General features: G+C 69.3%; 53 protein-coding genes (1 of these 53 cut by a window edge). 40 read left to right on the top strand and 13 right to left on the bottom strand.

Going from position 1 to position 56,609, the window contains the following annotated elements; genetic code table 11:
• Positions 1 to 108: 108 nt before the first annotated feature.
• The 4 genes from DMC61_RS37100 to DMC61_RS37085 are packed head-to-tail and all read left to right on the top strand — an operon-like array spanning position 109 to position 3,539.
• The gene (locus DMC61_RS37100) at positions 109 to 1,509 is read left to right on the top strand and encodes a fatty acid desaturase (protein ID WP_016334611.1); all 1,401 of its coding nucleotides are present in this window, start codon (positions 109 to 111) and stop codon (positions 1,507 to 1,509) included.
• Positions 1,506 to 1,700, top strand: a complete 195-nt coding sequence (locus tag DMC61_RS37095) for a ferredoxin (protein WP_037338602.1) — start codon at positions 1,506 to 1,508, stop codon at positions 1,698 to 1,700. The genes DMC61_RS37100 and DMC61_RS37095 overlap by 4 nt, the downstream gene beginning before the upstream one ends.
• 2 nt (positions 1,701 to 1,702) lie before the next feature.
• Complete coding sequence (locus tag DMC61_RS37090) at positions 1,703 to 2,911, top strand: NAD(P)/FAD-dependent oxidoreductase (RefSeq protein ID WP_125695181.1); 1,209 nt, start codon at positions 1,703 to 1,705, stop codon at positions 2,909 to 2,911.
• Between the two features lies 1 nt (position 2,912).
• The gene (locus DMC61_RS37085) at positions 2,913 to 3,539 is read left to right on the top strand and encodes a TetR family transcriptional regulator (RefSeq protein WP_125695180.1); all 627 of its coding nucleotides are present in this window, start codon (positions 2,913 to 2,915) and stop codon (positions 3,537 to 3,539) included.
• Positions 3,540 to 3,601: 62 nt separating this feature from the next.
• On the opposite strand, the gene DMC61_RS37080 is transcribed toward DMC61_RS37085, so the two are convergent.
• Positions 3,602 to 3,901 (bottom strand): AAA family ATPase, encoded by a 300-nt coding sequence (locus DMC61_RS37080; RefSeq protein WP_199750190.1) that lies wholly within the window; start codon positions 3,899 to 3,901, stop codon positions 3,602 to 3,604.
• Positions 3,902 to 3,957: 56 nt separating this feature from the next.
• On the opposite strand from DMC61_RS37080, the gene DMC61_RS37075 reads away from it, so the two are divergent.
• Positions 3,958 to 4,260, top strand: coding sequence for a DUF1905 domain-containing protein (locus DMC61_RS37075; protein WP_043848142.1), 303 nt, complete (start codon positions 3,958 to 3,960; stop codon positions 4,258 to 4,260).
• 100 nt (positions 4,261 to 4,360) lie between these two features.
• Here the strand turns inward: DMC61_RS37075 and DMC61_RS37070 are convergent, their stop codons facing one another.
• Positions 4,361 to 4,582 (bottom strand): hypothetical protein, encoded by a 222-nt coding sequence (locus DMC61_RS37070; RefSeq protein WP_125695179.1) that lies wholly within the window; start codon positions 4,580 to 4,582, stop codon positions 4,361 to 4,363.
• A gap of 25 nt (positions 4,583 to 4,607) precedes the next feature.
• Positions 4,608 to 6,638, bottom strand: coding sequence for an efflux RND transporter permease subunit (locus DMC61_RS37065; protein WP_125695178.1), 2,031 nt, complete (start codon positions 6,636 to 6,638; stop codon positions 4,608 to 4,610).
• Positions 6,639 to 6,738: 100 nt separating this feature from the next.
• On the opposite strand from DMC61_RS37065, the gene DMC61_RS37060 reads away from it, so the two are divergent.
• Together DMC61_RS37060 and DMC61_RS37055 are read left to right on the top strand one after the other, a co-directional pair.
• Positions 6,739 to 7,212 carry a MarR family transcriptional regulator gene (locus DMC61_RS37060; RefSeq protein ID WP_125695177.1) on the top strand — a complete coding sequence of 158 codons (474 nt, stop codon included), beginning with the start codon at positions 6,739 to 6,741 and terminating at the stop codon, positions 7,210 to 7,212.
• A 12-nt stretch (positions 7,213 to 7,224) separates the two neighbouring features.
• Positions 7,225 to 8,685: an SDR family oxidoreductase gene (locus DMC61_RS37055; protein ID WP_125695176.1), complete on the top strand. Its 1,461-nt coding sequence runs from the start codon at positions 7,225 to 7,227 to the stop codon at positions 8,683 to 8,685.
• Positions 8,686 to 8,692: 7 nt separating this feature from the next.
• On the opposite strand, the gene DMC61_RS37050 is transcribed toward DMC61_RS37055, so the two are convergent.
• A complete protein-coding gene (locus DMC61_RS37050; RefSeq protein WP_125695223.1) occupies positions 8,693 to 9,703 on the bottom strand; it encodes a LacI family DNA-binding transcriptional regulator in 1,011 nt (336 codons plus the stop codon).
• 89 nt (positions 9,704 to 9,792) lie between these two features.
• Between DMC61_RS37050 and DMC61_RS37045 the strand changes: the two genes are divergently transcribed.
• The 8 genes from DMC61_RS37045 to DMC61_RS37010 all read left to right on the top strand — a co-directional run bounded on the left by DMC61_RS37045 (position 9,793) and on the right by DMC61_RS37010 (position 19,622).
• The gene (locus DMC61_RS37045) at positions 9,793 to 10,722 is read left to right on the top strand and encodes a carbohydrate ABC transporter permease (protein WP_199750189.1); all 930 of its coding nucleotides are present in this window, start codon (positions 9,793 to 9,795) and stop codon (positions 10,720 to 10,722) included.
• Complete coding sequence (locus DMC61_RS37040) at positions 10,722 to 11,585, top strand: carbohydrate ABC transporter permease (RefSeq protein WP_063271817.1); 864 nt, start codon at positions 10,722 to 10,724, stop codon at positions 11,583 to 11,585. Before DMC61_RS37045 ends, DMC61_RS37040 begins: the two co-directional genes overlap by 1 nt.
• A 23-nt stretch (positions 11,586 to 11,608) precedes the next feature.
• Positions 11,609 to 12,937 (top strand): sugar ABC transporter substrate-binding protein, encoded by a 1,329-nt coding sequence (locus DMC61_RS37035; protein ID WP_125695175.1) that lies wholly within the window; start codon positions 11,609 to 11,611, stop codon positions 12,935 to 12,937.
• Between the two features lie 3 nt (positions 12,938 to 12,940).
• Entirely contained in the window at positions 12,941 to 14,485 is a 1,545-nt protein-coding gene (locus tag DMC61_RS37030) for an alpha-N-arabinofuranosidase (protein WP_125695174.1), read from the top strand.
• Positions 14,478 to 16,241, top strand: a complete 1,764-nt coding sequence (locus DMC61_RS37025) for a beta-galactosidase family protein (protein ID WP_125695173.1) — start codon at positions 14,478 to 14,480, stop codon at positions 16,239 to 16,241. Before DMC61_RS37030 ends, DMC61_RS37025 begins: the two co-directional genes overlap by 8 nt.
• 131 nt (positions 16,242 to 16,372) lie before the next feature.
• Positions 16,373 to 17,050 (top strand): response regulator transcription factor, encoded by a 678-nt coding sequence (locus tag DMC61_RS37020; protein WP_043848140.1) that lies wholly within the window; start codon positions 16,373 to 16,375, stop codon positions 17,048 to 17,050.
• A complete protein-coding gene (locus tag DMC61_RS37015; protein ID WP_125695172.1) occupies positions 17,043 to 18,437 on the top strand; it encodes an ATP-binding protein in 1,395 nt (464 codons plus the stop codon). Before DMC61_RS37020 ends, DMC61_RS37015 begins: the two co-directional genes overlap by 8 nt.
• Positions 18,438 to 18,494: 57 nt before the next feature.
• Complete coding sequence (locus DMC61_RS37010) at positions 18,495 to 19,622, top strand: acyltransferase (RefSeq protein WP_125695171.1); 1,128 nt, start codon at positions 18,495 to 18,497, stop codon at positions 19,620 to 19,622.
• 9 nt (positions 19,623 to 19,631) lie between these two features.
• On the opposite strand, the gene DMC61_RS37005 is transcribed toward DMC61_RS37010, so the two are convergent.
• On the bottom strand, positions 19,632 to 21,080 hold the full coding sequence (locus DMC61_RS37005) for a DHA2 family efflux MFS transporter permease subunit (RefSeq protein WP_016334590.1): 1,449 nt from the start codon (positions 21,078 to 21,080) through the stop codon (positions 19,632 to 19,634).
• 299 nt (positions 21,081 to 21,379) lie between these two features.
• On the opposite strand from DMC61_RS37005, the gene DMC61_RS37000 reads away from it, so the two are divergent.
• Both DMC61_RS37000 and DMC61_RS36995 read left to right on the top strand, forming a co-directional pair.
• On the top strand, positions 21,380 to 22,153 hold the full coding sequence (locus DMC61_RS37000) for a maleylpyruvate isomerase N-terminal domain-containing protein (RefSeq protein ID WP_125695221.1): 774 nt from the start codon (positions 21,380 to 21,382) through the stop codon (positions 22,151 to 22,153).
• A gap of 21 nt (positions 22,154 to 22,174) precedes the next feature.
• Complete coding sequence (locus DMC61_RS36995; RefSeq protein ID WP_125695170.1) at positions 22,175 to 22,669, top strand: MarR family winged helix-turn-helix transcriptional regulator; 495 nt, start codon at positions 22,175 to 22,177, stop codon at positions 22,667 to 22,669.
• Here DMC61_RS36995 and DMC61_RS36990 read toward each other — a convergent pair.
• Both DMC61_RS36990 and DMC61_RS36985 read right to left on the bottom strand, forming a co-directional pair.
• Positions 22,666 to 23,265: a DUF6506 family protein gene (locus tag DMC61_RS36990; RefSeq protein ID WP_125695169.1), complete on the bottom strand. Its 600-nt coding sequence runs from the start codon at positions 23,263 to 23,265 to the stop codon at positions 22,666 to 22,668. The genes DMC61_RS36995 and DMC61_RS36990 overlap by 4 nt on opposite strands.
• Before the next feature lie 80 nt (positions 23,266 to 23,345).
• Positions 23,346 to 23,729, bottom strand: coding sequence for a helix-turn-helix domain-containing protein (locus tag DMC61_RS36985; protein ID WP_072026980.1), 384 nt, complete (start codon positions 23,727 to 23,729; stop codon positions 23,346 to 23,348).
• A gap of 95 nt (positions 23,730 to 23,824) precedes the next feature.
• Between DMC61_RS36985 and DMC61_RS36980 the strand changes: the two genes are divergently transcribed.
• Positions 23,825 to 24,232 carry a RidA family protein gene (locus DMC61_RS36980; protein ID WP_063273496.1) on the top strand — a complete coding sequence of 136 codons (408 nt, stop codon included), beginning with the start codon at positions 23,825 to 23,827 and terminating at the stop codon, positions 24,230 to 24,232.
• A 3-nt stretch (positions 24,233 to 24,235) separates the two neighbouring features.
• On the opposite strand, the gene DMC61_RS36975 is transcribed toward DMC61_RS36980, so the two are convergent.
• Together DMC61_RS36975 and DMC61_RS36970 are read right to left on the bottom strand one after the other, a co-directional pair.
• Positions 24,236 to 24,715, bottom strand: coding sequence for a cupin domain-containing protein (locus DMC61_RS36975; protein ID WP_125695168.1), 480 nt, complete (start codon positions 24,713 to 24,715; stop codon positions 24,236 to 24,238).
• Positions 24,716 to 25,194: 479 nt separating this feature from the next.
• Positions 25,195 to 25,626, bottom strand: a complete 432-nt coding sequence (locus tag DMC61_RS36970) for a VOC family protein (RefSeq protein WP_125695167.1) — start codon at positions 25,624 to 25,626, stop codon at positions 25,195 to 25,197.
• Positions 25,627 to 25,727: 101 nt separating this feature from the next.
• Here DMC61_RS36970 and DMC61_RS36965 point away from each other — a divergent pair, with 101 nt between their 5' ends.
• The 19 genes from DMC61_RS36965 to DMC61_RS36875 all read left to right on the top strand — a co-directional run bounded on the left by DMC61_RS36965 (position 25,728) and on the right by DMC61_RS36875 (position 51,195).
• Positions 25,728 to 26,384: a GntR family transcriptional regulator gene (locus DMC61_RS36965; RefSeq protein ID WP_125695166.1), complete on the top strand. Its 657-nt coding sequence runs from the start codon at positions 25,728 to 25,730 to the stop codon at positions 26,382 to 26,384.
• Between the two features lie 166 nt (positions 26,385 to 26,550).
• A complete protein-coding gene (locus tag DMC61_RS36960; protein WP_125695165.1) occupies positions 26,551 to 27,864 on the top strand; it encodes a sugar ABC transporter substrate-binding protein in 1,314 nt (437 codons plus the stop codon).
• Positions 27,864 to 28,820 carry a carbohydrate ABC transporter permease gene (locus DMC61_RS36955; protein ID WP_125695164.1) on the top strand — a complete coding sequence of 319 codons (957 nt, stop codon included), beginning with the start codon at positions 27,864 to 27,866 and terminating at the stop codon, positions 28,818 to 28,820. Before DMC61_RS36960 ends, DMC61_RS36955 begins: the two co-directional genes overlap by 1 nt.
• Positions 28,813 to 29,652 (top strand): carbohydrate ABC transporter permease, encoded by an 840-nt coding sequence (locus DMC61_RS36950; RefSeq protein ID WP_016334578.1) that lies wholly within the window; start codon positions 28,813 to 28,815, stop codon positions 29,650 to 29,652. Before DMC61_RS36955 ends, DMC61_RS36950 begins: the two co-directional genes overlap by 8 nt.
• Before the next feature lie 32 nt (positions 29,653 to 29,684).
• Positions 29,685 to 31,016, top strand: a complete 1,332-nt coding sequence (locus DMC61_RS36945) for a GH1 family beta-glucosidase (RefSeq protein WP_125695163.1) — start codon at positions 29,685 to 29,687, stop codon at positions 31,014 to 31,016.
• Positions 31,017 to 31,249: 233 nt separating this feature from the next.
• The gene (locus tag DMC61_RS36940) at positions 31,250 to 32,725 is read left to right on the top strand and encodes an amidohydrolase family protein (protein ID WP_063272951.1); all 1,476 of its coding nucleotides are present in this window, start codon (positions 31,250 to 31,252) and stop codon (positions 32,723 to 32,725) included.
• Complete coding sequence (locus DMC61_RS36935) at positions 32,722 to 33,864, top strand: M20 family metallopeptidase (RefSeq protein WP_125695162.1); 1,143 nt, start codon at positions 32,722 to 32,724, stop codon at positions 33,862 to 33,864. Before DMC61_RS36940 ends, DMC61_RS36935 begins: the two co-directional genes overlap by 4 nt.
• 31 nt (positions 33,865 to 33,895) lie before the next feature.
• Positions 33,896 to 34,780 (top strand): GNAT family N-acetyltransferase, encoded by an 885-nt coding sequence (locus DMC61_RS36930; RefSeq protein ID WP_125695161.1) that lies wholly within the window; start codon positions 33,896 to 33,898, stop codon positions 34,778 to 34,780.
• Positions 34,777 to 35,883, top strand: coding sequence for an o-succinylbenzoate synthase (menC, locus tag DMC61_RS36925; protein WP_125695160.1), 1,107 nt, complete (start codon positions 34,777 to 34,779; stop codon positions 35,881 to 35,883). Before DMC61_RS36930 ends, menC begins: the two co-directional genes overlap by 4 nt.
• 76 nt (positions 35,884 to 35,959) lie before the next feature.
• The gene (locus DMC61_RS36920) at positions 35,960 to 37,630 is read left to right on the top strand and encodes a CdaR family transcriptional regulator (RefSeq protein ID WP_125695159.1); all 1,671 of its coding nucleotides are present in this window, start codon (positions 35,960 to 35,962) and stop codon (positions 37,628 to 37,630) included.
• Positions 37,631 to 37,770: 140 nt separating this feature from the next.
• Entirely contained in the window at positions 37,771 to 39,039 is a 1,269-nt protein-coding gene (locus DMC61_RS36915) for an MFS transporter (protein WP_016334571.1), read from the top strand.
• Positions 39,040 to 39,100: 61 nt separating this feature from the next.
• Positions 39,101 to 40,012 carry a serine hydrolase gene (locus DMC61_RS36910; RefSeq protein WP_125695158.1) on the top strand — a complete coding sequence of 304 codons (912 nt, stop codon included), beginning with the start codon at positions 39,101 to 39,103 and terminating at the stop codon, positions 40,010 to 40,012.
• Positions 40,013 to 40,133: 121 nt separating this feature from the next.
• Complete coding sequence (locus DMC61_RS36905) at positions 40,134 to 41,522, top strand: serine hydrolase (protein WP_125695157.1); 1,389 nt, start codon at positions 40,134 to 40,136, stop codon at positions 41,520 to 41,522.
• On the top strand, positions 41,519 to 42,421 hold the full coding sequence (locus DMC61_RS36900) for a serine hydrolase (RefSeq protein WP_125695156.1): 903 nt from the start codon (positions 41,519 to 41,521) through the stop codon (positions 42,419 to 42,421). The genes DMC61_RS36905 and DMC61_RS36900 overlap by 4 nt, the downstream gene beginning before the upstream one ends.
• A gap of 10 nt (positions 42,422 to 42,431) precedes the next feature.
• Entirely contained in the window at positions 42,432 to 44,030 is a 1,599-nt protein-coding gene (locus DMC61_RS36895; RefSeq protein WP_125695155.1) for an ABC transporter substrate-binding protein, read from the top strand.
• Positions 44,030 to 45,010, top strand: coding sequence for an ABC transporter permease (locus DMC61_RS36890; RefSeq protein WP_125695154.1), 981 nt, complete (start codon positions 44,030 to 44,032; stop codon positions 45,008 to 45,010). Before DMC61_RS36895 ends, DMC61_RS36890 begins: the two co-directional genes overlap by 1 nt.
• A 1-nt stretch (position 45,011) precedes the next feature.
• Positions 45,012 to 46,898 carry a dipeptide/oligopeptide/nickel ABC transporter permease/ATP-binding protein gene (locus DMC61_RS36885; RefSeq protein ID WP_125695153.1) on the top strand — a complete coding sequence of 629 codons (1,887 nt, stop codon included), beginning with the start codon at positions 45,012 to 45,014 and terminating at the stop codon, positions 46,896 to 46,898.
• Positions 46,895 to 47,887 carry an ABC transporter ATP-binding protein gene (locus DMC61_RS36880; protein WP_125695152.1) on the top strand — a complete coding sequence of 331 codons (993 nt, stop codon included), beginning with the start codon at positions 46,895 to 46,897 and terminating at the stop codon, positions 47,885 to 47,887. The genes DMC61_RS36885 and DMC61_RS36880 overlap by 4 nt, the downstream gene beginning before the upstream one ends.
• Positions 47,884 to 51,195, top strand: coding sequence for a serine hydrolase (locus DMC61_RS36875; RefSeq protein WP_125695151.1), 3,312 nt, complete (start codon positions 47,884 to 47,886; stop codon positions 51,193 to 51,195). The genes DMC61_RS36880 and DMC61_RS36875 overlap by 4 nt, the downstream gene beginning before the upstream one ends.
• A gap of 41 nt (positions 51,196 to 51,236) precedes the next feature.
• Here DMC61_RS36875 and DMC61_RS36870 read toward each other — a convergent pair whose 3' ends face one another.
• From DMC61_RS36870 to DMC61_RS36860, 3 genes are all read right to left on the bottom strand, one after another.
• Complete coding sequence (locus DMC61_RS36870; protein WP_125695150.1) at positions 51,237 to 51,431, bottom strand: hypothetical protein; 195 nt, start codon at positions 51,429 to 51,431, stop codon at positions 51,237 to 51,239.
• 289 nt (positions 51,432 to 51,720) lie between these two features.
• Positions 51,721 to 52,368, bottom strand: a complete 648-nt coding sequence (locus DMC61_RS36865; protein ID WP_016334561.1) for a response regulator transcription factor — start codon at positions 52,366 to 52,368, stop codon at positions 51,721 to 51,723.
• Positions 52,356 to 53,555, bottom strand: a complete 1,200-nt coding sequence (locus DMC61_RS36860; RefSeq protein WP_125695149.1) for a sensor histidine kinase — start codon at positions 53,553 to 53,555, stop codon at positions 52,356 to 52,358. The genes DMC61_RS36865 and DMC61_RS36860 overlap by 13 nt, the downstream gene beginning before the upstream one ends.
• A 75-nt stretch (positions 53,556 to 53,630) precedes the next feature.
• On the opposite strand from DMC61_RS36860, the gene DMC61_RS36855 reads away from it, so the two are divergent.
• Entirely contained in the window at positions 53,631 to 53,957 is a 327-nt protein-coding gene (locus tag DMC61_RS36855) for a putative quinol monooxygenase (protein WP_016334559.1), read from the top strand.
• Here DMC61_RS36855 and DMC61_RS36850 read toward each other — a convergent pair.
• Complete coding sequence (locus DMC61_RS36850; RefSeq protein WP_125695148.1) at positions 53,941 to 54,804, bottom strand: alpha/beta fold hydrolase; 864 nt, start codon at positions 54,802 to 54,804, stop codon at positions 53,941 to 53,943. The genes DMC61_RS36855 and DMC61_RS36850 overlap by 17 nt on opposite strands.
• A gap of 109 nt (positions 54,805 to 54,913) precedes the next feature.
• Between DMC61_RS36850 and DMC61_RS36845 the strand changes: the two genes are divergently transcribed.
• Both DMC61_RS36845 and DMC61_RS36840 read left to right on the top strand, forming a co-directional pair.
• The gene (locus DMC61_RS36845) at positions 54,914 to 55,822 is read left to right on the top strand and encodes a diiron oxygenase (RefSeq protein ID WP_016334557.1); all 909 of its coding nucleotides are present in this window, start codon (positions 54,914 to 54,916) and stop codon (positions 55,820 to 55,822) included.
• A gap of 1 nt (position 55,823) precedes the next feature.
• Positions 55,824 to 56,609, top strand: the 5' portion of a protein-coding gene (locus tag DMC61_RS36840) for an FAD-dependent oxidoreductase (RefSeq protein WP_125695147.1). It continues 720 nt past the right edge of the window; 786 of the gene's 1,506 nt are visible here — the first part of the coding sequence; the start codon lies at positions 55,824 to 55,826; its stop codon lies beyond the right edge, outside the window.

The raw sequence follows: 56,609 nt of genomic DNA, 5'->3' as shown, positions 1-56,609 counted from the left end.
AGATTCTCACGAAATGAAGCAACGCTGGGTTTACAAAAGATGTCCTCTTGTCAAACCGGCTGTACATCACCTATCGTTTTGTAAACCCAGCCAACGGAGGAGGGTGCGATGAGCGAGATGACGGGCACGATCCCGGCTGGCTCGACCGAACGCTGGACCGACGGCAAGCGATATCTGTGGCTGATCGGCCTGGTGGTTCCTTCGCTCGCGTTCCTGGCCATCGGCCTGCACGCGGCCACCGGCTGGGGGGTGTGGTTCTGGATCGGGCCGATCGTGATCCTGGTGATCGTGCCGCTGATCGACCTGGTGGCCGGGCTGGACCGCAGCAATCCGCCCGACGACGTGATCGAACGGCTGGAGCGGGATCGCTACTACCGGTGGATCACCTTCGCGTTCCTGCCCATCCAGTACGCGGGTTTCGTGGTGGCGTTCTGGCTGATCGCCCGCGGCGACCTGTCCGTCGCGGACAAGATCGGCCTGGCGATCTCGATCGGCTGCATCGGCGGGATCGGCATCAACACCGCGCACGAACTCGGGCACAAGAAGGAGAGCCACGAGCGCTGGCTGTCGAAGATCGCGCTGGCGCAGAGCTTCTACGGCCACTTCTACATCGAGCACAACCGCGGCCACCACGTCCGGGTGGCCACTCCCGAGGACCCGGCGAGCAGCCGGGTGGGGGAGAGCTTCTACCGGTTCTGGCCGCGCACCGTGTTCGGTTCGCTGAAATCCGCGTGGGGGCTGGAGCGCAAGCGCTACGCCCGGCGCGACCGGCATCCGTTCCGGATCGGCAACGACGTGCTCAACGCCTGGCTGATGTCCGCGGTGCTGTGGGCGGCGATGGCCGTGTGGCTGGGGCCGGGGATCCTGCCGTACCTGGTGATCCAGGCGGTGGTCGGGTTCTCGCTGCTGGAGGTCGTGAACTACATGGAGCACTACGGCATGCGGCGGCAGATGGTCGGCCCGCCGAACCGCCGGCGGTACGAACGCGTGGACCCGAGCCACAGTTGGAACTCCAACAACATCGCCACCAACGTGCTGCTCTACCACCTGCAGCGGCACAGCGATCACCACGCCAACCCGACCCGCCGCTACCAGACGCTGCGCGATTTCGCGGAATCGCCGGTGCTCCCGACGGGCTACGCCGGGATGATCGTGCTGGCGCTGGTGCCGCCGGTCTGGCGCCGCGTGATGGATCCGCGGGTGCTCGCCCATTTCGACGGCGACATCTCCCGCGCCAACATCCAGCCGTCGAAGCGGGCCAAGGTGCTGGCGCGGTACGGAACGCGGGTCACCGCGCCGTCGCGGCACGTCGCCGACACGCACGGCGACGCGACCGAGGGCGGGATGTGCCCCGGCTGCGGCTATGTGTACGACGAGAAACTCGGCGACCCACGGGAGGGTTTCCCCGCCGGGACCCCGTGGTCGGCGATCCCGGATTCGTGGTGCTGCCCGGACTGCGGGGTGCGGGAGAAGGTCGATTTCGTGGCACCGGGAAGGGTCGGAGCATGATGAAGATCGAGGCTGACCGCGCGAAATGCGACGGGCTGGGCATGTGCGAGGCGATGGCGCCCGACTTCTTCGAGGTGGGCGACGACGGCACGGTCGTGGTGCTCGACGAGCAGCCCGGTGAGGAACACCGCCAGGACCTGTCGGCCGCCGTCGACGCCTGCCCGGTCCTCGCCCTGAAACTGCGGGACTGATCATGACGCTGGTCGTCGTGGGAGCGTCGCTGGCCGGGTTGCGCGCGGTGGAGGCGGCGCGCCGGGACGGATACCGGGGCCGGATCGTGTTGATCGGCGCGGAGGATCACCCGCCCTACGACCGGCTCCCGCTGTCGAAGTCGTTCCTCGACGCGGAAGGACCCGGCAAGGTCGAGCCGTTCCACGGCGAGGACGCGTTGCGCGACGAGTTCGGTGTCGAACTGATACTCGGCGCCCCCGCGGACGGGCTCGACACCACCGCTCGCGAGGTTTCGGTGGCGGGGACGACGGTTCCGTACGAGGCGCTGGTGATCGCGACCGGCGCCACCGCGCGGCGGCTGCCCGGAAGCGAGGGGATCGCCGGGGTCCACACGTTGAGGACCGCCGAGGACGCGCTGGCGGTCCGTGCCGCGCTCGACGCCGGGGCCAGCACGGTCGTGATCGGCGCGGGCTTCATCGGTTCGGAGGTCGCGGCCGCGGCACGGAAGCGCGGGCTGTCGTCGACGATCGTCGAGACACTCGACGTCCCGCTCACCCGGTCCGTCGGCGCCGAGGCCGGTGCGGTGTGCGCCGCGCTGCACCGGGAAGCGGGCACGGAACTGCGGTTGTCCACCACGGTCACCGGTCTGGAGTCCGACGGCGGTGTGGTGACCGGCGTGCGGCTTTCGACCGGCGAGGTGCTTCCCGCGAATCTGGTGGTCGCCGGCATCGGTGTCGTCCCGGCCACCGGCTGGCTGGCCGGCAGCGGGGTGCCGCTGCACGAGCGCGACGGCGGCGTGGTGTGCGACGCCACGCTCGCGACCGGGGTGCCCGGCGTGTACGCCGCCGGCGATGTCGCCCATGCCGCGAATCCGTTGTTCGACGGTGAGGTGATGCGGCTGGAGCACTGGACGAACGCCGCGGAGCAGGGTGCCGCGGCCGCTCGTCACGCGCTCGCGCCGGAAACGGCGAAGGCGCTGTCGCCGGTGCCGTACTTCTGGTCGGACTGGTACGACCACCGGATCCAGTTCGTCGGCACCCCGAGGGCGGACGAGGTGGTGACCGCCGTCCCGGAGTCCGGTGGTTTCACCGCGCTGTACCGGCGTGGGGACCGGATCGTCGGGGCGCTGACCGTCGACCGGCCGCGCGAGATCATGAAGTACCGTCGCCACATCGCCGGGCGGGCGCCGTGGCCTGAGGCGCTGGCGTTCGCCGCGAGAATGGCGGCCTAGAATGACGATCATGAGTGAGGCACCGGTTGCGGGAGGTCCGTACCGTCAACCGATCGTCGCGTCGGCGATCGAGCTGACCGTGCGCTCCGGCTGGTCCTCGGTGACGATGAGCAAACTCGCGGAGATCGTCGGCGTCAGCCGCCAGACCGTCTACAACGAACTCGGCTCGAAGACCCAGCTCGCCGAAGCGATGATCTCGCACGAACTCGGCCGGTTCCTCGCGGTGGTCCGGGACGCTTTCGAGCGGCATCCGGAAGATCTTGTCGAGGCGATCCACGACGCCGTCCGCGGTGTCCTCGAACTCGCCGACGACAATCTCCTGCTGCGCGCCATCGTCTCGGCCACGCACGGCGCCGACACCGAGTTGCTGCCGCTGCTGACGGTGCGGGCCGGGAGCCTGCTGAGCGAAGCGACCGTCATGCTGCGTGGCCGTGTCCGCGCCTATGGCCCGCCGCTGGACGCCGCGCAGCTGGATGTGGCGATCGACGTCGTGGTCCGGACCGTGCTGAGTCACGTCATGCAGCCGTCGGACACCCCGGCACGCACGGCCGACGCGCTGGCGTGGATGGCTTCGCGTGTGCTCGGCGCGACGACGACCCGGTCACTGCGGCATCCTTCGGAGAATTAGGGCGGCGGTCTCCGCCGGGGTCAAGCGCGTGTTGTCGATACGCACGTGATCGTGGCGCTCGATCAGGTCCGGACGATGTCGACGTACGAGCCGATGAGTTCGGTGTCCTCGGGGAGTTCGAGACCCCACACGTAGGTGTAGACGAGGCCGGGCAGCGCGGCGTCGGCCGCCTCCTCGATGACGCGGCGACGGAACTCGTCGACAAGCCTGCCGAACGGCGGCGAGCCGAACGGAAAGATGCCGAGCACCGGCTCGACGGCCATGTGGTTGTGGAACAGCTTGAACCCGGTGAGCTTGCACAGCTCCTCGCCGACGGTCATCTTGCCGACGGCGGGCGGTCCGAAGATCACGACGAAGTCCACTCGGCCACGGTAGCGGGGCGCGCGGAATTGTCGGTCCGGTGTGCGACGCTCCACCGATGATCGTCGTGTTCGATGCCGAGCTCTGGGTCTGGGACGCCCGCCGTGGGGAGACCTGGACCTTCGTCAGCCTGCCCCAGGACATCTCCGAGGAGATCCGCGAGATCACCGACGGGCCTCGCCGCGGGTTCGGAGCTGTCCGTGTCCAGGTCGGTATCGGCGGCAGCAAATGGAAGACGTCGATCTTCCCGGACTCCAAACGGGGCGCATACGTGCTGCCGGTCAAGAAAGCGGTCCGCAAGGCCGAGGGAATCGAGGAAGGTGATGTGGCGAAAGTGACCGTCGAGCTGATCGACCTCTGACCGTCAGAGCAGCCGTTCACCGAGCGCGCGAGGTCGGTCGTGGTCGCGGGGGAGGACAACGCCGAGAGGAGCCCGGCCCGCATCCCGGCGATGCGGGGCGCTACTCCTCGGTGAGCTCGGCCAGCTGATCCGCGGCGTCCTGGTTCCCGCCGGCGGCCAGCCGCCGCAGCTCGTCCAGCGCGCCCAGTTCGGTCGCCGTCTCGATCAGCTGGTCGGCCGCGTCGCTACTGCCGGCGTCGGCCAGCCGCCGGAGTTCGGCCAGGTCACCGCGTTCGGCGGCGTCCTGGATCCGTTCGTCGATGGCGTCCTGGTCAGCGCTCATGGTCACCAGGTTACGGGCAAGGCGTTCATTCCTGGCCGGTCTTCGCCAGTTTCGACGGCCACCAGATCTTCCGTCCGACGTCCACCGTCAGAGCCGGGACCAGCAGCGAACGCACCAGGAGCGTGTCGAGCAGGACGCCGAACGCGACGATGAAAGCCAGCTGTGCCAGGAAGAGGATGGGCAGGACGGCGAGGGCGGCGAAGGTCGCCGCGAGCACCACGCCGGCGGACGTGATCACGCCGCCGGTGACACGCAGACCGCGCAGGGTCCCGTCCCGCGTGCCGATCCTGCCCGCCTCTTCGCGGACCCTCGTCATCAGGAAGATGTTGTAGTCGATCCCCAGTGCGACAAGGAAGACGAAGCCGAACAGCGGAACGACGGGGTCGGCGCCGGGGAAGCCGAAGACGTGGTTGAACACCAGCGCCGACACTCCCATCGTCGCGGCGAAGGACAGCACCACCGTGCCGATCAGCAGCAGCGGCGCCAGCAGTGACCGCAGCAGCAGCGCGAGTACGAGGAAGATCACGACCAGGACGATCGGGATGATCACCATCCGGTCGTGCTCGGAGGTTTCCCGGGTGTCGAGCAGCGTCGCGGTGGGCCCGCCGACCTTGGTGCCGTCGACGGTGTGCACGGCGTCGCGGATCCGTTGCACCGTCGCGACGGCCGCGTCGGAGTCCGGGGGATCGGCGAGCACGGCGTCGATCTTCGCGAGCCCGCCCGCTTCGGGGCCTTGGCGGACGTCGGAGACGCCGGGAACACGCGCCAGCGCGGCGACGGCCTGAGCCTGACCGGCGGGAGTGATGATCACCGTCGGCGAGCCGGAGCCGCCGGGGAAGTAGCGCGAGAGGACTTCCTGTCCCGCGACGGAATCGACCGGCGTGAGGAAGACGTCGGACTGCGCGGTGCCGGAAGCCTTGAGCTGGGGGAGGAACGCGCCACCCGCGAGCAGGACGACGGTCGTGACGATCCAGATCGTCCGCGGTGCGCGGGCGACCAGGCCCGACACGCGTGCCCAAAGCCCGCCGGTCTCGTCGCGGGGCGGGGCCACCGCCGGGCGGAAGGGCCAGAAGGCGTTGCGCCCGCACAAGGCCAGCACGGCGGGTAGGAACGTGATGGTCGTGACGAAGGCGGCACCGATGCCGATGGCGGCGACCGGGCCGAGCCCCTTGTTGGAGTTCAGATCGCTGAACAGCAGGCACAGCACGCCGAGGATCACGGTCCCGGCGGAGGCCGCGATCGGTTCGATGGTCGAGCGCCAAGCCGTGCGGAGGGCGGTGCGGGCATCGTCCGTCGTCCGGAGTTCTTCGCGATAGCGCGAGATCATCAGGAGCGCGTAGTCGGTGGCTGCGCCGAAGACGAGGATGAACAGGATCCCCTGGCTCTGCCCGTTCAGTGCCAGCACGTCGTGATCCGCGAGCAGGTACACCGCGAGGCTCGCCGTGCCCAGCGCGAACACCGCCGACAACAGCACGAGCAGGGGAAGGAGCGGGCTGCGGTAGACGACGACCAGGATGATCGCGACCACCGCGCCCGCGACCAGGAGCAGCAGCCCGTCGATCCCGCCGAACGCCTCCTTGAGGTCGGCGACCTGCGCGGCGGGGCCCGTCACGAGCACTTTCAACCCGTCCGGGGTGTCACGGGCGAGCGACTCCCGCAGTGCCTCGACACCGTCGCCGGGGTCGGTCGTGGCGTCGAGGAGCACGACCACCTGCGCACCCGCGTTGCTCTGCGGGGCAGGCACGAGCCGCGCGTTCGACGTCCGGTCGGCGAGGAACCGCTTGTCGGCCTCGGTCAAGCCGGACGGCCGCTCGGCGACGACGATCGCCGGGATGACGGCGGCGCTGGAGAACTGTTTCTGGAGCTCGCCCACTTCGGTCGCTTCGGCCGACGCCGGCAGGAAACTGCTGCTGTCGTTCTCCGTGACCTGGCTGAGCTTGCCCGCGTACGGGCCGCTGAAGCCGCCGAAGATCAGCCAGGCGACCGCCACCAGGGCCGGGAGCAACCACCGCAGACGTGACCGCGTGCGGGCGGGACGTTCGACTTCCGAGATCATGGACGGATGGCTCCAGTGCTACTTCGACGAGTGAATAGTTCGACCATCGAAATAGTAGAGTGGTCATCCGGACGGGGCAACGTGAGGGGAGCTACCCGACATGGCTGAGGACGCCGGACAGGTCACGGACGACCTGCTCGTACTCCTGCTGCGGCAGCTGACCGTCGAATCGGACCGGTTCGCGGAAATGTTCGGGGAGAAGCACGGCCTGCACCGGACCGACCTCAACGCGCTCGCGGTGATCATGGACGCCGCCAGGCTGGGGGCGCCGATGAGTCCGAGCACGCTGGCGAGCGCGTTGCACCTGAGCGCGTCGGCGACGACGGCGGTGCTGGACCGGCTGGAGCGGGCCGGGCACCTCCATCGCGACCGGAGCGCGACCGACCGGCGCAAGGTCGAGTTGCGGATGCACGAGAAGGCGCGGGAGATCGGCGCCGAGTTCTTCCTGCCTCTCGGAAAACGCTACGCCGAGGCGTGGCGGGAGATGGGGGAGGACGAACGTCGGACGGTCGTCCGGTTCCTCCGGGGCACCATCGCCGCGACCGTCGAAGTGCGAGGCAGGCTGGCACCGTGAACACTCGGGAGCATGCGATGTGTGGTGCTAGGGGCGACGGGATATGTCGGCGGACGGCTGGTGCCGCAACTGCTCGAAGCGGGTCACGAGGTGCGCGTGGTGGCCCGCTCGCCGGAGAAGGTCGCCGAGGAACCGTGGCGTGACCGTGTCGAGGTCGAACGCGGCGACGTCACGGACCCGTCCTCGATCGAGACGGCGCTGACCGGCTGCGAGGTCGTCTACTACCTCGTGCATTCGTTGGCGCGCAAGGACTTCGTCGACGTCGACCGCGAGGGGGCCAAAACCGTCGCCGAGGTGGCCAAGACGGCGGGCGCGCGGCGGCTGGTGTACCTGGGCGGCATCGTGCCGGACGACGAGGAGTTGTCACCGCACCTGGCGTCGCGCGCCGAAGTGGGCCGGGTCCTGCTGGATTCCGGGGTGCCCGCGATCGTCCTGCAGGCCGCGGTGATCATCGGCTCCGGCTCGGCGAGTTTCGAAATGCTGCGCTACCTGACGGAGCGGCTCCCGGCGATGGTCACGCCGCGCTGGGTGCGCAACCGCATCCAGCCGATCGCGATCCGGGACGTGCTGCACTACCTCGTGCACGCCGCGGACCTGCCCTCCGACGTGAACGGTGCCTTCGACATCGGCGGGCCCGACGTGCTGACCTACTTGGACATGATGCGCCGTTACGCCGTCGTGGCGGGCTTGCCGAGGCGCGCCGTCGTACCGGTGCCGGTGCTGACCCCGTGGCTGTCCGCGCAATGGGTCAACCTGGTCACGCCCGTGCCGAAGTCCATCGCGGTGCCGCTGATCGAGTCGCTGGTGCACGAGGTCGTCTGTCACGACCACGCGATCGCCGAGCACATCCCCGACCCGGAGGCGGGGCTGACCCACTACGAGCACGCCGTCGAACTGGCGCTGTCCCGGATCCGCAACGCCGACGTGCCGACCCGCTGGTCGGACGCGTCGGGTGACGCGGCGCCCTCGGATCCGCTGCCGAGCGATCCGGACTGGGCGGGCGGGACCGTCTACGAGGACAAGCGCGAACAGCGGACGGACGCCTCACCGGAGGCGCTGTGGGACGTCATCGAGTCCATCGGCGGGGAACACGGGTGGTACTCGTTCCCGCTGGCCTGGTCGGTCCGCGGCTGGGCCGACCGGCTGGTCGGCGGTGTCGGGCTGCGGCGCGGCAGGCGGGATCCGCGGCGGCTGCATCTCGGCGAGGCACTGGACTGGTGGCGCGTCGAATACCTCGACCGGCCGCGGCTGCTGCGGTTGCGCGCGGAGATGAAGCTGCCCGGGCGGGCCTGGCTCGAACTCGGCGTCGAGTCCGATGAGGACGGTCGGACGATCTACCGGCAGCGCGCGGTGTTCGAGCCGCACGGGCTGGCCGGGCACGCTTACTGGAAGGGGATCGCGCCGTTCCACGGTGTCGTCTTCGGTGGCATGGTCCGCAACATCACCGGTGCCGCGCAAGGAGAAGCCGGCTGATCGATCGTCATGACCGGGGTGGGGCAGTGCTGGAGCGCACGACGAGTTCGGTCGGGACGCTGATCGCCCCCGCCGCCCCCGCCTCGGACATGCCGGCCAGAAGGGCCGCGACGGCTCGCTTCCCGACCTCGCCGAACGACTGCCGGACGGTGGTGAGCGGCGGCCAGAAGTGGGCGGCCTCGTCCATGTCGTCGAAGCCGACGACGCTCACCTCACCAGGGACGGACCGGCCCTTTTCGTGGAGCGCTCGCAACAGTCCGAGCGCCATCTGGTCGTTGGCGGCGAACACGGCGGTGACGGCGGGATCGTCCGCCAGCCGGACGCCGTGTTCGTACCCGGACCGCGACGACCAGTCTCCGGTGAGCGGTGGCGGCACCTTCCGTCCCGCGTCTTCCAACGTCTCCTGCCACGACTTCCGGCGGCGTTCGGCCGCGTAGGACTCGGGCGGCCCGGCCACGTGCCAGACGGTCTCGTGGCCCAGGTCGAGGAGATGCCTGGTCGCGGCGGTGGCGCCGGAGGCCTGGTCGAAGTCGACCACCGGATGGTCGCGCCGCCCGCCCGCGTCGATGACGACGACCGGGAGCCCGTGGGGGAGTTCGATCTCGCTCTGGTCCAGTTCGTGTTGCTCGATCAGGATGATGACGCCGTCGACGGCCTGTTCGTCCAACCTGCTGAAGGCTCCCGACACCTCGCCTTGGGACGGCCTGGTCACCGGCATGAGGACGATCGAGAACCCTTCGACGGCGGCCGCGGACGCGACGGCGTCGAGGGTCCGGCTGTTGCCGAACGTCGAGAGCGCGGAGATGATCACGCCGATACTGCGGAAGCGGCCGTTGCGCAGCGCGCGGGCGGCGCTGTTGGGGCGGTAGCCCACCCGGCGCATGGCGGCGAGCACGCGTTCGCGCGTCGCCTCGTCGACGTTCGACCTGCCGTTCGCGACCCGGGAGACGGTCTGGCCGGACACACCGGCTTCCCTGGCGACGTCGGCCATCGACGGCCCGCGGCCGCTCCTGGACATGTTCACGTCAACACGATAGCCTCCGCCGGTCTGATGTTGACGTAAACATCTCACGAGCCGCGCCATTCTCGCCAGAATCCGGAGGGACGATGACGTCCACAGCGGTCGCGCCCACGCCGGCGCCGCCCCGCCGTGCGGCCACCGCGCGCCGCGCCCGCCGCGACTGGCGAGGCTGGCTTTTCGTCGCCCCGTTCATGCTGGTGTTCGCGCTGACGTTCCTTGCTCCGATCGGCTACGCGTTCGTCCTGAGCCTGTTCCGCGAACAGGCCTTCTTCGGGGGCACGACGTTCGTCGGGGTGAACAACTACGCGCAGGTGCTCTCCGACCCGAAGTTCTGGGACTCCTTCCAGCGGGTGCTGGTGTTCCTCGCCGTGCAGGTGCCGATCATGCTGGTGCTCGCGCTGATCGCGGCGCTGGCGATCGACAGCGCCCGGCTGCACGCCGCCGGTTTCTTCCGGGTCGTGATCTTCCTGCCCTACGCCGTGCCCGCCGTGGTCGCCGCGCTGATGTGGGGATTCCTCTACGGCGACCACTTCGGGCTGGCCGCCGATCTGAACCACCTGCTCGGCCGCGACGTGGTGAAACCGTTGTCGGACAACTGGATGCTCGCTTCCATCGGCAACGTCGTCACCTGGGAGTTCGCCGGGTACAACATGCTCATCTTCTACTCCGCGTTGAAGGTGATCCCCAAGGAACAGTTCGAGGCCGCGTCGATCGACGGCGCCGGCGCGTTCCGCACCATCCTGAGCGTGAAGCTGCCCGCGCTGCGCGGGGCGATCGCCATCGCCACGATCTTCTCGATCATCGGCAGCTTCCAGTTGTTCAACGAGCCGAACATCATGCGCACCCTGGCACCCAACGTGATCGGCACCTTCTACACGCCGAACATGTACGCCTACAACCTTTCCTTCGGCGCGCAGCAGTACAACTACTCCGCCACCGTGGCGATCGTGATGGGCGTCATCACCGCGGTCATCGCCTATGTCGTGCAGCTGCGCGGATCCCGGAAGGGGATGTGATGGCGACGTTCTCGGTGACGCGGCCACGGAAGTCGCGTGTCCTCACCGCCGTCATGGCGCTGTACCTGATCTACACGCTCGTGCCGCTGGTGTGGCTGGTGATCAACGCGACCAAGACGCAGCCCGCCCTGTTCACCACGTCGGGCCTGGCGTTCGGCGGGCCGTTCGCGTTGTTCGACAACATCGGCGAGACCTTCACCTACGACAACGGGATCTTCCTGCGCTGGCTGGGGAACACGCTGCTCTACGTCGTGGCCGGCGCCGGGGGAGCGACCGTCCTCGCCACCGCGGCCGGATACGGCCTGGCGAAATACCGTTTTCCCGGCCGCCGTGCGGTGTTCGCGGTCGTACTCGGCGCGGTCGCGGTCCCCGGTACGGCGCTCGCGGTGCCGACCTTCCTGATGTTCAGCGAACTCGGCCTCACCAACACGCCGCTCGCGATCATCATCCCGTCGCTCATCAGCCCGTTCGGCCTGTACCTGATCTGGGTGTACGCCTCCGACGCGATCCCCGACGAGCTGCTGGAAGCGGCGCGGATCGACGGCGCGGGGGAGATCCGCATCTTCCTCACCGTGACACTGCGCCAGCTGGCGCCGGGGATCGTCACGGTGGCCCTGTTCACCGTGGTGTCCACTTGGAACAACTACTTCCTGCCGCTGATCATGCTCAGCGAGCCGAAGTGGTATCCGCTCACCGTCGGGCTCAACCAGTGGAGCGCGCAGGCCTCCGGTGCAGGCGCCCAGCCGGTTTACCACCTGGTGCTGACCGGCTCGCTGCTCACCATCGTCCCGCTCGTCATCGCCTTCCTGCTCATGCAGCGCTACTGGCAGTCCGGTCTGAGCGCGGGCAGCGTCAAGCAATGATCACCGTCCCGAAAGGACATTCGATGTCGCGAATCCACAGACGCGTCAAGGCGGCCGTCGCCGTCGCCTTGGCCGCGGCACTGGCCGTCGGTTGTTCGTCCGGCGCGGAGGGACCGGCCGCCGGGTCGCAGGACTCGGTCGACGCCGCGCTCAAGGCGGGCGGCACGATCACCTACTGGAGCTGGACGCCGTCCGCGAAGGACCAGGTCGCCGCGTTCGAGAAGGAGTTCCCGAACGTCAAGGTCAACTACGTCAACGCCGGTACCAACAAGGAGCAGTACACCAAGCTGCAGAACGCGATCAAGGCGGGCTCCGGGGCGCCGGACGTCGCGCAGATCGAGTACTACGCGTTGCCGCAGTTCGCGCTCACCGACTCGCTGGCCAATCTCGATCAGTACGGCTTCGGGGCCTTCGAAAAGGACTACACGCCCTCGACCTGGTCCAGTGTCCGGGTGAATAACGGCCTATACGGCCTCCCGCAGGACTCCGGTCCGATGGCGTTGTTCTACAACAAAGAAGTCTTCGACGCCCACGGCATCGCCGTGCCGAAGACCTGGGACGAGTACGTCGCCGCGGCCAAGAAGCTGCACACGGCCGACCCCGGCAAGTACCTCACCTCCGACACCGGCGACCCCGGCTTCGCCACCAGCATGATCTGGCAGGCGGGCGGGAAGCCGTTCACCTCCGACGGCCGGAACGTCAAGGTCGACCTGGCCGACGCGGGCACCAAGAAGTGGACGACCACCTGGAACCAGCTGGTCGAAGGCAAGCTTCTCGCCCCGATCAAGGAGTGGTCCGACGATTGGTTCCGCGCACTCGGTGACGGCACCGTCGCCTCGCTGGTCACCGGCGCCTGGATGCCGGGCAACTTCAAGTCCTCGGTGCCTGGCGGCGCGGGCAAATGGGCGGTGGCGCCGATGCCGACCTACGACGGGCAGCCGGTCACCGCGGAGAACGGCGGCAGCACGCAGTCGGTGCTGAAGCAGAGCGGCAACCCGGCGCTGGCGGCGGCGTTCGTCCGCTGGCTCAACCACGGCAACGGGGTCAAGCCGTTCATCGCCAGCGGCGGCTTCCCGGCGACGACGGCCGACCTGAACTCGCCCGCCTTCCTCGACCAGGCCGATCCCTACTTCGGCGGCCAGAAGATCAACCAGGTGCTCAATGACGCGTCGAAGAACGTCGCGAAGGGCTGGAGCTACCTGCCGTACCAGACCTACGCCAACAGCGTCTTCAGTGACACGGTCGGCAAGGCCTATCTCGGCGGCACCTCGCTCGACGCCGGACTGAACGCCTGGCAACAGGCGATCGTCGACTACGGCAACCAGCAGGGCTTCACCGTCAGCGCGGGGTGAGGCGTGGGCATCGAGATCGAAGCCGACGTCTCCGACGTGATCGGGCCGGTGCCGCGACGGCTGTTCGGCTCCTTCGTCGAGCACATGGGCCGGTCCGTCCACGCCGGGATCTTCGAACCCGGACACTCCACTTCGGACGGTCAAGGTTTCCGTGGCGACGTCCTCGGGCTGGTCCGCGAGCTGGGCCCGTCCGTGGTCCGCTATCCCGGCGGGAATTTCGTTTCCGCGTACCGCTGGGAGGACGGCGTCGGGCCGGTGGAAGGACGGTCGGTCCGGCTCGATCCCGCCTGGCACAGCATCGAGTCGAACCGCTTCGGGCTGCACGAGTTCGCGGCGTGGGCGGAGGCCGCTGAGGTCGAGGTGATGTACGCGGTCAACCTCGGCACCCGCGGCGTCCAGGAGGCCGCCGACGTCCTCGAGTACTGCAACCACCCCGGCGGAACGGAACTGAGCGAGCGGCGGCGCGCGAACGGCGCCGACCGCCCGTTCGGGTTCCGCCTGTGGTGTCTCGGCAACGAGATGGACGGGCCCTGGCAGGTCGGGCACAAGACCGCGGACGAGTACGGCCGGCTGGCCGCCGAAACCGCGCGTCTCATGCGGATGATCGACCCCGGTGTCGAGCTCGTGGTCGCGGGGAGTTCGAACAGCGAGATGCCGACGTTCGGCGACTGGGAGCGCACCGTCCTGGAGCACACCGCGGGGCTTGTCGACCACCTCTCGTTGCACGCCTACTACCAGGAACACGACGGCGACGTCGCCAGTTACCTCGCCAGCTCCGCCGCGCTGGACGGCTACATCCGGACCACCGGCGGGATCATCGACGATGTCCTGGCGAAGGCCGGGCTGGACAAGAAGATCGGCATCAGTGTCGACGAGTGGAACGTCTGGGATCAGCGCCACTGGAACGAAGTCGAGCAGCGGGAACTGATCGACGGCGGCTGGCGTGAACAGCCGCGGATCATCGAAGACGACTACACCGTCACCGACGCGGTCGTCGTCGGATCACTGCTCGGCTCCCTGCTGCGCAACGTCGACCGCGTCACGATGGCCAACCAGGCGCAGCTGGTGAACGTCATCGCGCCGATCAGGACCGAACCCGGTGGCCGGGCGTGGCGGCAGTCGACGTTCCACCCGTTCAGCCTCACCTCGGCGCTGGCCGTGGGGAACAGCCTCTGGCTCACCGTCACGGGTGACACCGTCCACACCGGACTCCGCGGCCGCGTGGACGTCGTCGACGCGGCGGCGACCTTCGACGATGACGGCCGCTGTGCCGTGTTCCTCACCAATCGCGCGACCGGCTCCTCGACCGACGTCCGGCTGCGGATCCGCGGCGCGCGACTGGCGCTCGCGGAGACCTGGACCATCGCGGTCCCGGACGGACACGACCGTCATCTCACGAATTCGGCCGACGCGGAGCCGGTCCGGCCCGTCCCGTTGCCCGGCGCGACAGCCGCGCACGATCCGGAAGGAACCATCATCACCGTCACCCTCCCACCCCTTTCCTGGACCGCGTTCCGGCTGACCTCGGAGGTGGTCCGGGATGCCTGAGTTCACCATCGGGGAGACCGACTTCCTGCTCGACGGGAAACCGTTCCAGATCATTTCCGGGGCCGTGCACTACTTCCGCGTGCATCCCGACCTCTGGGCCGATCGGATCGACAAGGCCCGCCGCATGGGTCTCAACACCATCGAGACCTACGTCGCCTGGAACGCGCACTCACCGGAGCAGGGCGAGTTCGCCGTCTCCGGCGGTCTCGACCTCGACCGGTTCCTCCGGCTGATCGCCGAGGCCGGGATGTACGCGATCGTCCGGCCCGGGCCGTACATCTGCGCGGAATGGGACAACGGCGGCCTGCCGACCTGGCTGCTGCGGGACCCCGAACTCCGCGTCCGTGAGTTCGAACCGCGCTACCTCGCCGCCGTCCGCGGCTACCTGGACGACGTGTACCGCGTGGTGGCGCCGCACCAGATCGACCGGGGCGGGCCGGTGCTGCTCGTGCAGGTGGAGAACGAGTACGGCGCCTTCGGTTCCGACAAGCGGTACCTGGCCGCGCTGACCGACCACACCCGTGCCGCCGGGATCACCGTCCCGCTGACCACGGTGGACCAGCCGACCCACGAGATGCTGGCGAACGGCGGTCTCGACGGGGTGCTCCACCGGACGGCGTCGTTCGGTTCGCAGAGCACGGCACGGCTCAAGACCCTGCGGGAGCACCAGCCGACGGGTCCCTTGATGTGCAGCGAGTTCTGGAACGGCTGGTTCGATCATTGGGGCGCGCACCACCACACCACCTCGGTCGAAGACTCGGCGGCGGATCTCGACGCGCTGCTCGCGGCCGGCGCCTCGGTCAACCTCTACATGTTCCACGGCGGCACCAACTTCGGACTCACCAACGGGGCCAACGACAAGGGTGTCTACCAGCCGCTCGTCACCTCGTACGACTATGACGCCCCGCTCGACGAAGCGGGCGACCCGACGCCGAAGTACCACGCGTTCCGCGAGGTGATCGCGCGCTATCACAAGGTCCCCGACAGCGTTCCGCCCGAGGCACGGCCGGCCCCGGCACCGGTCGCGGCCCTGAGCGACCCCACGTGGCTGCTGGACTCGCCACGCCGCTGGGGGACCGCGCAGGAGCACGAGAACCTGCCCACCTTCGACGAACTGACCCCGGCTCCGCGACTGGCGTTCCTGCGGACGACCATCGACGCCGGGCAGCCCGGCGTGCTCACCTTCGGCGAGGTGCGGGACCGGGCGACGGTGTTCTTCGACGGTGACCGCCTCGGCACCCTGCTCCGCGAGCACCACGATCGCGCGATCCCGTTGCCCCGGGCTCGCGGTGAGCTGGTGGTGCTGGTGGAAGACCAGGGCAGGGTGAACTACGGGGAGCGGATCGGTGAGGCCAAGGGGATCATCGGCGGCGTTCGCCTGCACGGCGAGCCCCTGACGGGCTGGGAGGTCATCCCCGTCGACGTGCCCGCGCTGCCGGATCTCCTGCCCGAGGTCTCCGCGCCCGAGCGCGCGGCGGGGCCGTTGTCCGGGCCGGTGACCGTGCGGGGCGGCTTCGATCTCGACGAGCCCGCCGACCTGTTCCTGGACACTGGGCACTGGGGCAAGGGGATGGTCTGGGTCAACGGGTTCATGCTCGGCCGATACTGGCGGCGCGGTCCACAAAGGACGCTGTACGTGCCGCGGCCGGTGGTGCGGGCGGGGCGCAACGATCTCGTCGTGCTGGAGCTGGACACGATGCTCGAACCCGAGGCGAGGTTCGTGCCGCGGCCGCTGTTGGGACACACGGAGGTGTGAGCGAAGGCGTGACTCGCGTGATCAGGCACGTGACTCGCGTGATTGGAGGCCGCACTCGCGTGTTCCGCCTCTGATCACGCGAGTTCCGCCTTCGATCACTCACGAGCGGCGCCGTATGGGATCGTGAGCGGATGAGGATCTTGCTCGTGGAGGACGAGCGACGCCTGGCCGAGTCGCTCCGGGCGGGCTTGAGCGCCGAGGGCTACGCGGTGGACGTCGCGCACAACGGCCGCGACGCGCTTTGGTACGCCGCCGAACATCCGTACGCCGCGATGATCCTCGACATCATGCTGCCCGGGCTGAACGGGTACCGCGTGTGCCGGAGGTTGCGCGAACGGGGCGACACCACCCCGATCCTGATGCTGACCGCGAAGGACGGCGAGGACGACGAGATCGAGGCGCTCGACACCGGCGCCGACGACTTCCTCCCGAAGCCGTTCTCCTACGGCGTGCTGCTCTCCCGGCTGCGGGCGCTGATCCGGCGCGGGGGAGCGATCCGGCCGGGCACGCTGCGGCTCGGCGACCTCGAACTGGACCAGGCGAGTCGCACCTGCCGTCGCGGTACCGCCGAGATCCCGTTGACCACCAAGGAGTTCGCCCTGCTGGCGTATCTGATGCAGCGGCAGGGCGAGGTGGTCACCAAGGCGGAGCTGCTGGAGAACCTCTGGGATTTCGCGGCTTCGGCGACCGCGAACCTGGTGGAGGTCCACGTGAGCGCGTTGCGGCGGAAGATCGACGTGCCGTTCGGCGCGGAGACGATCCGGACGGTGCGTGGCGCCGGCTACCACGTGGTGGGCTCCGGTGCCTAAGGCGTGGCGGTCGACCCGCTTCCGGGTGGCGCTGACGTCGTTCGTGACGTCCCTTGTCGCGCTCAGCGTCGTGTCGGCGTGGCTGGTGCTCGACGCCCAGAACCGGCTGGGCAACGGCGCCGCGCAGGTCGCGAGGGAGCGTGCGGCCGCGGTCGTCCACGTGCTGAACACCGGCGCAGCCCCGGCTGATCTGGGGTTCCTTGTGCGGGCTTCGATCTACGAGGTGACCACTCAGACCGGCGAGCGGGTCGCGTCTTGTCCCGGCCTGCGTTCCAGGGCGATCGTCCCGGACGGGGGTTTCGCGTACGGCGACAGTGTCCAGGACCTCAAGCCCGGCGACATCGACCTCGCCAGCCGGGAATCCGTCGGCTGCGCGCGTGAGCTGGGGGAAGATCCGGAGAGGAACGGGCTCCGGCTGCACGTGGCGGTCACCGTGAGCGGGGACAGCAAGTACCGGATCTACGGTGCCGCCGTCGTCGACGAGTCCGGACAGGCCGCGCTCGATTCGGTGCGGGTGACGCTGCTGGTGGGTGTCCCGGTGATCGCGCTGCTGATCGGGGCGATCGCGTGGTTCGCGGTCCGCCGGTCATTGCGCCCGGTCGAGGCGATCCGGTCCGAGGTGGCGGAGATCGGCGCGCACGACCTCTCCCGCCGGGTCCCGGCCCCGGACAGCGCCGACGAGATCGCGAAGCTCGCCGAAACGATGAACACGATGCTCGCGCGCCTGGACACCGCGGTCACCCGGCAGAGCCGGTTCACCTCGGACGCGTCGCACGAACTGCGCACTCCGCTGGCGTCCCTGCGCACACAGCTGGAGGTGTTGCTCGCGCATCCGGACCGGCTGGACTGGCGCGACGCCTGCCGCAACGCGCTCCTCGACATCACACGGCTGCAAGACCTCGTCGCCGACCTCGTCCTGCTCGGCAAGCTCGACAACGCCGAGCCGGAGCGGTCCACCCCGGTGCGGCTGTCCGAAGTGGTCGAATCCTGTCTGTCCGGACGGCAGGGCGTCCGCGCCGAGATCGAAGAGGATCCGACGGTCCTCGGCGATCGCGGCAGGCTCGAACGGCTGCTGCGGAACCTGGTGGACAACGCGCAACGCCATGCCCGGATCGGTGCCGAGGTGCGCACGTCCATTGTGGACGATCTCGCCGTGGTGACGGTGACCGACGACGGGCCCGGTATTCCCGCCGCGGACCGTGACCGGGTGTTCGACCGCTTCGTGCGGCTGGACGACGGACGTGCGCGTGACGAAGGTGGCGCCGGGCTCGGGCTCGCGATCGTGGCCGAGATCGCCCATGCGCACGGCGGCACCGTCGAGGTCGCCGAGTACGCCGGCGGCGCCCGCCTCGTCGTCCGCCTGCCGTTGGCGGAAGCGCGAAGCTGAAGACGTCTTCAGCTTCCTTAAGCTTCGGTTCAGCGTCCGAGCCCGACCCTTCGGGCCATGTTCGCTCCTTCGCTCCGCTCCTGGTGGCGGCCCCTCGGCCACGCCGACTACCTGGCCTCGTCGTGGTTCCCCGGCCTCACCGGAGTACGTGCGCTCGCCGCCGTGGCCGTCGTGTTCTTCCACTACGGAGGCCCCGTCGTGGACCGCCTGCAAGGCTGGATCGCCGTGCAGTTGTTCTTCGTGCTGTCCGGATTCCTCATCACGACACTGGCCCTGCGCGAGGAAGACCGTGACGGCCGGATCTCGCTGCGCGGGTTCTACCTGCGCCGGGTCTTCCGGATCATGCCGGTGTACTTCCTGCTCCTGGCGCTGACCACGATCGCGGTGACGATCGGCGGGACGTATCAGAGCAGCAGGCTCGCCGACGCCATGCCGTACTACCTCGTCTTCGGCAACGAACTCGTCGACTTCAACACGCCGTATCCGACCTCGTGGTCGCTGGGCGTGGAGGAGAAGTTCTACCTGGTGTGGCCCGCGTTGCTGGTGCTGACGTCGTTCGCGCGAAGCGGGAAGACCGCCTTGCGGCTGCTGCTGGGCGCGTCGGCCGTTGTCGGAGTGGTGCTGTTCGCGCTGCCGCTGGCGCCGTCACACACCTGGGCGAGCCTCTCGGTGCACTACTGCTCGCTGGTCGTCGGCTGTCTCCTGGCGATGACGCTCCACCATCCGCGCGGGTTCGCCCTGGTCCGGCCGCTGACCAGCCCGGCCGTCGCCACGGTGATCGGCTGCGGCTTCGTCGTGCTGCAGTTCTCCGTCGGCCCGCTGGCGAAAGCGCTCGGCGGGCATTGGCAGTTCGTGGTCCCGGTCTACGCGGCGGGCTCGGCACTGCTGCTCGTCGCCGTCGTCTCACCGGGCCCGGTGCGGACACTGCTCTCGTGCAGGCCGATGACCTTCGTCGGCGATCGTTCGTACGCGCTCTATCTCGCCCAGACCGGTGCCGCCGGGGTCACGGGCTGGCTGCTGCCCAGCGGACTCGCCAAGGCCGCCGCGACCACCGGTGTCGCCTTGGTGTTCGCCTGCGCGCTGCGCCGCTGGGTCGAGCTGCCCGCCATCGCCTACGGCCGGAAGGTGGTCGAACGACGCGCGCCCGCCGAGCCTCGGGTGGAGGCCACGACGGGCGCGCGGTGAAGCGGTGGATCAGTGGTGAGCGGCCACCGAGGCGCCGCCGGCACTCTTCTTGACGAACAGCGAACCGACGAACGCGGCCAGCCCGACACAACCGGCGACCATGAACGTGGTGCGGATACCCGCCGAGTCGGGGCTGGCCGCCCCGGCCGTGGCCGTGCTCGCCGTGGCCACCGCGATGAACACGGCGGTGCCGAGCGCGCCGGCGAGCTGCTGCAAGGTGGCGAGGATCGCGCTGCCGTGTGAATAGAGGTGCTCGGGCAGCGACCCCAGCGACTCGGTCATCAGCGGCGTCATCATCAAGCCGAGCCCGCCCATCAGGAGGACGTGGATGGCGATGGCCGCGATCAGCGGCGACTCCGGGCCCAGCAGCGCGAACAGCCACAGCGAGACCGCCATCGCGGCGGCACCGGGGATGACCAAGGGCCGGGGGCCGAAGCGGTCGTACAGCGCGCCGACCGGACGCCCGAGCAGCCCGAGGACCAGACCGCCGGGAAGCACCGCGAGCCCGCTGACGAACGTGCTGGTGCGCAGGACGGTCTGCAGGTACAGCGGCAGCAGGATCGCCGCGGCGCCGAGCAGGCACATGAACAGCAGCGCCGTCAGGACCAGCGAGACGACGAAGCTGCGGTGGGTGAACGGGCGCAGGTCCAGCAGCGCGCGATCTTCCTTCTGCAGGCGCAACTGGCGCCAGGTGAACACCGCGAGTGCCGCGGCGCCGATGACGATCGGGACCCACGGCGGCACCGGCTGATGCCCGCCGGCGGACTCGCCGGACACGGACAGGCCGTACAGCACGCCACCGAAACCGACGGCGGACAGGATCACCGACAGCACGTCCAGGGGAACCTTGCGGGTGTCGCTCTCCAGCCGCAGCTGCAGCATGCCGACCACCAGGGCGGCGATCGCGAGCGGCAGCACGATCCAGAACATCCAGCGCCAGCCGAGCGAGGAGAGCACGGCACCGCCGATGGTCGGGCCGATCGCCGGGGCGACCGCGATGACGATGGTGATCGTGCCCATCGTGGCGCCGCGTTTCTCGACCGGGACCAGGCGCATCACCGTGGTCATCAGCAGCGGCAGCATCACCGCGGTACCGCAGGCCTGGATGACCCGGCCGGTCAGCAGGAGGGCGAAGCCCGGGGCGAGCGCGCTGACCAGGGTGCCGGTGCTGAACAGGGTCAGCGAGGCGAGGAAGACCTGGCGCGGGGTGAACCGTTCGAGCAGGAACCCGGTGGTCGGGATGACGACCGCCATGGTCAGCAGGAAGCCGCTGGTCAGCCACTGGACGGTGGTGGTCGGGACCTTCAGGTCGACGGTCAGGTCACGCAGCGCGACGCTCAGGATGGTCTCGTTGAGGATCATCACGAACGCGGACAGGACCAGGACTCCGATCAGGAGCCCGGCTTTGGCCGGTGCCCGTTCCTGGTCGTGGGTGGTTTCGGGCAGGGTCTCGGTCATCAGTGAAGGGCTCCTGGAAGGGCGCGGGTCCGCGTGGGCCGCCTTCGACGACGGCAACGGTGACAGCGAAGGCGAGGGTGAATTCGTCCTTCAGTCTGCCTGTGCCGGTCGGTGCCTGTCACGTGAATTTCCGTAGTGAGTACGGTCACTGCCCTTTCGGGCGCGTCCGGACCGCACGCCGGAGGAACGGATTTCCGGTGGCAGCACGGTAAAATCGGCCCGTGACCAGAGCGATCACGGCGGATCGATGGCGTTCGGTGCGGCGAGCCTATCGGGTGACGGGCGCGCGATTCGCGGAAATGGTGGGACGCGTCCCGGATCCGTCCGCGATGGTCACCGCGGAGTGGACGGTGGCCGAAACGGTCGCCCACGTCGCGATGATCGCGAAGATGTACACGTCGCTGGCACGCCCGGACGGCGCCCCGGTGCTGGACGCCCGCGGGCAGAGCCAGGTCGAAAAGACCACTGTGGACACGGTTTCCGTCTTGAACGGCTTGGTGCTGCGGGACTTTCCCGAACGCGACCTCGGCGTGCTGGTGACCGGATTGCTCGCGGACATCGAAGAAGTACTGCGCGTGACCGAGGACGCCGATCCGGCGATGCCGCTGGACTGGCTCGGCGGCTCGAAGGTGCCGCTCGCCGGTGTGCTCGCCCATCTGGTCAACGAACTGCAGATCCACGGCTGGGACATCGCCAGGGCGCTGAAACTGCCCTGGACGATTCCGCCCGGTGACGCGGCGTTGTTCTTCGATCTCTTCCTGGTCGGTGTGCTGAACCATGACGTCGGGCATCTCCTCGACACCGACGCGCCGCCCCGGGAGCGGAGGATCGCCGTGGCGTTCCGGTCGGCGTACACGTCCCCGGTCGTGCTGGTGCTGCATCGGGGACGGGTGACGGTCGAGGAGCCCGGCGGCCCGGTCGACGTGCGGATCTCGTTCGATCCGCCGTCGCTGAACCTGATGCTGTTCCACCGGGTCGGCAAGGTGCGTTCCGCGCTGACGGGCAAGGTCGTCGTCAGCGGCCCGCGGCCGTGGCTGTTGCCCGCCTTCCTGCGTGTCGTGCGTCTGCCCTGAGGGCACGGCTACGCTTTCGCGGTGCCGAAGGATTCCATCGACCGCATGGTCGACGAGTGGGCCGCCAGCGACGGCGCGCTCGACGTCAGCGCCCTGCAGGTGGTCGGCCGGTTGTTCCGCACCGCCGGGCACGGCCAGTCGGCCGTCGTCGAGGCGCTTCGGCCGTTCGGTCTCAGCTATGCCGACTTCGACGTCCTGAACACCCTCCGGCGCCGCGACGACCCCGGAGGGACGCATCCGCGGGACCTGGCGGAGACCGCGCTGATCACCTCGGGCGCGATGACCGCGCGGCTCGACCGGCTGGAGCGGAGTGGCCTGGTGAAGCGCCACTCCGATCCCGAAGATCGCCGCGCGGTCCGGATCCGGCTCACCAAGGCCGGGACCGAGCTCGCGGCGAAGGCGCTGGCCGCCGTCCTCGTCGCCGACGAAGACATCCTGTCGCCGCTCAGCCCGGCGCAACGGCGGACGCTGGCGGCCTTGCTGAAGAAGCTCCTCCTGCACGCCGAAACGGGCTAAGCGTTCTCCGCCTCGAACTCGGCCTTGTACGCGGCCGCGCGCTCGATCGAGTCGACCGGCCAGGCGACCAGGCTCACCGGCACCCGGTCGCCGACCGCCGCCGCGACGTCACGCGCGATGGTCAGCGAGGTGCCGCCGCAGATCTCGATCGCCCCGGTCCCGGCGTCGGCCAGTTCTCGGGCGATCCGGACCGCGGCGGGGGAGTCCGGCACCGAGACCACCGTCGTCCTGCCGCCGCTCGCGTGCTCGCGGACCAGGCGATGCTTCGCCGGATCGGCGCTCGGATGCCCGACGAAGACGGTGGCGGAATCGCGGACCGGCCGGGCGGCCGGCACGCCGTACCCCGCCACACCGACCGCCGCCCGGCCGTCGACGGCCTCGATGACCTGAGCCGCCGAGGCGAGATCGAAACCGCGGTACAGCTCCATGAGCCGGGCGCCGTCGGCCACGGCCTCGGACGCGACCTTCGCGGCAGCGGCGCCGTCGGGAACCCAGACGAGCAGGGCCTCCGCGTCGCCGAGGTCCTGCACCACCCGGTCGGTCTCGGGGTCGGAACCCGGTTCGAGAAAGAGGAACAGATCGATGTTCTCGCTCATCGCACCCACCCAGTTAGCTTGGCATTGAACTACTTGACGCCAAGGTTAACCGGGTGGGCCCGCCACGTATTCCGGAAATCTCAGGCGGGGGCGTCGAACCGGCGTCGTGAGTTCTCGATGTGGCCGAGGAACCGGTGGGTCCAGTCGCACATCCCGTCGACCGTCGCGCGCAGGCCGTGGCCGGCCTCGGTGAGGGTGTAGTCGACGCGCGGCGGCACCGTCGGATGCACCGTCCGCTCGAGGAGGCCGTTGCGCTCCAGCATGCGGAGGTTCTGGGTGAGCATCTTGTGGCTGATGCCCTCGATGTCGTCGCGCAGTTCGGTGAACCGCCGGGTGCGGTCGCCGACCGTTTCGATGATCAGGAGCGCCCACTTGTTGGCGACGTCGGAGAAGATCTCGCGCGCCAGTGAGTCCGCCCGCAGGAGATCGGCGTCGTCCGAACCGTCGAGCTGCTTGGTCACCATCAGGTTCCCCAGTCACGAAAAAGTGCGTTCTTCCAGGTCGTCGCACACTCTCCTACAGTTCCTGGGTAACCACAAGTGACCTATGAGGAGTACGGATGAGCATCACCCTGGTGAATCCCGCGGGACTGCCGGAGATCCCCGCCTATCGGCAGGTGTCGATCGCGACCGGGTCGAAGCTGGTCTTCATCGCGGGGCAGGTCTCCTGGGACGCCGACGGCGCCCTTGTCGGCGAAGGCGACCTCGCCGCCCAGGTCGAGCAGTGCTACCTGAACATCGGCGCCGCGCTCGCCGGGGCCGGCGCCACCTTCGACGACGTCGCGAAGATGACCGTCTACGTCGTCGACTGGACGCCGGACAAACTCGCGCTGTTCCTCGAAGGCGTGGACCGGGCCGCCGCGAAACTGGGCGGCACCCCGGTCCCGCCGGGAACGCTGATCGGTGTCGCGGCACTCGATGTGCCCGAACACCTCGTCGAGATCGAGGCGACCGCGGTCATCGACTGAAGTTCACTGACCGCGCGCGGCGCGCCAGACCGGGCTGTCGACGTAGTGGTTGTCGTACTGCTTCGAGGACGCGGCGATCTCCGCGGGGTCCGCTTCGCCGCGCGCGACCCGGTCGAGGAGCCGGTAGTAATCGAAGCGGGCCATGCCCGGCGTGAAGGTGACCAGAACGTCGGCGTCCGACCCGGCGGCGGGCCCGAACGCGTGCGGCACCTTGGGCGGCACGGCGAGGAAGTCGCCCTTCTCCAGGGTGTGCAGGGTTTCCTCGACGAGGACCTGGAGCTTTCCTTCGAGCACGAAGAAGAACTCGGTCGCGCGGGTGTGGAAGTGGGCCGGGGTGCCGAAGACGCCGTCCTTCAGGGTCGCGCGGTTCGCGGTGAAGCCCCCGTCGGTGGTGTCCGAATCGGCCAGCAGCGTGATCTCGCTGCCCGGCGCGTCGCTGACGATCTCGGCGTCGGCGGCCCGGAGGAGGATGGGGTCGAACATGATGGCGTCTCCTTGGTTCTTCGTGTTTCAGCAGGCTCGCTGACAGGACCAGCTTCTCTTGGGCGCAGGGGTCGATCAACGCGGAAAGCCGGACCGATCGATAACGTGTACGTTATCGATGTGGAGCTCTGGTGGGCCTGGCATGCGATCAAGCCGCCGCCGCTCACGACCCCCGTATCCGTCGTGGGCTGAAGGCTCCCTTCGCCGCATCGGATGCGGCGAAGGGAGCCTTCAGTCCACGCGCATCAGCAACAAAACCGCCCAAACCGGCGTCAGCCAGACATTCCACCCAAGGGATTGTCCTTATGGACGGACGGTGGACGGTTCTGCGCTTCGCTACCTTCAGGGGAGGCAAGGGAGGCCTTCGCGGACTTGCTGGTCGCCTCATATGCCTCTCTCGCAACGGCTGCGCGTGAAGGACTCCTTCCCTCGGCTGAGCCGAGTGAAGGGGGCCTTCAGGTACTTGGTGCGCCCATCGGTCAGGCGGCGAAGACCTGCGAGTCGTCGGCGAAAGCCTTGAACTCCAGCGCGTTGCCCGCCGGGTCCAGCAGGAACATCGTCCACTGCTCACCGGTCTGGCCTTCGAAGCGGACATAGGGCTCGATGACGAACGAGGTGTCCGCGGCGCGTAGCCGATCCGCGAGCTTCCGGAACTCCGGGACGGTGAGGATCAGGCCGAAGTGGGGGACGGGCACGTCGTGGCCGTCGACGGGGTTGTGGATCCGCTGTGGCCGCTCCGGGGCGAGATGCGTGACGAACTGGTGGCCGTGGAGGTTCCAGTCGATCCACGTGTCGGAGCTGCGGCCCTGTTCGAGGCCGAGGACTTCGCCGTAGAAGATCCGCGCGGCGGACAGATCGTCGACGGGCATGGCGAGGTGGAAGCGCGGGATGGGGGAGTCGAGGACGGTCATTCCGAAGGATCCTTTCCGGCGGGGCGAGCACTTGTCGCAATGTTAACATTAGGACAAAGTGCGGGGTCGCTACGATCGGGCGTTCCGGCGGAAGGATGAGGATGAGCGAACCCGGCAGGGTGGTGCCGGCGCGTCGTCGCGGGCTGGCGGACGAGGTCGCGGACAGGGTCAGGGACGCCATCTTCGGCGGCGCCTATCCGCCCGGTGCGCAGCTGCGCGAGGTCGAGCTTTCGGAGGCGCTCGGGGTCAGCCGGGGTCCGGTGCGCGAGGCGCTGCTGAAACTGGAGCGCGAAGGCCTGGTCCGCAGCGAATGGCATCGCGGCGCGATCGTCACGACGCTGTCCGATGTGGACGTCGCGGAGCTCGACAGCCTGCGCTCGGCGCTGGAACAGCTCGCCGTCCGGCTCGTGGTCGCGAACGCTCCCGAGGTTGAGCTGGCCGCGATCGACGAGGTCGTCGACCGGATGGACCGGGCCCGCGACGAACACGAGATGGTCCGCTGCGACATCGACTTCCACGACGCGGTCTATGCCGCCTCCGGGCATCGGCGGCTCGTCGAGGCGTGGCAGGCGATCCGGTCCCAGGTGTACCTGTTCCTGCTGACCCGGATCGGCGTGAGCTCCGACGGCTATCTCGCGAACATCCCGGCCGAGCATCGGCGGCTCGCGTCCGCGCTTCGTGCCCGCGATGGGGAGAAGGCGCTCGAACTGTTCGCCGTCCACAGGGGGCAGGCGCTCGACGTGCTGACCGGGAAGTGACCCTGGGCGGAACCCCCTGGTGAACGATACGGTGCCGAGGCGGACGAAATGGTGCCCTGGGTCTTGACGGCAAGGTGGGCCACGGCTTAACTCAAGCCCTGAAATAAGGCGTGTCCCGGGTCACAGGCTCCGGACGCGGCTTGGCCACTCACCCCGAGGACCATCGATGCGAATCGGAAAGATCGCTCCCGCGCTCGTCCTGGCGCTGGCGGCCGCCGCCACGACGGCGTGCGGCGGCGGCGACACGGCGTCCAGTGCTCCCCAGGAGCTCGTGTACTGGGCGTCCAACCAGGGCACCAGTCTCGACAACGACAAGGCCGTCCTGCAGCCCGAACTGGACAAGTTCGAGAAGGCCTCCGGGATCAAGGTCAAGCTCGAAGTCGTCCCGTGGACGGATCTGCTCAACCGGATCCTCGCGGCCACCACCTCCGGCAAGGGCCCGGACGTGCTCAACATCGGCAACACGTGGTCGGCCTCGTTGCAGGCGACCGGGGCGTTCCTGCCGTTCGACGACGCCGCGCTGGAGAAGGTCGGCGGGAAGTCGCGGTTCCTCGGCCCGTCGCTGGCGGCCACCGGGGCGAGCGGACAGCCGCCGGTCGGCGTACCGCTCTACGGCCAGGCGTACGGCCTGTACTACAACAAGAAACTCTTCGCCGAGGCCGGCATCACCAAACCGCCCGCCACCTGGGAAGAGCTCGTCGAAGACGGCAAGAAGCTCACCAAACCCGACAAGGGCCAGTGGGGGCTCTCGATCCAAGCGGGCCAGGTCACGGAGAACAGCCACCACGCCGCGATCCTCGGCGCCCAGCACGGCGCGCAGTTCTTCACCGCCGAGGGCAAACCGCAACTCGCGTCGGATCCGTCGGTCGCGGCCGTGCAGCAGTTCGTCGACCTGATGCAGAAGGACAAGATCGTCAACCCGGCCAACGCCGAATACGCCGACACCGCCAAATCGCTGAAGGACCTGTCGGACGGCAAGGCCGCGATGTTCATGAACCAGGCTTCCGCGGGGTCGTTCAAGAACATCGGGATGGACATGGCGAACCTCGGCGTCGCGCCGATCCCGCTGCCCGCCACCGCGCCGCCGAACGGGCGGAAGGTGACCAGTTTCGTCGCGGGCATCAACATGTCGGTCTTCAAGAACACCAAGAATCCCGACGCCGCCTTGGACTTCGTCAAGTTCATGGTCTCGGCACCGGAGCAGGCGCTGCTCAACAAGACCTACGGATCGCTGCCGACCGTCCAGGACGCCTACAGCGACGCGGCGTTCCAGACCGAGGACGTCAAGGTGTTCCAGAACGTGCTCGCGAATTCGGCCGAGCCGATGCCGCAGGTCCCGCAGGAATCGCAGTTCGAGACCCTGATCGGCACCGCGATGAAGGGCATGTTCGCCGACGTCGCGGCGGGCAAGCCGGTCGACGGGGCCAAGATCCGGGACCAGCTGAACCAGGCGGACCAGCAGATCGCGGCCGGTGGTTGATGCCGACCGCGCTCGACGACGCCCCGGCCGTGAAGGCGGCCGGGGCGCCCAAGCCGAGGCGTGCCCGGCGTGGCCGGCGCCGGGTCGCGCTGCCGTATCTGCTCCTGCTGCCCGCGATCCTGCTCGAACTGCTCGTCCACCTGATCCCGATGGTCGCCGGGCTCGTGATGAGCTTCTTCAAGCTCACGCAGTTCTACATCCGGGACTTCTCGTCCGCCCCGGCGGCCGGGCTGGACAACTACAAGTTCGTGCTGGACTTCGACGCCGCGGCGGGGAAGTCGCTGCTCGGCTCGTTCTGGATCACCGTCCTCTACACCGTCCTCTCGGTCGGATTCTGCTGGCTGTTCGGAACGTCGGCCGCCGTGCTGATGCAGAAGAACTTCCGCGGCCGCGGCCTGCTCCGGACGCTGTTCCTGGTGCCGTACGCGCTGCCGATGTACGCCGCGGTGATCACCTGGTCGTTCATGTTTCAGAAGGACACCGGCCTGGTGAACGACCTGCTGGGCACCGATTCCTTCTGGCTCATCGGGGACAACAGCTTCTGGTCGCTGGTGGTCGTCTCGGTGTGGCGCAACTGGCCGTTCGCGTTCCTGATCGTGATGGCCGGGCTGCAGAACATCCCCGGCGAACTGTACGAAGCGGCCGCCATCGACGGCGCGGGCTGGTGGCGCCAGTTCCAGGCGATCACCCAGCCGATGCTGCGCCCGGTCAACCAGGTTCTGCTGCTGGTGCTGTTCTTGTGGACGTTCAACGACTTCAACACGCCGTATGTCCTTTTCGGAGCTTCCGCGCCGAAGGAGGCGTCGCTGATCTCGATCCACATCTACCAGAGCTCCTTCGTGACCTGGAACTTCGGCCTCGGTTCGGCGATGTCGGTGCTGTTGCTGCTGTTCCTGTTGATCGTCAGCACCGTCTACTTGGGACTGACCGCGCGCCGGAGGAACGCCGTTGTCTGAGCCTCGCTGGGTCCCGTGGGCCCGCCGATTCGTCCTCGGCTTCCTCGCCCTGTTCACCCTGATTCCGCTGTACGCGATGGTTTCGTCGTCGCTGAAGCCGCTCGGGGATGTGCAGGGTACCTGGGAATGGATCCCGACGACGCTGACCATCCAGCCGTTCTTCGACATCTGGGAGACCATCCCGCTCGCCGACTACTTCGTGAACAGCCTGGTCATCTCCGGTTCGGCGGCGATCCTCTCGGTGGTGATCGCGATCTTCGCGGCGTACGCCCTGAGCAGGTTCCGCTTCCGTGGCAAGAACTTCTTCAAGATGACCGTGCTGTCCACGCAGATGTTCCCCGGCATCCTGTTCCTGCTGCCGCTGTTCCTCATCTTCGTCAACATCGGGAACACCACCGGCATCGTCCTCTACGGCTCCCGGCTCGGGCTGATCATCACGTATCTGACCTTCTCGCTGCCGTTCGCCATCTGGATGCTGGCCGGCTACATCGACTCGATCCCCAAGGAACTCGACGAGGCCGCGATGGTCGACGGCACCGGGCCGTTCGGCGCGCTGATCCGGGTGGTCGTCCCGGCGGCCATGCCGGGCATCGTCGCGGTGGGGATCTACTCGTTCATGACGGCCTGGGGCGAGGTCCTGTTCGCGTCGGTGATGACCGATTCGGGCACGCGGACCCTCGCCGTCGGGCTCCAGGAGTACTCCACCCAGGTCCAGGTGTACTGGAACCAGGTCATGGCCGCGTCCCTGATCGTCTCCGTCCCGGTCGTCGCCGGATTCCTGCTGCTCCAGCGTTATCTCGTCGCCGGGCTCACCGCCGGTGCCGTGAAATGACCCGCCCGTCGCTCCGTACAGAGAGGTCCGCCTTGAATCTGCACCTGCCCGCCGATTTCCTGTGGGGTGCGGCCACCGCCGCGTACCAGGTGGAAGGCGCCGTCGACGCCGACGGCCGCCTCCCGTCCATCTGGGACGACTTCGTCCGGGTCCCGGGTGCCGTCCTGAACGGCGACACCGCCGACGTCGCGTGCGACCACTACCGGCGCTGGCCGGAGGATCTCGCCATCATGAAGCGGCTCGGCCTGGACGCCTACCGTTTCTCCATCGCGTGGCCGCGGGTGATCCCGGCCGGCCGCGGCGCGGTCAACGCGGCGGGCCTCGACTTCTACGACCGGCTCGTCGACGCGTTGCTCGAAGCCGGGATCCGGCCGTTCGCCACGTTGTTCCATTGGGACCTGCCATCGGCGCTGAAGGGCGGCTGGCCCGAGCGCGACACGGCCTATGCGTACGCCGATTACGCCGCCGTCGTCGCGGCTCGGCTGGGAGATCGGGTCGCGGACTGGAACACCGTCAACGAACCCCTGTGCTCGGCGTGGCTCGGCTACCTCGAAGGCCGGTTCGCACCTGGCGTCAAAGACCTCAAGCAGGCCATCGACGCGTCGCACCACCTCCTGCTCGCGCACGGCCTCGGCGTGCAGGCGATCACCGCCAACGCCGCGCGGTCCGCGAACATCGGCCTCGTGGTCAACCTCAGCGGGATCGAGCCCGCGTCGGATTCGGTGGCGGACGTCGAAGCGGCGAAACGGATGGACGGACACGTCAACCGCTGGTGGCTCGATCCGTCGAACGGCCGCGGCTACCCGGCGGACATGATCGAGGTCTACGGCGTCGAACCGCCTGTCGTCGGGAACGACCTGGAGGTGATCTCGGCCCCGGTCGGCTTCCACGGGCTGAACTACTACTTCCGGCAAATCGTCGAGGACGACCCGGAGGGCCCCGCGCCGCGCGCCCGGCAGGTGCCGGTCGAGGGCGCGGCGACCACGGCGATGGGCTGGGAGATCCACGGGCAGGGGCTCGCGGACCTGATCCACCGGCTCGCCAACGAGTACGGCGCCCGCGCCATCTACGTCACCGAGAGCGGGGCGGCCTTCGACGACAAGGTCGCCGAAGACGGTTCGATCCACGACGCCGACCGCATCGCCTACCTGGAGGAACATCTGGGCGCGGTGGCCGGAGCCGCTGAAGCGGGGGCGCCGGTGAAGGGTTACTTCGCCTGGTCGCTGCTCGACAACTTCGAATGGGACAGCGGGCTGAGTAAGCGATTCGGGCTCGTACGGGTCGATTACGACACGCAGGTCCGCACGGTGAAGGCGAGCGGGCACCGGTACGCGGAGATCATCGCGGCACACCGGAAACGCTGAGGGGGTTTCGGTATGTCATGAAAGGGTCGTTCAGGACATATTTCGTCCTGAACGACCCTTTCATGACAACCGACCTGGCCGGGTTCGCGGCATGGCCTCCCGTCGCGGCTGAGCCGGCAAGCGGTTCGTACGGGCGGATGGACCGAGGGGCCCGGATTCGTCGCGCGGTACGAACGGACGCCCGCGGAAACCTCCTAGGGTCGCCATAACGAGGCGATCCTAGGAGGCGAAGTATGCGGACACTCTTGCGTGGCGGTCGTGTCGTCGATCCGGCGACGGGCTTCGACGGTACGGCCGACGTGCTGGTATCCGACGGGGTGGTCACCGCCGTCGGGGAGGGTTTGACCGCGGAGCCGGGCGACGTGGAGATCGACGTCCGCGGGCTCGTCGTCGGGCCGGGCTTCATCGACCTGCACAGCCACGTGCACACCATCGCGGGCCAGCGGCTTCAGGCGATGGACGGGGTGACGACCGCACTCGACCTCGAAGCCGGCTTGATGCCGATCGAGCGGGCCTACGCCGAGGCGGCCGCGGCGGGACGGCCGCTGCACTACGGGTTCTCCGCGTCCTGGGGCGCCGCGCGGGCGCAGGTGCTCGCCGGGATCGAACCGGACGCGAACATCGACAGCGGATTGGCGGTACTTGGAAACCCTGTCTGGCAAAGGACTTCGTCACCGAAGGAGCTCGCCGCCTGGTTGTCCCTTGTGGACGGTGAGCTGGCCGCGGGCGCGCTCGGCGTCGGGGTGCTCCTCGGCTACGCGCCCGACACCGACCCAGGGGAGTTCCTCGCGCTGGCCCGGCTGGCCAAGGAGGCCGGGGCACCGACCTACACGCACGTCCGTGAACTCGTCGAGGTGAATCCGGCGACGCCCATCGACGGCTCGGCGGAGATCGCGATCGTCGCGGCCGAGACCGGCGCCGCGATGCACCACTGCCACGTGAACAGCACTTCCGGCCACCAGATCGAGCGCGTGCTCGCGGCACTCGAAGCAGGCCGCGCAGCCGGATCGCGGGTGACCGTCGAGGCCTATCCCTACGGGGCGGGCAGCACGGGGATCGGCGCGGCGTTCCTCTCACCCGAACGCCTGAAGATGAAGGGCCTGTCGCCGTCCAGCGTGATCATGCTGGAGTCGGGCGAGCGGATCGCCGACGAAGGCCGCCTGCTCCAGGTGCGTGCCGAGGATCCCGGCGCGCCGTGCATCCTGGAGTTCCTCGACGAAAGCAGCCCGCACGACCTCGGCCTGCTGCACCAGGCGCTCGCGTTCCCGGACGCCATCGTCGCGAGCGACGCGCTGCCCGTGTACTGGAAGAACGGCACCAGCGAGAGCACCGAATGGCCGTTGCCGCCCGGCGGGGCGACGCATCCGCGCACGTCCGGGACGTACAGCAAGACGTTGCGGCTGATGGTGCGGGAGAGCAAGGCGTGGACGTGGCTGGAGGCGTTCCGGCGCTGCTCCTACCTGCCGGCGCGCGTACTCGACGAGGTCGCTCCCGGTGCGGTGGCGAAGGGACGGCTGAACGTCGGAGCCGACGCCGACATCGTCGTCCTCGACCCGGAAGCCATCACCGACGCGGCGACCTACTTCGACCCGACCAGGCCTTCCGTCGGTGTGCGGCACCTGTTCGTTTCGGGGGTCCCGGTCGTCACCGACGGGAATCTGCGCACGGACGCGTTCCCCGGCAAGCCGTTGCGGGGTGAGCCTCGATGAGCGATTTGCTAGCCGACATCGAGACGCTCGTACGCTGCGAGTCGCCGTCGTCGGACCACGAGGCGGTGGCCCGCAGCGCCGAGGTGGTGGCCGAGGTCGGCCTGAGGCTGCTCGGTGTGGAGCCCGAGCGGATCCTGGTGGACGGCGTCACCCATCTCCGCTGGCGATTCGGTGACGGCCCGGCTCGGGTGCTGCTGCTCGGTCACCACGACACGGTGTGGCCCCACGGTTCGCTGGAGACGCATCCGTTCTCGGTGCGGGACGGGGTGTTGCGCGGCCCCGGCTGCTTCGACATGAAGGCTGGCGTCGCGATGGCGCTGCACGCCGCGGCGACCGTGCCCGATCGCGACGGACTGTCCATTCTGGTCACCGGCGACGAGGAGCTCGGTTCGCCCTCGTCCCGCGCGCTGATCGAGGAGACCGCGGCGGGCTGTGACGCGGCGTTCGTGCTGGAGGCTTCGGCCGACGGCGGTGCGCTGAAATGCCGTCGCAAAGGCGTTTCCCACTACCGGGTCGAGGTCACCGGCCGTGCCGCGCACGCCGGGCTCGAACCGGAGAAGGGGATCAACGCGGGAATCGAGATCTCCCACCAGATCCTCGCCATCGCCGCGCTCGCCGACCCCGTGGCCGGGACGAGCGTGACACCGACCGTCGTCTCGGCGGGAACGACGGTCAACACCGTGCCCGCCGCCGCGAGTGTGGCCGTCGACGTCCGCGTATGGGACGAGGCCGAGCAACTCCGTGTCGACCGGGCCATGCGGGAACTCCCCACGGTCCTGGAAGGTGCCGAGGTCCGGGTGACCGGCGGGATCAACCGGCCGCCGCTCGAAGCGGCCTCGTCCGCCGGGTTGTTCGCGCTCGCCCAGGACCTGGCGGTCGATCTCGGCCTCGGGACCCTGACCTCCGCGTCGGTCGGTGGCGCCTCGGACGGCAATTACACCGCGGGGATCGGCGTTCCCACCTTGGACGGTCTGGGCGCCGTCGGGGGCGGGGCACACGCGGATCACGAACACGTCGTCGTCGCGGAACTGCCGCGCCGCACCGCTTTGCTGGCCGCGCTCGTGGAGAACGTGCTCGCGAAACGGGATCCGTCCGGTGCGACGAATCGCGCGGGCGAATCTGGTACGGCACGACGGTGACTCGGCCGTCGTGCGGGGAAAGGATTGTCCCGTGACGAATCTTGCGACGAACGCGGAAAGCCTCGCGTCGGCGGAGGTGCGCGACGAAGCCGTCGCCGCCGCGCGGGCCGCCGCCGCGGCTTCGGGCGTCGAAATCCGCGAACTCACCGAAATCGCCGATCTGGCCGCGGTGGTCGGCCTGTTCGAGTCGATCTGGCAATCGGCACCCGGCGCGCGGCCGGTGAGCACCGAACTGCTCCGCGCGATGTCCAGCGCCGGGAACTACGTCGCGGGCGCCTTCGAGAACGATGAACTGCTGGGGGCCTGTTTCGGGTTCTTCGGGAACCCCGGAAAGGCGAGCCTGCACAGTCACATCGCCGGCGTCGCCAAGGCGGGGGCCGGCCGCGGGATCGGGCACGCGCTCAAACTGCACCAGCGCGGGTGGGCACTGCTGCAGGACGTCTCGGTGATCACCTGGACGTTCGACCCGCTGGTGCGCCGCAACGCCTATTTCAACCTGGGGAAACTCGGCGCGCGCCCGATCGGCTACCTGCCCGACTTCTACGGTCCGATGGAGGACAGCATCAACGGTTCGGGTGACACCGACCGGCTGATGGTCGGGTGGGACCTGAAGAGCCCGGAGGTCCGTGCCGCGGCCTTCGGTGAACCCGTCCTGATCGACGCGGAGGCGCTCGGCGCGGTGAAGGCACTCTCGGTCGACGCCGACGGTGGTCCGAGTATCGGATCCGCCGACGCGCCGACCGTGCTCGTCGCCGTCCCGTCCGACATCGAACGGTTGCGCCGCACCGACCCCGGTCGCGGCACCGCGTGGCGCGCCGCCCTGCGTGAAGTCCTCGGTGGACTGATGGCGGACAACGCCGAAGTCGCCGGTTTCGATCGTGCCGGTTGGTACGTGATCTCGAAGGAGCAGTCGTGAAACTCAGCGGTGTGGAACTGCGCCGGGTCCGGATGCCGCTCGTGGCCCCGTTCCGGACGTCGTTCGGAAGCCAGTCGGAACGGGAACTGCTGCTCGTCCGCGCGGTGACCCCGGCGGGCGAGGGCTGGGGCGAATGCGTCGCGATGGAGGCGCCGCTCTATTCGTCGGAGTACAACGACGCCGCCGAGCATGTGCTGCGCACCCATCTGATCCCCGCCCTGCTGGCCGCGGAGGACGTGACCGCGTACAAGGTGACGCCGTTGCTGGCGAAGTTCAAAGGGCACCGGATGGCGAAGGGGGCGCTGGAGATGGCGGTCCTCGACGCCGAACTCCGCGCGCACGAACGGTCCTTCGCGGCCGAGCTCGGGTCCACACGCGATTCCGTGGCCTGCGGGGTCTCGGTCGGGATCATGGACTCGATCCCGCAGCTGCTCGACGTCGTCGGCGGCTACCTCGACGAAGGCTATGTCCGGATCAAACTGAAGATCGAGCCCGGCTGGGACGTCGAGCCGGTCCGTCAGGTGCGTGAGCGCTTCGGTGACGACGTGCTGCTCCAGGTGGACGCGAACACCGCGTACACCCTGGGCGACGCGCCCCTGCTGTCCAGGCTCGACGCCTTCGATCTGCTGCTGATCGAGCAGCCGCTCGAAGAGGAGGACGTGCTCGGCCACGCCGAACTGGCCAAGCGGATCCGGACACCGATCTGCCTCGACGAGTCGATCGTGTCCGCCAAGGCCGCCGCAGACGCGATCAAACTGGGCGCGTGCCAGATCGTCAACATCAAACCGGGCCGCGTCGGCGGCTACCTCGAAGCACGCCGGGTGCACGACGTCTGCGCGGCGCACGGGGTGGCGGTGTGGTGCGGCGGGATGATCGAGACCGGCCTCGGCCGCGCGGCCAACGTCGCGCTGGCCTCGCTGCCCGGTTTCACGCTGCCGGGGGACACCTCGGCCTCCGGGCGGTTCTACCGCACGGACATCACCGAGCCGTTCGTGCTGGACGCCGGGCAGCTGCCGGTGCCGACGGGACCGGGGCTGGGCGTGACTCCGATTCCGGAACTCCTGGACGAGGTCACCACGGAGAAAACGTGGATCGGTTCGTAGCGCACCACGAAATCCGGGGTTAGATTTGGTCGGATCGAACCAGTCGGTTCGGTGAGACCGGGTTTAACTTCGGGGGGTGCTGACACCGGTGCCCAGCAAGCCGCATACGAGCTTGGGACGCGTCCTCGAAGACCTCGGGGACGTGCTCCTGGAGCCGGTCGCGGTCGGCCGGACCACCCGCAAGCAGCTGGGCGGGGTGGTCATCCACGATCCGCACGACGAATCCGAAATCCCTGGCGGGGCCGTCGTGCTCGGCGTCGGGGTGCGGGACCGGGACGAAGTCGTCCGTCTCTTGCACGACGTGGGTGCGCGAGGCGCGGCGGCGCTCGTCGTCCGGTCTCCCGTCACCCCGGCGCCGGAACTCCGGCGTGCGGCGGACTCGTCCGGGGTCGCCCTGCTCGGGCTCGCGCGCGGCGCGTCCTGGGCGCAGCTCGCCGCGATGCTCCGGACCTTGCTCGCCGAAGAGGACGTCGGCGAGGTCTCGCCCCAGACGCTCGGCGGAATGCCGTCGGGTGATCTCTTCGCGCTGGCCAACGCGATCGCCGCGCTGCTGGACGCGCCGGTGACCATCGAAGACCGCAACTCGCGTGTCCTCGCGTTTTCCGGACGTCAGGACGAGGCGGACCCGTCTCGCGTCGAGACCATTCTCGGCAGGCAGGTGCCGGAGCGGTTCACCCGCGGCCTGGAACAGGACGGCGTCTTCGAGCGGCTGTACCGCGACCAAACGCCGGTCTACGTCGATCCGCAGCGGTACGACGACATCGAGATCGTCCTTCCCCGGGTGGCGCTCGCCGTCCGGGCCGGCGACGAGGTGCTCGGGTCGATCTGGGCCGCGGTGCGGGAACCGCTCAGTGAAGAGCGGACGCAGGCATTGATCGACGCCGCCAAACTCGTCGCGCTGCACATGCTCCGGCTGCGGGCCGGCGCCGACGTCGAACGACGGCTGCGCGCGGACCTGGTGAGTACGGCGCTCGAAGGCGGCGCCGGCGCGCCGGAAGCGATCGCTCGGCTCGGGCTGCTCGGCCAGCCGTCGATCGTGCTCGCCATGGGCCTGCTCGGCACGCCCGATCCCGAGGACGACCTCAGGCTGGTCGCGGACCGCCAGCGGGTCGCCGACGCACTGGCCATGCACCTGAGCGCCGTCCAGCCCCGTTCGGCCGTCGCGCTGGTCGGCGACGTCGCCTACGGAATCCTCCCGATGCCCGGCGGGCACGCCGACTGTAAGGAGCGTTCGGTGCGGGTCGCGTCGACCTTCTTGGAGCGCACGGGACGCCGGGCGGCGGCCGCGATCGGCATCGGGCCGCTCGCGCTCGACGCCTCCGGTCTGCACGCCTCCCGCGACGGCGCGGACCGGGCGTTGCGCGTGCTGCTCACCAACGGCGGCGCCAAACGCGTCGCGACCGCGGACGACGTCCACGTCGACGCGCTCATGCTCGATCTGGCCGACCTCGCCGCGGCCAGGGGAGACGTCGCGACAGGACCTGTCGCGCGGTTGCTCGCCTACGACGCGCAGCACCAGTCACAACTGGTGCACACCCTTCGATGCTGGCTCGACGCCTTCGGTGACATCGGAGCCGCGTCCGCCTCGGCGTACGTCCATCCGAACACCTTCCGCTACCGGCTGCGGCGTCTCGCGGAGGTCGGCGGGATCGACCTCGACGACGCGGGGGAGCGGTTCGCCGCGATGCTGCAGTTGCGGCTGCTGCCCCGTGACGCGCGGACCGGGCCGCCGGGCGCCGAAGACTGACGTTGGTCTCCCGGCCCGAAACGACGGCCGATGTTCGTGTGATCGCACGAACTCCGCTCGACGGCCGCGTTTCAGAATGAGTGATCGGCGCCACGCTCGCGCCGTTCTCCTTCTCTCCCAAAAGTTTCCGCGGAGGCGCCATGACGGCAGTGGTCAACGAGGACACCTGGACAGCACGGCGGATCAACCGGACGGCGCTCATCACGATGGTGGTGATGGTGTTCGCCTGGGCGGTCGACTACATCGACCGGTTCTCGATCGGGATGGCGCTGCCGATGATCGGCGCCGAATTCGAGCTCAGCAAGACCCAGCAGGGCTGGCTCGTCACCGTGTTCGCGCTGGTGTACATGGTCTGCCAGATCCCGGCGGGCTTCCTCGCCGACCGATACGGCTCGCGGGGGCCGATGCTGGTCACGCTGCTGCTCTGGTCGGCGTTCACCGCGATGACCGGGATGGCGGGCACCTTCGGCATGCTGCTCGTCGTCCGTGGCCTTTTCGGTGTGTGCCAAGGACTTTTCCCGGCCGCCTCGTTCAAGGCGATCGCCGAACGGACCACCCCCGGCAACCGCGCGACGGTGACCGGCGTGATGCTGTCCGCCGGTGGCATCGGCGCCGGCCTCGCACCGTTGATCGTCGGACCGCTGTTGATGGCGGTCGGCTGGCGGCACACGTTCTTCTGGATGGCCGGCGTCGGCGCGATCATCGGCGTGGTCGTCTGGACGCTGCTTCCCAAGGCGCTGCCGGAAAGGCTGAGCAGCCTTCCGCGCGACGAGGCGAAGACCCCGGAGGTCTCCCGCAAACAGGTCCTGAAGTCCTTTGTGGTCTGGAAGTTCACGCTGTTGTTCTGTGCCACGAACATGTTGAACTACGGCCTGATCACCTGGGTGCCCAGTTACCTGCTCGAGGCGCGGGGCCTGACGCTGAACCAGACCGGTGTGCTCGCGGCGATCCCGATGCTGGTGAGCATCGGCACCACCATCCTCGGCGGCTGGCTGTTCGACCGCTACTTCCACGACCACGGCCGGTGGTACCTCAGCTCGATCGCGCTGGTGACCGTGGTGCTGCTGATCCTGATGGTGTCCGCGGAGACCACGGCGGAGTTCACCCTCTACGAGACGCTCGCGCTCGCGGTGTTCGGCATGGCGACGATGGCCGTCTTCGGGCTGCCGCTGCGCGTGCTGCCCACGGCGGTCACCGGGATCGGCATGGGCGTGATGAACTTCGGCGGCCAGGTGGCGGGCGCGGTCGCGCCGGTGGCCATGGGCTGGCTCGCCGACGCCTTCTCCTACACCGCGGCGTTCGGTTTCCTCATCGGCACGACCTTCCTCACCGCCGTGATGGCGTTCTGGGTACCGCAGAACCCGGCGCAGTTCACCTTCTCCCCGGCGAGTCCCCGCTCGGCCTCGTGAGTGGCGTTTCGGGTTCTAACCCGAAACGCCACTCACGAGCCCAACGCAGACAAGGAGTCCCATGCCCACCGCGTCCGAAGTCACCGAAACGATCAGCGAGCGCGCGAAGGAGGCCGGCGTCCGCGTCCGGCTGCACGCGGCCGAAATCGACGGCACCCGGCACATCGGCGTCGACGAACACGCCCCGGTCGTCACGGCGTCGGTCTTCAAGGTCCCGATCGCGCTGGAACTGGCGAAGCAGGGGGCCGAGGGCGCGCTCGACCTCGGCGAGCGGATCACCGTCCCGCCGGGGCATCCCACGCCCAGCCCGTACGGCCTGGCCACCTTCCGGCACGAGATCACGATGTCCTGGTACGACCTCGCGATCCTGATGATCGGGATCAGCGACAACGTCGCCACCGACCTCATCCTCGACCGCGTCGGTAAGGAAGCGACCGAGAAGACGTTGCGCGACCTCGGTTTCGAGCACACCACCGTTTCGCAGGACTGCGGAGAGGTGCTGCGCGGCATCGGGGACGACCTCGGAATCTCCTACGAGGACGACGAAAGACTGCTGTCGGAGCTGCCGATCGAGCGGATCACCGCGTTGCGCGCCCTGCAACCGGAGCACACTTGCGCCACGACCGCGGAGGAGATCACCCGGCTGCTCGGGCTCGTCTGGCGCGACGAGGCGGCCGCACCGGCGGCGTGCGCGGACGTCCGGCGCTGGATGGAACTCCAGGTGTGGCCGCACCGGCTGCGGTCCGGGTTCCCGGACGACGGGATCCGCGTCAGTGGCAAGACCGGGACGCTGCCGTCGGTGCGCAACGAGGTCGGTGTGGTCGAGTACCCGGATGGCGGCCGTTACGCGGTAGGGATTTTCACCGACGCCGTCGACGGGCGGTCGCGGGTGCCGGAGCGGGACGCGTTCATCGGGTTCGCCGCGGCACAGGCCGTCGAATGGCTGAGGCTTCCCGAGGCCGACCGCGAATGATTCGTCCGCCCGGATGAATTTTCCCGCCGCTCTCGTCGTTCCGCACGAACCGGTGACGCCCGTCACCGGCCTAGCATTCCGGGAACCGCCGGACCACCCTTTCCACGGACAAGAGGTGCGCATGTCGAAACTTTCCGAAATCGATACCTGGCTCGCGGAGAATTTTTCCGCCCTTCTGGCCGAGCATCAGGTGCCCGGCGCCGCCATCGCGGTCTTCTCGAACGGCGAGGTGATCGACCACGCGGCCGGCGTGCTCAACAAGAACACCGGCGTCGAGTCCACAGTGGACTCCGTATTCCAGATCGGGTCGATCACCAAGGTGTGGACGACCACCCTGGTGATGCAGCTCGTCGACGAAGGCAGGCTCGACCTCGACAAGCCGGTCCGCGACTACCTTCCCGAGTTCAGCCTCTCGGACGACGAAGCCGCCTCGCGGATCACGGTGCGGCAGCTGACCTGTCACACCTCCGGATTCGAGGGCGACATCTTCACCGACACCGGGCAGGGCGACGACTGCGTCGCCAAGCTCGTGGCGACGCTCTCCGACGTGCCCCAGCTGTTCCAGCCGGGGGAGATGTTCTCCTACAACAACGCCGGGTACTGCGTGCTCGGCAGGATCGTCGAAGTCCTGCGTGGCAAGTCCTACGACGACTGCCTTCGCGACCACCTCTTCACGCCGCTCGGCCTGACCCACGCCGCTACCGGACCGTATGACGCGATCCGGTACCGCGCGGCGATCGGGCACCTCCAGCCGAAGCCGGACGACGAGCCGGTGGCCGCGCCCGCCTGGGCGTTGACGCGGTCCAACGTGCCGGCGGGTTCGCATCTGGCGATGCGCCCGCGCGACCTGCTGACCTTCGTGCGCATGCACCTCAACGAAGGCCGCGCGGACGACGGCACCCAGGTCCTGCGGCCCGAAACCGCCCGCGCCATGTGGGAACGCCAGGTGGAACTGCCCTACCTCGGCCTGATGGGCGGGGCGTGGGGCCTCGGCTGGATGATCTTCGACTGGGACGGCGGCCCGGTGATCGGCCACGACGGCGGCACCATCGGCCAGTCCGCGTTCCTGCGCGTGGTGCCGGGCAGCAACGTCGCGGTGGCCCTGCTGACCAACGGCGGCAAACCGTTGCACCTGTACCTGGACGTCTTCCGGAAGGTGCTGGGCGACCTCGCCGGTGTCGAGGTCCCGGCGCTGCCGGAGCCGAACGCCGCGGAGGCCCCGGCGGACCCGTCGCGTTATGTGGGCGAGTACTCGTCGCAGGTGGCGGACATCGTCGTCACGCAGGACGAAGAGGGCGGCCTGTGGCTGGAACGCACGATGAAGGGCACGTTCGCCGACCTCGGTTCGGCGCCGGAGAAGACGAGGCTGCTGGGCTACAAGGGCGACACCCTGGTCGCCGAGCACGATGGCCTCGGCCTGCACATGCCGCACGCGTTCGTCGGTGACGACGGCACCGGCCGCGCGTTGTTCGTCCACACGGGACGGGCCGACCGCCGGGTGACCCGGTGACGACGATCTCCGACGAGATCGAGGCGGTCTTCGCCAAGGCGGGGGCGCGCGGATTCGTGCACGCGCGCGAGATCGGCGTCCCCGATGGCCCCGAAGTCGATGTCGGCGCGGACGATCCGGTCGTGCTGGCGTCCGTGTTCAAGATCCCGGTGGCGGTCGCCTTCGCCCGTGAGGTGGCCGCCGGGCGGATCGACGAGACCGAACGGACCCGCGTCACCGCGCGGTACCGGATCGGCGGGATCGGGACCGCCGGCTGCGCGGACGACGTCGAGATGAGCTGGCGCGATCTGGCGCATTTCATGCTGACGATGAGCGACAACGCCGCGACCGACGTCGTCTACCACCGGGTCGGGCAGGAGGCCGTCGACCGCGTCCTCGCCGACCTCGGCCTCGCCAGGACGCGGTTGATCGGCTGTTGCGAAGACCTCTTCGCCTCGGTGATCGCCGATCTCGGCGCGAAACCGGACGACGATCTGGAAGCCGTCTTCGACGCGGCGGCCGAAGAACAGATGTGGAAGCTCGCGGTGCTCGACCCGGAACGCACGACGTCGTCGACGCCGCGGGAGATCACCGCGTTGCTCGACGCGATCTGGACCGACCGCGCGGGCGACCCGGCCGCCTGCGAACGCGTGCGGACGATCATGGCGCAGCAGATCTGGCCGCACCGGATCTCGTCCGGTTTCCCCGCGGACGTCGCGATCGCGGCCAAGACCGGGACGCTGCCCGCCGTCCGCAACGAAGCGGGGGTGGTGACCCATGTGGACGGTCGCCGCTACGCCGTCGCGGTGTTCACCCGCGCCGGATCCCTCGCCGACCGCCTGCCCGCGGTCGATTCCGCCATCGGTGAGGCCGCTCGCCTCGCCGTCGATCACCTCCGTGCGCAGACCGTGACCCAGTAGGAGAAACCGCATGAAGAAAGCCCGGCTCACCGCCGCGATCACGAGCGTGGTGGCCTTGACCGTGAGCGCGTGCGGGGGGACGTCGCAATCCGGGCAGGACCGGACCGCGAACCAGAAATTGACCGAGGGCAAGACCTTCACGATGGCGATCGGCACCGATCCGGGGGCGCTCGACCCGGCGATGACCGTGCTCTCGGTCGCGCTCGACATCGGGCGCTACCTCTACGACAGCTTGATCAACCTCGACGAGTCGGGCAAGCCGATCGCCGGCCTCGCCGAGAAGTGGGAGGCCTCCACGACCACGGCCTCCTTCACCCTGCGGAACGGGATCACCTGCGACGACGGCACTCCGCTGACGGCGAGCGACGTTGCCGCCAACATCAACTTCGTCGGCGATCCCGCCAACAAGTCGCCGATGTCCGGGCTCACCGTGGCACCGGGGACCAAGGCGACCGCCGACGACGCGGCGCGGAAGATCACGCTCACCAGCGGTGCGCCGGACGCGTTCCTGCTGCGCAACGTCGGCGGCCTGCCGATCGTGTGCGGCAAGGGCGTGACCGACCGGCAGGCACTCGCCAAGGGCAAGTACGGCACCGGCATGTTCACCATGACCGAGATCGTGCCGAACGACCACTACACCCTCACCCGGCGCAAGGAGTACGCGTGGGGCCCGGGGGACTGGCAGCGCGAGCAGCCCGGACTGCCGGAGAAGGTGACCTTCCGGGTCATCCAGAACATGACGACCGCCGCGAACCTGCTGCTGTCCGGTGAGCTCAACGGCGCCCGGATCACCGGCCAGGACCAGCAGCGCCTGCGCGCCCAGAAGCTGTTCCACGGCGAGCAGGTCGTGCCGATGGGCGAGATGTTCTTCAACCAGGCACCCGGCCGTGCGGGCGGCGATCAGGCCGTGCGCCGCGGGCTGGTGCAGGCACTCGACCTCGCCCAGATCGGCAAGGTGCTCACCAGCGGCTCCGGGGCGCCCAGCCAGGGAATGGTCACCACCGAACCGAGGGCCTGTGCCGGGGACGCGGTGGCGGGCAAGCTCCCCGCGTTCGACGTCGCCGCCGCGAAATCGACCCTCGACGCGGCCGGCTGGAAGCCGGGATCGGACGGGGTGCGGGTCAAGGACGGCAAACGGCTCGCGCTGACCGCCATCTACGGCACGCAACTCGGGCCGACGATGGCACCAGCCGCGGAGCTGATGCAGCAGTCGTGGAAGGCCGTCGGCGCCGACGTGACGCTCAAGGGTCTCGACAGCCCGGGGACCAGCCAGGTGCTGTTCAACACCGGTGAGTGGGACATCTCGCTGGCACCGGTGACCCTGCTGCTGCCGAGCCAGGTCGGCCCGTTCGTCTCGGGGCCGAAGCCCCCGGCGGGCACGAACTTCGCGCATATCGAGAACGAGAAGTACACGTCGCAGGCCGCGCAGGCGGCGCAGATGTCCGGTGAGTCGGGCTGCGCGACCTGGCTCGCGGCGGAGCAGGCGCTCATCGAGCGACTGGACGTCGTGCCCTACGTCAACTCGGTCATCCCGACCTTCGGCAGCAACGCGCGGTTCAAGGTCATCTTCGGCTCGGTCGAGCCCTCGTCGATCCGGATGTACAGCTGATGGCCGTCGCACACGCCCCGGCCGGATTGCGCGGCAGCCCGTGGCTGTCGTTCGCCGTGCGCCGCCTCGGCCGGTTCGCGATCTCGTTGTGGGTCCTGATCACCACGGCGTTCTTGATGATCCAGCTGATCCCCGGCGACCCAGTCCGGGCGGCGCTCGGGCTGACCGCGCCGGTCGAACTGGTGAACGCGCGGCGGGCGGCACTCGGCCTCGACGATCCGCTGTGGCTGCAGTACGTCCACTATCTCGGCGGACTGGTCACCGGTGACTTCGGGACGTCGATGACGAGCGGGCAGCCGGTCTCCGAGGTGATCGGCGACCGGCTGCCCGCCACCCTCGAGCTGGCGTTGCCCGCCTTCGTGGTGGTCATCGCGATCGCGATCCCGCTGGGCCTGCTGTTCGCCGTGCTGACCCGCGGCGGCCGACGGCGGGGCGGTGAGCTGGCGTTCACCTCGACGACCGTGCTGCTCGCGGCCATCCCGGAGTTCCTGCTCGCGGTGGCGCTGGTCGCGTTCTTCTCCGTCCAGCTGGGCTGGTTCCCGGTCGCCGGGAACGCGGACGCGAGCTCGTTCGTGCTCCCGGTGATCGCGCTGGCGCTCGGTCCGGCGTCGGTACTCGCGCGCATCGTCCGGGTGGAGACGCTTTCCGTGCTGGGCAACGACTTCATCCGCACAGCGCGGGCGAAGCGGCTGCCCGCGCGGCTGGTCTACCTGCGGCACGCGCTGCCGAACGCGTTGACAGCGACGCTCACCATGGGCGGGCTGATGCTGACCGGGATGGTCGCCGGGACGGTGCTGGTGGAGAACGTCTTCGCCTGGCCGGGCCTCGGTTCGACCATCGCCCAGTCGATCCTGCAGAAGGACTATCCGCTGGTGCAGGGGATCGTGCTCGTCTACGGCATCGGGGTCCTGCTGGTGAACCTGACGGTGGACGTGCTGCTGGCCCTCCTCGACCCGCGTTCGACGATCCGGGAGAACTGAGATGGCGAAATGGTTCGCGGCCCTGCGCACCCCGGTGGGCGCGTTCGCGGCGGCCCTGCTGGCGCTGGTGCTCGCGCTCGCGGTGTTCGCCCCGATCCTGTGGCATGACAACGCTTTCGCGATCGATACGAACGCCATCGGGCAGGGACCGTCGGCGGCGCATTGGCTCGGCACCGACGACCTCGGCCGCGACATCCTCTTCCGCGTCCTGGTCGCGACCCGGCTTTCGGTTCTGCTGGCCGTGCTCGCGACGGTGATCGGGGTGGTGACCGGGCTCGTGCTCGGCACCTTGCCCTCGCTGCTGCCGCGCCCCGCCGCACGGCTGGTGACGTCCGCGGTGAACATCGCGGTCGCGTTCCCGGGGCTGTTGCTGGTGTTGTTCTTCTCGGTCATCTTCGGGGTCGGGACGCACGGCGCGGTGTTCGCGGTCGGTTTCGCGCTCGCACCGGCGTTCGCGCGGCTCGCGCAGACGCTGTCCGCCTCCGTCGCGGGGCAGGACTTCGTGTCCGCCGCCCGGATCTCCGGGGTCGGCCGGATACGGCTGCTGCTCCGGCACATCCTGCCCAACATCGGCGAACCACTGGTGGTGAACGCGACCATCGGCGCGGGTGCCTCCCTGCTGGCCTTCTCCGGGCTGTCGTTCCTCGGCATCGGTGTGCAGGCCCCGGATTACGACTGGGGGCGGCTGCTCGGCGAAGGGCTCAACGGGATCTACGTCAACCCGGCGGCCGCGCTCGCGCCGGGTGTGGCCGTGGTGCTGGCGGGGCTCGCCTTCAACCTGGTCGGTGAGACCGTCGCCGGGGTGATCGGCGTCCGCACCGGCCTGCGCAAGCTCGCCCCGCGGCCGGTCACGCCCGCCAGGGAGGACGCCGCGGACGCCCGCGACGACGCGGTGCTCGTGGTGGAGAACCTCCAGGTGGCGTTCCCGCGTCCGGCGGGCTGGACCGTTCCGGTGCGCGGGGTGAGCTTCACCGTCCGCGCGGGCGAGGCGATCGGGGTCGTCGGCGAGTCGGGCTCGGGCAAGAGCCTGACCGGGCTGGCGGTGTCACGGCTGGTCGAAGCGCCGGCCGTGGTCACCGCGGACAGGCTCGAATTCGCCGGGAAACCGGTGCTGACGACGCCGGAACGGGAGCTGCGCGGGTTGCTCGGCACCTCGCTGGCGATGGTGTTCCAGGATCCGATGACCTCGTTCAACCCGACCAGGCGGATCGGCCGTCAACTGGCCGAAGTCGCCGAGCAGCACCAGGGGCTCCCGCGTGCCAAGGCCTTCGAGCGGGCCGTGGACAGGTTGCGCGCGGTGCGGATCCCCGCCGCCGAACGCCGAGCGCGGCAGTACCCGCACGAATTCTCCGGCGGGATGCGGCAGCGCGCGATGATCGGCATGGGCCTGATGGGCGACCCGAAGCTCATCATCGCCGACGAGCCGACCACGGCGCTGGACGTCACCGTGCAGCGGCAGTTGCTGCGCCTGCTGGCGCGGACCAGGGCCGAGCGGGACACCGCGATCATCCTGATCAGCCACGACATCGCGGTCGTTTCGCAGACGTGTGAACGGATGCTGGTCATGTACGCGGGCCGTGTGGTGGAGGATCTGCCGTCCGCCGCGACCCCGCGGCATCCCTACACGCGGGCCCTGATGGCCGCGACGCTCGACCTCGAGACCGATCGTGAGGCTCCGCTGGCGGTGATCCCCGGCCGCCCACCGGAGCCGGATCGCGTGCCGAACGGCTGCGCTTTCGCCGACCGCTGCCCGGCGGCGACCGACCGCTGCCGTCTCGAAGATCCGGTGCTGGAGCGCGTGGAGACCGACCATCGGGTCGCGTGCTGGTATCCCGCGCAGCTTTTCCGGTCCGCCAAGGAAACCGTGACCGCCGGAGGTGCGGAGTGAGCGATCTCGTGTTCGACGCGGTGAGCGTGCGGTACGGCGGCAGGCGAGGGCTCACCGCTGTCGACCGGGTCGGCCTGACCGTCCCTTCCGGACAGGTCGTCGGGCTCGTCGGCGAATCGGGCTCCGGGAAATCGACGCTGGCCCGCGCCGCCGTCGGGCTTTCGCCGATCAGCGCCGGACGGGTCCTGCTGGGCGGCGTGGACGTGCGCAAGCTGCCCCGGCGTCCTCCGTTGCAGATGGTGTTCCAGGATCCGTATTCCTCTTTGGACCCCCGGATGAGCATCGGGGAGTCGATCACCGAAGCGATCCCGCGCGGCGTCCTGCCCGGCCGCGGCGCACGCCGGGACGAGGTCGCCCGGCTGCTGGAACTGGTCAACCTCGACCCCGATCGCGCGGGTCATCTGCCGGGGCAGCTTTCCGGCGGCCAGCGGCAGCGGGTGGCGCTCGCCCGCGCGCTGGCCGGGCGGCCCGAGGTGCTGATCGCGGACGAGATCACCTCGGCGCTCGACGTGTCGGTGCAGGGCGCGGTGCTGAACCTCGTCCGGTCCGTGCAACGGCGGCTGGGTCTGTCGATGCTGTTCATCTCGCACAACCTCGCCGTGATCCGCTATCTCAGCGACATCGTCGCGGTGATGTACCTCGGCCGGATCGTCGAGGTCGGCCCGGCCGAACAGGTGCTGACGGACCCGCAGCATCCCTACACCCGTGACCTGCTCGCCGCGGCGCCGTCGGCGACCGGTTCACTGCTCGACCCCGGCGACGCGAGCGAGACCGCGGACACCGAACCCGCCGACCCGCACCATCCGCCGTCCGGATGCCGCTACCACACCCGCTGCCCGGTCGGCCCGCTCGTGCGTACCGGCCGCGAACTCTGCCTTGAGGCGGACCCCTCGAACGACGCGGCACACCGACGTCATTCGGCGGCCTGCCACTTCAGCGAAAACGAGAGCCACCAGCTCACGATCTCCAGAGGAGCAAGCGCATCATGACCCGACGTCTCGGTCTCGACGACCTGTACGACATCGCCGTCCCCAGCCAGCCTTCGCTTTCCCCGGACGGCGACCGGATCGTCTACGTCCTGCGCACCGCCGACCGCGACGAGGACCGGAACGTCCACACGCTCTGGGAGGTCGGCGCGGCCGGTGGCGAAGCGCGACAGCTCACGCGCGGAACCGCCGACATGGCACCGAAATGGGCGCCGGACGGCACGCGGATCGCGTTCCTCCGTGCCCAGGACGGACCGCCGCAGGTGTGGTTCCTGCCGTCGTCGGGCGGGGAGGCCGAGCGGATCACCGAACTCCCGCTGGGTGCGGGCGCCCCGGTGTGGAGCCCGGACGGCGGGAAGATCGCGTTCTCGGCCGCGGTCGACCTGGCGGGCGGGGAAGCGGCGCCGAACGCCCCGGTGGTGGCCGACCGCCTCGACTTCAAGGCCGACGGCGCGGGGCTGATCAAGACCGTCCGCAAGCATCTGCACGTCCTCGACGTCGCCACCCGGGAAGTCCGGCAGGTGACTTTCGGCGATTGGCACGCCGGCGACCCGGCCTGGTCGCCCGACGGAACCCGGCTGGCCTTCTCCGCCGGGCGGGACGGCGACGCGGATCTGACGTTCCGCTCCGGTGCGTACGTGCTCGACGTGACCACGAAGACGGCCGAGCCGCGGCTGATCGGCTCGGGCGAAGGGATGGCGGGCACGGTCGGCTGGACCGCCGACGGTACCGCGCTGCTGGTGGTCGGCAGGCCCGACACCGAGGTCGGGCACCTGGGGCTGTGGCGGGTGCCGCTGGACGGTGGCGATCCGGTCGACTTGGCCGCCGCGCTGGACCGCAACGTGATGTCCGGCGGCCCCGGCTATCCGGGAGCCCTGCCGCAGGTGACGGCCGACGGCGCCGTGCTGTTCGGCGTCCGGGACCGCGGCTGCACCCATCTGTACGAAGTGGACACCGAAGGCGGGACGCCGCGCGCGGTGCTGGCGGGCGCGGACCGCGTCGTGTCCGGAATGGACATCGCGGGCGGGCGCGTCGTGGTCGTCCTGGCCACGGGCACGTCGTTCGGGGAGGTCACCGTCGTCGACCCGGCCACCGGCGCGGTCGACGTGCGGACGAAACACGGCGAGTCCGATGTCGAGCTCTTCCGTCATGAGGAACGGGAATTCACCATCGGCGACGGCACCGTCGTGCACGGCTGGCTGCTGCGGGACCCGGCGCGATCCGGCGCCGCGCCGCTGCTGCTCGACATCCATGGCGGACCGCACAACGCCTGGAACGGCGCGGCCGACTCGATCCACCTCTATCACCAGGAACTCGTGGCACGAGGCTGGGCGGTGCTGCTGCTCAATCCGCGCGGCAGCGACGGTTACGGCGAGGACTTCTACACCGGCGCCGTGGGAGGGTGGGGTGTCGCCGACGCGGCCGACTTCCTCGAACCCCTCGACCACCTGGTCGCCGAAGGGATCGCCGACGCGGACCGGCTCGCCGTGGCGGGCTACAGCTACGGCGGGTTCATGACCTGCTATTTGACCAGCCGCGACAACCGCTTCGCCGCCGCTGTCGCCGGCGGCGTGGTCAGCGACCTCACCAGCATGGGCGGCACGTCCGACGCCGGGCACTACCTGGCCGTCGGTGAACTCGGCGGTCCGGCGTGGGACAAGGCGAACGAGCGGTTCTCGCCGTTCGCCCGCGTCGCCGACGTGCGGACGCCGACGCTCGTCATCCAGGGCGCGAACGACGACCGGTGCCCGGTCGGTCAGGCCGAGCAGTGGTTCAGCGCACTACGCGTCCGGGGTGTCCCGTCGCGGCTGGTGCTGTATCCGGACGCCTCGCACCTGTTCATCCTCGACGGGCCGCCCTCGCAGCGCGTCGACTTCAATCGGCGCGTCCTCGAATGGGTCGAGCAGTACGCCGCGCCCGCGGACGGGGTGTCGCGGGTGCCGATCGAAGCGGCGCATTGGCGGCGACGGCTGGCCGAACTCGCGCGCAAGTACCGCGTTCCCGGTGCCGCGCTGGGCATCACCAGGGTCGGTGACGACACCGAGGTTCTGGCTTCCTACGGCGTGCTGAACACGAAGACCGGGGTCGAGGTCACCGAGGATTCGGTGTTCCAGATCGGTTCGATCTCCAAGGTGTGGACCGCGACCGTGGTCATGCAGCTGGTCGACGAAGGCCTTCTCGACCTCGACGCGCCGATCGCCGACGTCGTCCCCGAGCTGCGGCTCGCCGATCCGGACGTCGCCAAACAGGTGACCATGCGGCATCTGCTGACGCACACCAGCGGGATCGACGGAGACGTCTTCACCGACACCGGCCGAGGCGACGACTGCCTCGAACGCTATGTCGAAATCCTCGACCAGGCCGCGCAGAACCATCCCCTCGGCGAGACCTTCTCCTACTGCAACTCGGGTTTCGTGCTCATGGGTCGTGTGATCGAGAAGCTCACGGGACAGACCTGGGACGCCGCGATGCGGGAGAAGCTGTTCGCCCCGCTCGGTCTCACCCACACCGTGACGCTGCCCGAGGAAGCGCTGCTGCTCCGTGCCGCCGTCGGGCACGTCGGTGGCGCGGACGAAGACCCGAAGCCCGCGCCGGTGTGGGGATTGCCGCGGAACATGGGCCCGGCGGGCCTGATCACCGCCACCGCCAAGGACGTGCTCGGCTTCGCGCGGCTCCACCTGGTCGGCGGCCTCACGCCGTCCGGCGAGCGGATCCTGACCACGGCGTCCGCCACCGCGATGGCCGAGAAGCACGCCGACCTCCCCGACAAGCACTCCCTGGGCGATTCCTGGGGCCTCGGCTGGATCCGCGACGAGTGGAGCGGACGGCGGGTCATCGGCCACGACGGCAACACGATCGGGCAGTCCGCGTTCCTGCGGTTGCTGCCCGATCAGGGACTCGCGGTCACGTTGCTCACCAACGGTGGCAACACCCGCGACCTGTTCGAGGAGCTGTACCGGGAGATCTTCGCGGAACTGGCGGATGTGGCGATGCCGCGGCCGCTGACGCCGCCCACACCTCCGGTCACCGTCGACGGTTCGAGGCACGTCGGCGTTTACGAGCGGGCCGGGGTGCTGATGGAGGTACTGTCCGGAAAGGACGGACTCCGGCTGCGGCAGACCGCCACGGGTCCGCTGGCCGAGCTGGTGCCGGAGAAGACGATGGAGTTCGACCTGGTCCCGGTCACCGACTCGCTCTACGTCTGCCGTGAGCCGGGCGCGCAGACCTGGATGCCGGTCACGTTCTACACGTTGCCGACCGGTGAGCCGTACATGCACCACGGCGTGCGCGCGACGCCGAAGGTGTCCTGAAAGCACTCGGCCCGCCCGGACTCCCGGGCGGGCCACGGTGTTCAGGCCCTGCGCCGGGCGACGTAACGGACGATCAGCAACACGATGCACACGACCGCGACGGCGCCCGCGATCGTGCGGAACGTCCAGTCCAGCCCCGCGAACTGGCCGATCGCGTTGATGGCCGAGCTGACGAGGAGGACGAGCCAGAGGGAGGTGGTGACGAGCGCGTTGCCGGCGTTTTTGGTGTCGTTCATGGGAAAGACGCTATGGTCCGGCGGATTCCGGGACCAGGGGAGTGACCCCCGTCGTGGGGTGGTGCCAGCGCTACCGCGCCTGCCGAACGGGCGGCCCTGGGTGAATCGAGCCGGCGAAGTTATATCGGCCGAAGCCCATAGTGCCCGAGCCTGCGCGTCCTCCGGCGAACACGCTGGGCGTCCGCCGGGTCAAGCTCCGAGCCCCGTGCGGTCCTCGACGATGTGGGGAGGATTCGGGACGCTCAACGTCCGAAATCCTCCCCACTCGACCCTGCCACTCACGAGGGCCTCAGCCCTTACCGCCCAAGTAAGCCAGCACCGCCAAGACCCGCCGATGCCCGCTGTCCTCCGGCAATCCGAGCTTCGCGAAGATGTTCCGGATGTGCTTGTGCACCGCGCCGTCGCTCACCACCAGCAGTTCGGCAATGGTCGTGTTGTTGTAGCCCTCCGCCATCAGCCCGAGCACCTCGCGCTCGCGCGCGGTCAGCCCTTCGAGCGGGTCGGTCGCCCGGCGGTGCGCCATCAGCTGGGTGATCACCTCGGGGTCCATCGCCGTCCCGCCCTTGACGACCCGGTCCAGCGCGTCGAGGAACTTCTCGACCTTCCCGACCCGCTCCTTGAGCAGATACCCGACAGCGCCCTTGCCATCGGCCAGGAGTTCCGCCGCGTAGCCGGTTTCGACGTGCGCGGACAGCACGAGCACGGGCAGCCCGGGGTACATCTTCCGCGCCTTGACGGCCGCGCGGAGGCCTTCATCGGTGTGGGTCGGCGGCAGCCGGACGTCGGTGATCACCGCGTCGGGCCGGTCCTTGGCGACCAGTTCGAGGAACTCCTCCACATCGTCCACCGCGGCGGCGACGTCGATGCCCGAGGTGTTCAGCAGCATCACCAGGCCTTCGCGCAGCAGCGCGTCGTCCTCGACGATCACGACCCGCATGGCAACTCCACTTTCAGTACGGTCGGCCCACCGGCGGGGCTCGACAGTTTCAAGGTCCCGTCGAAGGCCTCGGCCCGTTTGCGGATCCCGGACAGACCGCTGCCGCCCGACTCGTCGGCGCCGCCGTGGCCGTCGTCACGGATTTCGATGAGCAGGGTGTCGGCGGTGCCGTCGAGGGTGATCCAGGCGTGTTCGGCGCCGGAATGCTTGGTGATGTTGGCCAGCATCTCGGCGACGACGAAGTAGGCGGCCGCTTCGACGGCGGCGGGACGGCGACTGCTGCTGCGAACGTCCACAGTGCACGGAACCGGGCAGCGGTCGGCCAGCGCGGTGACGGCGCCGTCGAGTCCCCGGTCGCTCAGCAGCGGCGGATGGATGCTGCGCACGACGGTCCGGAGTTCGGCGAGCGCGCCGGTCGCGGTGTCCTGCGCCTTGCCGAGCAACTCGCGCGCCCGCTGCGGATCCTTGTCGAAGAGCGAATCGGCGATCCCCAACTGCAGGACCACCGCGGCGATCCTCGCCTGGGTCCCGTCGTGCAGGTCGCGTTCGAGGCGACGGAGCTCGGCGCCGTGCGCCTCCAGCGCGGCGGCCCGCGACGCGGCCAGTTCGACGACGCGGTCGGTCAGCACCACCCCGGGCGCCGGCGCGAGCAGCCTGCGCGCGATGGAAGCCTGCCAGCGGGCCACGCGGGGAAACAGGAAGATCAGCGCGATCATGCCGGCGCCGGTGATCGCGCTGAGCGTCGCCAGCGGCCACGACGTGACCATGAATCCGAGGGAGCTTTCCACCCCGCCGGGGACCGTCGGCCAGATGAACGCCGTGACGATCTGCCGGAGCCCGCCGAGTGGCAGGGCGATGGCGAAGATGCCGATGACGAAACCGGTGGCGCCGTGGAAGACGAGCCAGCCCAGATCCCGTCGCGAGGCCGGGTCGGTCACCGGGTTCCCGGACCGGTACGGCTCGGGGATCGGCTCACCGAGCAGGCGGGCGGCCCGGCGGCGTTCGAAGTTGACCGGACGTCTGATCAGCTGGAGCGCGACGGGCAACGCCGGGATCCCGACGCCGAACGGGCACATCAGCAGCACGAACAGCATGCCGACGAGGACGAACCAGGCGAACATGGAGGAGGCCGCGCCGACCGCCAGGTACCGGATCGCGGACCAACAGGACCGGAGCCGGGTGATCACCCCGTCAGTCTTTCATCCCGCCCTCGGCGGCGTCGGAGCGGAGCGCGTGAAGACCCGCTTTGCGATACTCGGACCATGATCCTGATCGTTCTCAAAGCACAGATCCGCCCCGAGAAGCGCACCGAATGGCTCGCGGGTATCGAGCGCTACACGCAACAGGTGCGCAGCGAACCCGGCAACATCTCGTTCGACTACTACCAGAACGCCGGCGACGAGAACGAATTCGTCCTCGTCGAGGTGTTCGCCGACAGCGCCGCCGGTGACGCGCACGTCGCCACCCAGCACGCTCAGGACTTCTTCCCGTTCATGTCGACCGTCGTCGCCGAGAAGCCCCGGATCAACTACCAGAACCTCGACGGCGACGCGTGGTCGGAGATGGCAGAGGTCACGCCGGTCGACTGACGGCGTTCGTGGCGGTGCGATCGATGATGGCTGCCAGGGTCGTGGCGGCCACTTCGGGGACCCAGTGGCTGACGCCGGTCAGGATTTCGAGCCGGTAGGCGGCGTCGACGTACTGGCCGGCGAGTTCGGCGCTGCGCCGGGACAGGGCGGTGTCGCCGTCGCTCCAGACGTGGGTGGTCGGCACGGTCACCCGGGCACGGAGGGCGGCCGGGTGCTGGAAGAGCATCGCGCGGTACCAGTTCAAGCCGCCGGTGAGGGCGCCGCCGCCGATGATGTCCTGGCGGACCTGGCCGATCTGGGCGGGTGTCATGCCGGTGCCGGCCAGCGTGCGTTCCAGTACGCGTGGCCGGCTCCGGATGGCGAGTTCGGGCAGCCAGGGGAGCTGGAACAGGAACATGTAGTACGACCGGAGGAGCTGGTCGCTGCCGAGCATCGCGCGGAGGAACGCCCCGGGATGGGGGACCGACACGGTGGTCAGGGATCGGACCAGGTCGGGTCGCCGGGCCGCGGTCGACCAGGCGGCGACGGCACCCCAGTCGTGTCCGACGAGGTGGACCGGCCCGGTGCCGAGGGTGTCGATGAGGGCGACGGTGTCGGCCACGAGACGGCCGGCCCGGTAGGCGAATCGGCCTCGCGGGCGTGCGCGGGGTGAGTAGCCGCGCTGGTCGGGCACGATCGTGCGGTATCCCCGCTGGTGGAGCAGGTCGGCCGTGTCGGCCCAGGAGATGCCGGTCTGCGGGAAACCGTGCAGCAGGACGACGACGTCGCCATCGAGCGGGCCGGTGTCCCGGACGTCGAAGACGAGTCCGTCGTGGTCGAAGGTGGCGATGCGGCGGGGCGCGGTCATGGGCGGATTCCCCTTCTTTCGTGGACTGCTCCTATATGTTACCTTGAGTAACAGTGAATCGCGGTAACAGGTAGCCGCGCACTCTGTCGACGTCGTCAGGGAGGTCCGTATGACCAGCACCGATGTGCCACGAACGGCCGGGGCAGGCCGCCACGAGACCGCGCAGCGGCTCCTCGATTCGTCCGCGATGCTGTCCTACGACCCGGCCACCGAGGTGGACTGGGAGACGCCGCTGGACAAGGACTTCCACGGTGCCAGCCCGGAGTGGAGCACGCTCTACGGCACGAGCTACTGGGCCGAGATGAGCCCGGAGCAGCAGAAGGAGCTCACGCGCCAGGAAGCCGCTTCGGTGGCGAGCACCGGCATCTGGTTCGAGATGATCCTGCAGCAGATGGTGCTGCGCGACTTCTACGCCAAGGACCCGACCGATCCGGCGTTCCAGTGGGCGCTGACCGAGATCGCCGACGAATGCCGCCACTCGATCATGTTCGCCCGCGGCGCGGCGAAGCTCGGTGCGCCGCCGTACCGCCCGCGCAAGCTCGCCGTCGAACTCGGCCGGATCTTCAAGGCGACGGCCAGCGGCGAAGCGGCGTACGCGGCGATCCTGGTGGCCGAAGAGGTCCTCGACGTCATGCAGCGCGACTGGATGCGTGACGAGCGCGTGGTCCCGTTCGTGCGCACCATCAACAACATCCACGTGGTCGAAGAGTCCCGGCACATGAAGTTCGCCAGGGAGGAGACGCGCGAGCAGCTGGAGGGCGCGGGTTTCCTGCGCCGCCGGATCAACGCGCTGGTCATCGCCATCGCGTCGTACTTCATCGTCAGCAGCATGATCAACCGCGACGTCTACAAGCACGCGGGGCTCGACACCAAGCGCGCGTTGCGGGAGGCGAAGGCCAACGAGCACCACAAGTCGATGATGCGGTCCAGCTGTGCCGGGCTGATGGAGTTCCTCGGCTCGTGTGGTCTGCTCACCCGCCCCGCGCTGGTGTTCTACAAGCGGGCGAACCTGATCTGACATGGCCTTCGCGATCACCCAGACCTGCTGCAACGACGCCACCTGCGTGTCGGTCTGCCCGGTCAACTGCATCCACCCGACGCCGGACGAGCCCGATTTCGGCACCACCGAGATGCTCTACGTCGATCCTGCCACGTGCATCGACTGCGGGGCCTGCGCGGACGCCTGCCCGGTGGACGCCATCTTCCCGGCGGATCTGCTGACCGGACCGCTCCAGGTGTACGCGGGAATCAACGCGGCCTTCTACGCCGACCGCGAGCCCGCCGCCTCGGTGGACCCGGCGCCGAACTTCCACCGGTGGGGCCCGCCGACGTTCGACCGGGCCATCCCGAGCGACTTCGCGCCGCCGGACATCGCCGTCGTCGGCACCGGCCCGGCCGGGATGTACGCGGTGGAGGACCTGCTTCTCCACACGAACGCACGGGTCACGCTGATCGACCGGCTGCCGGTCGCGGGCGGGCTCGTCCGCTACGGCGTCGCCCCGGACCACCCGGCCACGAAGCGGATCGGCGAGACTTTCTCGCGTCTTCACGAGCATCCTCGGCTGAAGATGCGCCTGGGCACCGAGATCGGCCGCGACGTGTCGGTGGACGAACTGGCCGAGCGGCACGACGCCGTCGTCTACGCGGTCGGCGCCTCGTCCGCGCGCCGGCTCGGCCTGGACGGCGAGGACCTGCCCGGCAGCATCGCCGCGACCACCGTCGTCGCCTGGTACAACGGCCATCCGGACGTGCCAGCGAACGCGGTGGACCTGTCCGCGGAACGTGTCGTCCTGGTCGGCACCGGG

Origin of the sequence: Amycolatopsis sp. WAC 04169, from assembly GCF_003947535.1 — a bacterium.
GTDB classification, from domain to species: Bacteria; Actinomycetota; Actinomycetes; order Mycobacteriales; family Pseudonocardiaceae; genus Amycolatopsis; species Amycolatopsis keratiniphila.
Note: the sequence above shows the minus strand (reverse complement) of the source record. Positions and strands in the feature narration are given on the sequence as shown.

Coding starts and splice junctions, on each gene's coding strand:
- DMC61_RS37100 (WP_016334611.1), top strand. CDS start 109: ATGAGCGAGATGACGGGCACGATCCCGGCTGGCTCGACCGAACGCTGG.
- DMC61_RS37095 (WP_037338602.1), top strand. CDS start 1,506: ATGATGAAGATCGAGGCTGACCGCGCGAAATGCGACGGGCTGGGCATG.
- DMC61_RS37090 (WP_125695181.1), top strand. CDS start 1,703: ATGACGCTGGTCGTCGTGGGAGCGTCGCTGGCCGGGTTGCGCGCGGTG.
- DMC61_RS37085 (WP_125695180.1), top strand. CDS start 2,913: ATGACGATCATGAGTGAGGCACCGGTTGCGGGAGGTCCGTACCGTCAA.
- DMC61_RS37075 (WP_043848142.1), top strand. CDS start 3,958: ATGATCGTCGTGTTCGATGCCGAGCTCTGGGTCTGGGACGCCCGCCGT.
- DMC61_RS37070 (WP_125695179.1), bottom strand. CDS start 4,582: ATGAGCGCTGACCAGGACGCCATCGACGAACGGATCCAGGACGCCGCC.
- DMC61_RS37065 (WP_125695178.1), bottom strand. CDS start 6,638: ATGATCTCGGAAGTCGAACGTCCCGCCCGCACGCGGTCACGTCTGCGG.
- DMC61_RS37060 (WP_125695177.1), top strand. CDS start 6,739: ATGGCTGAGGACGCCGGACAGGTCACGGACGACCTGCTCGTACTCCTG.
- DMC61_RS37055 (WP_125695176.1), top strand. CDS start 7,225: ATGCGATGTGTGGTGCTAGGGGCGACGGGATATGTCGGCGGACGGCTG.
- DMC61_RS37050 (WP_125695223.1), bottom strand. CDS start 9,703: ATGTCCAGGAGCGGCCGCGGGCCGTCGATGGCCGACGTCGCCAGGGAA.
- DMC61_RS37045 (WP_199750189.1), top strand. CDS start 9,793: ATGACGTCCACAGCGGTCGCGCCCACGCCGGCGCCGCCCCGCCGTGCG.
- DMC61_RS37040 (WP_063271817.1), top strand. CDS start 10,722: ATGGCGACGTTCTCGGTGACGCGGCCACGGAAGTCGCGTGTCCTCACC.
- DMC61_RS37035 (WP_125695175.1), top strand. CDS start 11,609: ATGTCGCGAATCCACAGACGCGTCAAGGCGGCCGTCGCCGTCGCCTTG.
- DMC61_RS37025 (WP_125695173.1), top strand. CDS start 14,478: ATGCCTGAGTTCACCATCGGGGAGACCGACTTCCTGCTCGACGGGAAA.
- DMC61_RS37020 (WP_043848140.1), top strand. CDS start 16,373: ATGAGGATCTTGCTCGTGGAGGACGAGCGACGCCTGGCCGAGTCGCTC.
- DMC61_RS37010 (WP_125695171.1), top strand. CDS start 18,495: ATGTTCGCTCCTTCGCTCCGCTCCTGGTGGCGGCCCCTCGGCCACGCC.
- DMC61_RS37005 (WP_016334590.1), bottom strand. CDS start 21,080: ATGACCGAGACCCTGCCCGAAACCACCCACGACCAGGAACGGGCACCG.
- DMC61_RS37000 (WP_125695221.1), top strand. CDS start 21,380: ATGGTGGGACGCGTCCCGGATCCGTCCGCGATGGTCACCGCGGAGTGG.
- DMC61_RS36990 (WP_125695169.1), bottom strand. CDS start 23,265: ATGAGCGAGAACATCGATCTGTTCCTCTTTCTCGAACCGGGTTCCGAC.
- DMC61_RS36985 (WP_072026980.1), bottom strand. CDS start 23,729: ATGGTGACCAAGCAGCTCGACGGTTCGGACGACGCCGATCTCCTGCGG.
- DMC61_RS36980 (WP_063273496.1), top strand. CDS start 23,825: ATGAGCATCACCCTGGTGAATCCCGCGGGACTGCCGGAGATCCCCGCC.
- DMC61_RS36975 (WP_125695168.1), bottom strand. CDS start 24,715: ATGTTCGACCCCATCCTCCTCCGGGCCGCCGACGCCGAGATCGTCAGC.
- DMC61_RS36970 (WP_125695167.1), bottom strand. CDS start 25,626: ATGACCGTCCTCGACTCCCCCATCCCGCGCTTCCACCTCGCCATGCCC.
- DMC61_RS36965 (WP_125695166.1), top strand. CDS start 25,728: ATGAGCGAACCCGGCAGGGTGGTGCCGGCGCGTCGTCGCGGGCTGGCG.
- DMC61_RS36960 (WP_125695165.1), top strand. CDS start 26,551: ATGCGAATCGGAAAGATCGCTCCCGCGCTCGTCCTGGCGCTGGCGGCC.
- DMC61_RS36955 (WP_125695164.1), top strand. CDS start 27,864: ATGCCGACCGCGCTCGACGACGCCCCGGCCGTGAAGGCGGCCGGGGCG.
- DMC61_RS36940 (WP_063272951.1), top strand. CDS start 31,250: ATGCGGACACTCTTGCGTGGCGGTCGTGTCGTCGATCCGGCGACGGGC.
- DMC61_RS36935 (WP_125695162.1), top strand. CDS start 32,722: ATGAGCGATTTGCTAGCCGACATCGAGACGCTCGTACGCTGCGAGTCG.
- DMC61_RS36915 (WP_016334571.1), top strand. CDS start 37,771: ATGACGGCAGTGGTCAACGAGGACACCTGGACAGCACGGCGGATCAAC.
- DMC61_RS36910 (WP_125695158.1), top strand. CDS start 39,101: ATGCCCACCGCGTCCGAAGTCACCGAAACGATCAGCGAGCGCGCGAAG.
- DMC61_RS36905 (WP_125695157.1), top strand. CDS start 40,134: ATGTCGAAACTTTCCGAAATCGATACCTGGCTCGCGGAGAATTTTTCC.
- DMC61_RS36895 (WP_125695155.1), top strand. CDS start 42,432: ATGAAGAAAGCCCGGCTCACCGCCGCGATCACGAGCGTGGTGGCCTTG.
- DMC61_RS36890 (WP_125695154.1), top strand. CDS start 44,030: ATGGCCGTCGCACACGCCCCGGCCGGATTGCGCGGCAGCCCGTGGCTG.
- DMC61_RS36885 (WP_125695153.1), top strand. CDS start 45,012: ATGGCGAAATGGTTCGCGGCCCTGCGCACCCCGGTGGGCGCGTTCGCG.
- DMC61_RS36875 (WP_125695151.1), top strand. CDS start 47,884: ATGACCCGACGTCTCGGTCTCGACGACCTGTACGACATCGCCGTCCCC.
- DMC61_RS36870 (WP_125695150.1), bottom strand. CDS start 51,431: ATGAACGACACCAAAAACGCCGGCAACGCGCTCGTCACCACCTCCCTC.
- DMC61_RS36865 (WP_016334561.1), bottom strand. CDS start 52,368: ATGCGGGTCGTGATCGTCGAGGACGACGCGCTGCTGCGCGAAGGCCTG.
- DMC61_RS36855 (WP_016334559.1), top strand. CDS start 53,631: ATGATCCTGATCGTTCTCAAAGCACAGATCCGCCCCGAGAAGCGCACC.
- DMC61_RS36850 (WP_125695148.1), bottom strand. CDS start 54,804: ATGACCGCGCCCCGCCGCATCGCCACCTTCGACCACGACGGACTCGTC.
- DMC61_RS36845 (WP_016334557.1), top strand. CDS start 54,914: ATGACCAGCACCGATGTGCCACGAACGGCCGGGGCAGGCCGCCACGAG.